This is a genomic window from Corynebacterium sp. CCUG 65737 (assembly GCF_024454115.1).
GTDB lineage: Bacteria > Actinomycetota > Actinomycetes > Mycobacteriales > Mycobacteriaceae > Corynebacterium > Corynebacterium genitalium.
On the sequence record NZ_JAGPZB010000013.1, the window covers coordinates 1 to 52,033 of the forward strand.

Annotated in this window: 42 protein-coding genes and 1 riboswitch; of the genes, 21 read left to right on the forward strand and 21 right to left on the reverse strand. The window is 62.5% G+C overall.

Going from position 1 to position 52,033, the window contains the following annotated elements; genetic code table 11:
- Positions 1–158 precede the first annotated feature (158 nt).
- Complete coding sequence (locus KBX17_RS09620) at positions 159–1,880, reverse strand: CYTH and CHAD domain-containing protein (protein ID WP_256019593.1); 1,722 nt, start codon at positions 1,878–1,880, stop codon at positions 159–161.
- A gap of 114 nt (positions 1,881–1,994) precedes the next feature.
- Between KBX17_RS09620 and glnA (KBX17_RS09625) the strand changes: the two genes are divergently transcribed.
- The 6 genes from glnA (KBX17_RS09625) (at position 1,995) to KBX17_RS09650 (ending at position 9,526) form a co-directional block, all read left to right on the forward strand.
- A complete protein-coding gene (glnA, locus tag KBX17_RS09625; RefSeq protein ID WP_005289434.1) occupies positions 1,995–3,329 on the forward strand; it encodes a type I glutamate--ammonia ligase in 1,335 nt (444 codons plus the stop codon).
- A 45-nt stretch (positions 3,330–3,374) separates the two neighbouring features.
- A complete protein-coding gene (locus KBX17_RS09630) occupies positions 3,375–6,434 on the forward strand; it encodes a bifunctional [glutamine synthetase] adenylyltransferase/[glutamine synthetase]-adenylyl-L-tyrosine phosphorylase (RefSeq protein WP_256019594.1) in 3,060 nt (1,019 codons plus the stop codon).
- Positions 6,435–6,444: 10 nt separating this feature from the next.
- On the forward strand, positions 6,445–6,753 hold the full coding sequence (locus tag KBX17_RS09635; RefSeq protein ID WP_255998773.1) for a hypothetical protein: 309 nt from the start codon (positions 6,445–6,447) through the stop codon (positions 6,751–6,753).
- A gap of 33 nt (positions 6,754–6,786) precedes the next feature.
- The gene (gene thrC / locus KBX17_RS09640; protein WP_256019596.1) at positions 6,787–8,253 is read left to right on the forward strand and encodes a threonine synthase; all 1,467 of its coding nucleotides are present in this window, start codon (positions 6,787–6,789) and stop codon (positions 8,251–8,253) included.
- A gap of 10 nt (positions 8,254–8,263) precedes the next feature.
- Positions 8,264–8,455, forward strand: a complete 192-nt coding sequence (locus tag KBX17_RS09645) for a hypothetical protein (protein ID WP_005289442.1) — start codon at positions 8,264–8,266, stop codon at positions 8,453–8,455.
- A 69-nt stretch (positions 8,456–8,524) separates the two neighbouring features.
- Positions 8,525–9,526: a trypsin-like serine protease gene (locus KBX17_RS09650; RefSeq protein WP_255998775.1), complete on the forward strand. Its 1,002-nt coding sequence runs from the start codon at positions 8,525–8,527 to the stop codon at positions 9,524–9,526.
- Here the strand turns inward: KBX17_RS09650 and KBX17_RS09655 are convergent.
- Positions 9,514–10,323, reverse strand: coding sequence for a hypothetical protein (locus tag KBX17_RS09655; protein WP_256019598.1), 810 nt, complete (start codon positions 10,321–10,323; stop codon positions 9,514–9,516). The genes KBX17_RS09650 and KBX17_RS09655 overlap by 13 nt on opposite strands.
- 49 nt (positions 10,324–10,372) lie before the next feature.
- Here KBX17_RS09655 and KBX17_RS09660 point away from each other — a divergent pair, with 49 nt between their 5' ends.
- Positions 10,373–10,897 carry an NUDIX domain-containing protein gene (locus KBX17_RS09660; RefSeq protein ID WP_005289449.1) on the forward strand — a complete coding sequence of 175 codons (525 nt, stop codon included), beginning with the start codon at positions 10,373–10,375 and terminating at the stop codon, positions 10,895–10,897.
- Positions 10,894–11,502 (forward strand): GH25 family lysozyme, encoded by a 609-nt coding sequence (locus tag KBX17_RS09665; protein ID WP_255994765.1) that lies wholly within the window; start codon positions 10,894–10,896, stop codon positions 11,500–11,502. The genes KBX17_RS09660 and KBX17_RS09665 overlap by 4 nt, the downstream gene beginning before the upstream one ends.
- Here the strand turns inward: KBX17_RS09665 and KBX17_RS09670 are convergent.
- The 4 genes from KBX17_RS09670 to glnA (KBX17_RS09685) all read right to left on the reverse strand — a co-directional run bounded on the left by KBX17_RS09670 (position 11,499) and on the right by glnA (KBX17_RS09685) (position 16,263).
- On the reverse strand, positions 11,499–12,629 hold the full coding sequence (locus tag KBX17_RS09670) for a hypothetical protein (protein WP_256019600.1): 1,131 nt from the start codon (positions 12,627–12,629) through the stop codon (positions 11,499–11,501). The two genes, KBX17_RS09665 and KBX17_RS09670, sit on opposite strands and share 4 nt — an antisense overlap.
- A 97-nt stretch (positions 12,630–12,726) precedes the next feature.
- Complete coding sequence (locus KBX17_RS09675; RefSeq protein ID WP_255994767.1) at positions 12,727–13,662, reverse strand: TDT family transporter; 936 nt, start codon at positions 13,660–13,662, stop codon at positions 12,727–12,729.
- 58 nt (positions 13,663–13,720) lie between these two features.
- Entirely contained in the window at positions 13,721–14,287 is a 567-nt protein-coding gene (locus KBX17_RS09680; RefSeq protein WP_255994768.1) for a hypothetical protein, read from the reverse strand.
- A gap of 566 nt (positions 14,288–14,853) precedes the next feature.
- On the reverse strand, positions 14,854–16,263 hold the full coding sequence (glnA, locus tag KBX17_RS09685; protein WP_256019623.1) for a type I glutamate--ammonia ligase: 1,410 nt from the start codon (positions 16,261–16,263) through the stop codon (positions 14,854–14,856).
- Between the two features lie 104 nt (positions 16,264–16,367).
- Between glnA (KBX17_RS09685) and KBX17_RS09690 the strand changes: the two genes are divergently transcribed.
- Complete coding sequence (locus KBX17_RS09690; protein WP_256019601.1) at positions 16,368–16,841, forward strand: RDD family protein; 474 nt, start codon at positions 16,368–16,370, stop codon at positions 16,839–16,841.
- Between the two features lie 114 nt (positions 16,842–16,955).
- Here KBX17_RS09690 and KBX17_RS09695 read toward each other — a convergent pair whose 3' ends face one another.
- The 3 genes from KBX17_RS09695 to KBX17_RS09705 all read right to left on the reverse strand — a co-directional run bounded on the left by KBX17_RS09695 (position 16,956) and on the right by KBX17_RS09705 (position 20,442).
- Positions 16,956–17,741 carry a DUF4191 domain-containing protein gene (locus tag KBX17_RS09695; RefSeq protein ID WP_256019604.1) on the reverse strand — a complete coding sequence of 262 codons (786 nt, stop codon included), beginning with the start codon at positions 17,739–17,741 and terminating at the stop codon, positions 16,956–16,958.
- A gap of 144 nt (positions 17,742–17,885) precedes the next feature.
- The gene (locus KBX17_RS09700) at positions 17,886–19,103 is read right to left on the reverse strand and encodes a MaoC/PaaZ C-terminal domain-containing protein (protein WP_256019605.1); all 1,218 of its coding nucleotides are present in this window, start codon (positions 19,101–19,103) and stop codon (positions 17,886–17,888) included.
- 4 nt (positions 19,104–19,107) lie between these two features.
- Positions 19,108–20,442 carry a 3-oxoacyl-ACP reductase gene (locus KBX17_RS09705; RefSeq protein ID WP_370687602.1) on the reverse strand — a complete coding sequence of 445 codons (1,335 nt, stop codon included), beginning with the start codon at positions 20,440–20,442 and terminating at the stop codon, positions 19,108–19,110.
- Between the two features lie 203 nt (positions 20,443–20,645).
- Here KBX17_RS09705 and KBX17_RS09710 point away from each other — a divergent pair, with 203 nt between their 5' ends.
- Positions 20,646–21,941 carry an acetyl-CoA C-acetyltransferase gene (locus tag KBX17_RS09710; protein ID WP_305086264.1) on the forward strand — a complete coding sequence of 432 codons (1,296 nt, stop codon included), beginning with the start codon at positions 20,646–20,648 and terminating at the stop codon, positions 21,939–21,941.
- A gap of 48 nt (positions 21,942–21,989) precedes the next feature.
- Positions 21,990–24,086, forward strand: a complete 2,097-nt coding sequence (locus KBX17_RS09715; protein ID WP_256019609.1) for an acyl-CoA dehydrogenase family protein — start codon at positions 21,990–21,992, stop codon at positions 24,084–24,086.
- Positions 24,087–24,319: 233 nt separating this feature from the next.
- On the opposite strand, the gene lipA is transcribed toward KBX17_RS09715, so the two are convergent.
- The 7 genes from lipA to sucB form a co-directional block, all read right to left on the reverse strand.
- Positions 24,320–25,414 (reverse strand): lipoyl synthase, encoded by a 1,095-nt coding sequence (lipA, locus tag KBX17_RS09720; RefSeq protein WP_255994774.1) that lies wholly within the window; start codon positions 25,412–25,414, stop codon positions 24,320–24,322.
- A 59-nt stretch (positions 25,415–25,473) separates the two neighbouring features.
- A complete protein-coding gene (gene lipB / locus KBX17_RS09725; RefSeq protein ID WP_256019610.1) occupies positions 25,474–26,211 on the reverse strand; it encodes a lipoyl(octanoyl) transferase LipB in 738 nt (245 codons plus the stop codon).
- A gap of 130 nt (positions 26,212–26,341) precedes the next feature.
- A complete protein-coding gene (gene gcvH / locus KBX17_RS09730) occupies positions 26,342–26,737 on the reverse strand; it encodes a glycine cleavage system protein GcvH (protein ID WP_256019612.1) in 396 nt (131 codons plus the stop codon).
- A 2-nt stretch (positions 26,738–26,739) separates the two neighbouring features.
- Positions 26,740–27,828: a glycine cleavage system aminomethyltransferase GcvT gene (gcvT, locus tag KBX17_RS09735; protein ID WP_256019613.1), complete on the reverse strand. Its 1,089-nt coding sequence runs from the start codon at positions 27,826–27,828 to the stop codon at positions 26,740–26,742.
- A 3-nt stretch (positions 27,829–27,831) separates the two neighbouring features.
- Positions 27,832–30,726, reverse strand: coding sequence for an aminomethyl-transferring glycine dehydrogenase (gene gcvP, locus KBX17_RS09740; RefSeq protein ID WP_256019616.1), 2,895 nt, complete (start codon positions 30,724–30,726; stop codon positions 27,832–27,834).
- 60 nt (positions 30,727–30,786) lie between these two features.
- Positions 30,787–32,547: a dihydroxyacetone kinase family protein gene (locus KBX17_RS09745; RefSeq protein ID WP_256019618.1), complete on the reverse strand. Its 1,761-nt coding sequence runs from the start codon at positions 32,545–32,547 to the stop codon at positions 30,787–30,789.
- 150 nt (positions 32,548–32,697) lie between these two features.
- Complete coding sequence (gene sucB / locus KBX17_RS09750) at positions 32,698–34,896, reverse strand: 2-oxoglutarate dehydrogenase, E2 component, dihydrolipoamide succinyltransferase (protein ID WP_256019619.1); 2,199 nt, start codon at positions 34,894–34,896, stop codon at positions 32,698–32,700.
- Positions 34,897–35,032: 136 nt separating this feature from the next.
- Between sucB and KBX17_RS09755 the strand changes: the two genes are divergently transcribed.
- Entirely contained in the window at positions 35,033–35,428 is a 396-nt protein-coding gene (locus KBX17_RS09755) for an oxidoreductase (protein ID WP_255994779.1), read from the forward strand.
- Between the two features lie 19 nt (positions 35,429–35,447).
- Here the strand turns inward: KBX17_RS09755 and KBX17_RS09760 are convergent, their stop codons facing one another.
- Positions 35,448–37,007: a leucyl aminopeptidase gene (locus KBX17_RS09760; protein WP_255994780.1), complete on the reverse strand. Its 1,560-nt coding sequence runs from the start codon at positions 37,005–37,007 to the stop codon at positions 35,448–35,450.
- A gap of 99 nt (positions 37,008–37,106) precedes the next feature.
- On the opposite strand from KBX17_RS09760, the gene KBX17_RS09765 reads away from it, so the two are divergent.
- Complete coding sequence (locus KBX17_RS09765; protein WP_256019621.1) at positions 37,107–38,228, forward strand: branched-chain amino acid aminotransferase; 1,122 nt, start codon at positions 37,107–37,109, stop codon at positions 38,226–38,228.
- Here the strand turns inward: KBX17_RS09765 and KBX17_RS09770 are convergent.
- Both KBX17_RS09770 and KBX17_RS09775 read right to left on the reverse strand, forming a co-directional pair.
- A complete protein-coding gene (locus KBX17_RS09770; protein WP_255997891.1) occupies positions 38,225–39,262 on the reverse strand; it encodes a nicotinate-nucleotide--dimethylbenzimidazole phosphoribosyltransferase in 1,038 nt (345 codons plus the stop codon). The two genes, KBX17_RS09765 and KBX17_RS09770, sit on opposite strands and share 4 nt — an antisense overlap.
- A gap of 14 nt (positions 39,263–39,276) precedes the next feature.
- On the reverse strand, positions 39,277–40,026 hold the full coding sequence (locus KBX17_RS09775) for a DUF3043 domain-containing protein (protein WP_255997893.1): 750 nt from the start codon (positions 40,024–40,026) through the stop codon (positions 39,277–39,279).
- Between the two features lie 245 nt (positions 40,027–40,271).
- Here KBX17_RS09775 and KBX17_RS09780 point away from each other — a divergent pair, with 245 nt between their 5' ends.
- A complete protein-coding gene (locus KBX17_RS09780; RefSeq protein ID WP_005289494.1) occupies positions 40,272–40,616 on the forward strand; it encodes an iron-sulfur cluster assembly accessory protein in 345 nt (114 codons plus the stop codon).
- 96 nt (positions 40,617–40,712) lie between these two features.
- On the opposite strand, the gene KBX17_RS09785 is transcribed toward KBX17_RS09780, so the two are convergent.
- Both KBX17_RS09785 and asnB read right to left on the reverse strand, forming a co-directional pair.
- Positions 40,713–41,774, reverse strand: coding sequence for a S41 family peptidase (locus KBX17_RS09785; RefSeq protein ID WP_005289496.1), 1,062 nt, complete (start codon positions 41,772–41,774; stop codon positions 40,713–40,715).
- A gap of 136 nt (positions 41,775–41,910) precedes the next feature.
- Entirely contained in the window at positions 41,911–43,833 is a 1,923-nt protein-coding gene (gene asnB, locus KBX17_RS09790; protein ID WP_255997894.1) for an asparagine synthase (glutamine-hydrolyzing), read from the reverse strand.
- Positions 43,834–44,193: 360 nt separating this feature from the next.
- Here asnB and KBX17_RS09795 point away from each other — a divergent pair, with 360 nt between their 5' ends.
- The 7 genes from KBX17_RS09795 (at position 44,194) to KBX17_RS09825 (ending at position 51,849) form a co-directional block, all read left to right on the forward strand.
- Positions 44,194–45,285 carry a cytochrome c oxidase subunit II gene (locus KBX17_RS09795; RefSeq protein WP_005289500.1) on the forward strand — a complete coding sequence of 364 codons (1,092 nt, stop codon included), beginning with the start codon at positions 44,194–44,196 and terminating at the stop codon, positions 45,283–45,285.
- Between the two features lie 19 nt (positions 45,286–45,304).
- Entirely contained in the window at positions 45,305–45,736 is a 432-nt protein-coding gene (locus tag KBX17_RS09800; RefSeq protein ID WP_005289502.1) for a cytochrome c oxidase subunit 4, read from the forward strand.
- A 436-nt stretch (positions 45,737–46,172) separates the two neighbouring features.
- Positions 46,173–46,793 (forward strand): heme-copper oxidase subunit III, encoded by a 621-nt coding sequence (locus KBX17_RS09805; RefSeq protein ID WP_198002190.1) that lies wholly within the window; start codon positions 46,173–46,175, stop codon positions 46,791–46,793.
- A 69-nt stretch (positions 46,794–46,862) separates the two neighbouring features.
- The gene (locus KBX17_RS09810; protein ID WP_255994785.1) at positions 46,863–47,711 is read left to right on the forward strand and encodes a c-type cytochrome; all 849 of its coding nucleotides are present in this window, start codon (positions 46,863–46,865) and stop codon (positions 47,709–47,711) included.
- Positions 47,708–48,931: a ubiquinol-cytochrome c reductase iron-sulfur subunit gene (locus tag KBX17_RS09815; protein WP_005289512.1), complete on the forward strand. Its 1,224-nt coding sequence runs from the start codon at positions 47,708–47,710 to the stop codon at positions 48,929–48,931. The genes KBX17_RS09810 and KBX17_RS09815 overlap by 4 nt, the downstream gene beginning before the upstream one ends.
- Positions 48,931–50,562 carry a cytochrome bc complex cytochrome b subunit gene (locus tag KBX17_RS09820; RefSeq protein WP_256019622.1) on the forward strand — a complete coding sequence of 544 codons (1,632 nt, stop codon included), beginning with the start codon at positions 48,931–48,933 and terminating at the stop codon, positions 50,560–50,562. The genes KBX17_RS09815 and KBX17_RS09820 overlap by 1 nt, the downstream gene beginning before the upstream one ends.
- A 367-nt stretch (positions 50,563–50,929) precedes the next feature.
- Positions 50,930–51,096, forward strand: a riboswitch (cyclic di-AMP (ydaO/yuaA leader).
- 9 nt (positions 51,097–51,105) lie between these two features.
- Positions 51,106–51,849: a C40 family peptidase gene (locus tag KBX17_RS09825; RefSeq protein ID WP_005289516.1), complete on the forward strand. Its 744-nt coding sequence runs from the start codon at positions 51,106–51,108 to the stop codon at positions 51,847–51,849.
- The last annotated feature ends 184 nt before the right edge of the window (positions 51,850–52,033 follow it).

Genomic DNA, 52,033 nt, shown 5'->3' on the forward strand with positions numbered 1-52,033 from the left:
CAAATTTGACGGTGCCACACCCCGTGAAAAACTAAAAGAACTATTCAACGGTGGCGCAATCACCCCTTGATACCGCCGAGCTGCTACTCAGTTCATAGGCAGAGGTTCATAGCGTCTTGCGGATCGGGGCAGATCGGGCCGGGTCGGGCCGGGCGGCGCTACTTCTTCTTGCCAGACTTGACCGGCTTGACCTTCTTGAAGGCCTTCTTCACCTCAGTGATGGCGTCCGGGTACCCCTTGAGCGCCTCGTTGCCGCGGGAGATCTCCCGCTGGAAGAGCATGCCGTAGGCGAAGGTGTCCTCGCCACGGGTGCGGGCCTCACCGGCGATCTGCTGGATCCGGTCACGCGAGGTCACCGCGTCCTGGAAATCACCGAGGACCTCCTGGAGCTGCTTGCACGCCTTCGACAGCTTTCCGGCGTTCAACCCACTGTCCTTGGCGGCGTTAGCGGAGTAGCGCAGCTTCTTAGCGGCTTTGCGCACGTCGTGGACGTACTCTTCACGGTCGTGAAGGGGCAGGGAGGTGTCCTGGTAATACTTCTCGGCCTTCTTCTGGCGCTTCATCAGCTTCTTGTAGCCGGTGGCGAGGTGGTCGTAGAGGATCTCCTCGGGCTCGGCGCCCTCAGACTCATCGGCTTCAGCCTCCACCTCGGGGAGCTCGAAGTCCGCGGCCGCGGAAGGGGACTCGGCGTCGAATTCGGCAGCGTCCGAACCCGGTAAGGCGTCCGGCGCACCTGCGCCAGGCACCGGCTCCCCACCGAGTTCTGGCGACAGGGGCGGGTTGGCCAACAAGGCGTCGATGTCGTCGAGAAGCTGGAGGTAGCGGTCGGAGTCGAGGGTGCGCACGATGCGGCGGTGGGCACGCTCGTACTCGCGGCGCATGTCGCCGCGGATATGCTCGTCGGCATCCGGGTCCACCATGCCGGTGTCGTCCGATTCGAGCAGGCCGACGAAACGCTCCTCGACGACCTCGGCGTCGCGGGCGGTGCCCAGCAGGGAGGCCAGCTCCTTGAGCTCGGACTCAAGGTGGGACAGCTGCGGGCCGGCAAGAATGCCTTCGAAAGTCTCCATCAGGGAGCGCAGCTCACGGGTGGCTACGCGCATCTGGTGGACGGAATCCCATTCGTCGTTGCGGACGCGGGGATCCCACTCGACGAGCTTGTCACGTTGGGCGCGAAGCGAGTCGACGACGGCCTTAGCGGGGGAGTCGCTGGAAAGCGGCGTGACGGCGGGCGGAACCGGCGCGTTGTTCACGGAGGTGCCCAGGGCGGTGGCGAGCTTGGAAGCCGATGCGGACTTGCGTGCACCTGCGTTGATCAGCACCGTTGTGGCCTCGTGGATAAGTGCGCCGCCGTCTAGGGACTCGGCGAGGGCCGGGCCGAGCTCGACCTCCCACTCGCGCCAGGAGGTCTGCTGGCCACCGGGCAGCAAGGACCATGCGGTGACGCGGTCGTCGCAGAACTCGGCGACAACGCCGCCGTCCGCACCCAGCAGCTGTGTCTCGGCGCGGTTGTTATCGATCTGCGCGATCGGTGCGAGCGGCTCACGGCGGACAATAGCGCGCACGGCGGAGAGCAATTGAGCCGGCGGCGTGGACAGATCCTCCAGCGGCGCGTGCAGTTCCAAGCGGCCGTGGGCGGCGGGCAGCTTCAGGTGCCAGCCGTCGTCGTTGCCGCCCGAGCGCCGGCGCAGGGTGATCTTCGCGCGTGTGAGGCGCAGGTCCGCGGTGTCGTAGTAGATCGCGGACAGGCTGTGGTGCGCGGTGTGGCCGAGCGTGTCCACGCCACTCAGCGAAGACAGGTCCGGCGCTGCAACGGAATCGTCGACGGCGAATTTCGCCTCGACCTCAAGAAATGTCTCAGAACCCAGTCCAGAACTCATGGTGATATCGCCTTTCGAGCAACTTTCGTGCGAACGGAGGAATTTACCTCTAGTTTACCTAAGGACCATGCGGCCCGGGGAAACCTAGCGCGCGTCCCCGCTACGCTGGTTGCCATGAACAGCCAACAAGAAAACGTCCTGCGCGACGTCGAAGAACGCGACATCCGCTTCATCCGTCTGTGGTTCACGGACCTGTTCGGTTCGCTGAAGACAGTGATGATGTCGCCGGCGGAGTTGGAGACCGCATTCGACGAGGGCGTCGGCTTTGATGGCTCGTCCATCGAGGGCTTTTCGCGCATCTCCGAGTCGGACACGTTGCTGCTGCCGGATCCGTCGACATTTCAGCCGCTGCCGTTCGACATGGATGACGGAATGCAAACAGCCCGGATGTTCTGCGATATCTCCATGCCGGACGGCAGCCCGCTCTACGCCGATCCGCGCCAGGTCCTGCGCCGGACACTGAACAAGGCTGCCGATGACGGTTTCGAGTGCGTGGCCAGCCCGGAGATCGAGTTCTTTGTGCTCACCGAGGGCAGCGAGGACAAGGAGCCGAAGCCTGTCGATGACGGTGGTTACTTTGACCAAGCGAAGCGGAATGCGGCGCCGCAGTTTCGTCGACAAGCGATCTCCGCGCTTGAATACATGGGCATCGTGACGGAATTTTCGCACCACGAGGGCTCACCGGGGCAGCAGGAAATCGACCTGCGCCACACAGACGCGCTGACCATGGCGGACAACATCATGAGCTTCCGCTACGTGGTGAAAACCGTCGGTGAGGCGAACAATGTGCTGGCCACTTTCATGCCGAAGCCGTTCCGCGAGCACAACGGCTCGGCGATGCACACTCACCTGTCGCTGTTCGAGGGTGACTCGAACGCGTTCCACGACCCTGACGATGAATACTCGCTGTCGACGACCGCCCGCCAGTTCATCGCCGGCGTCGTCGAGCACGCCAGCGAGATCTCCGCGGTGACCAACCAGTGGGTGAACTCCTACAAGCGCCTCCAGTTCGGTTCGGAGGCGCCCACGAGCGCGACGTGGGGAGTGTCCAACTCGTCCGCGATGGTGCGCGTGCCCACCTACCGCCTGCACAAAGAAGCTTCTCGACGCATCGAGGTCCGCACCGTCGACTCCGCCGCCAACCCCTACCTCGCGTTCGCCGCAGTGCTCGCGGCAGGGCTGGACGGCATCGATAAGGAGATGGAGCTGGGCGAGCCCGCCGTTGATGACGTGTTCTCTCTGACCCGCCGCGAGCGCCGCGCGATGGGGTACAAGGACCTGCCCGGCTCCCTCGACGAGGCACTGCGCGAGCTGGAGAAGTCCGAGTTCATGGCAGAAGTCTTGGGCGAGCAGGTCTTCGAGTTCTTCCTCCGCTCCAAATGGGACGAGTGGCACCAGTATGAAGACCAGATCACGAAGTGGGAACTGCAGACCAATTTGAATCTCTGATCGCTCTGTTGCAGAGCTCCAGAGATCCAAAGGAGGTAAGAAGAAATGGCCCGCAAGACCTCGCCGTCACCTGCGCAACTATCCCTCAGCAGCAAGAACGCCGCCGAGGATCTGGAGCGGCTCGGCTGGATCGACAACGACGTGCTCTACACGCTCGGCGCGGCCGGTAGCCCCGACCTGACGCTCAACACGGCGTACCGTCTCGCGGAAGCGCTCGGTGATTCCTATGAGGAGCTGCGCCAATCGCTTATCGACGATAAAACCCTCCGTGTCCGGCTCTTCGCCCTCCTAGGAGGATCGACCGCGCTCGGCGACCACCTGGTAGCCCACCCCGAGGAGTGGAAACTCCTGGCGGAGCCGTTGCCGGACAGCAGGGAGATCTTCCGCGCCATGCTCTCTGCCGTGGATGCGGTACCGGAAGACGGCGACCCGACTGCGACGCAAGAGCTGGACGCGCCGGGCACCTACCGCGCTGCTGAGGCCGGCAACGACGCGAAGCGGGCACTGAAGGATGCCTACCGCACGCTGATGATGCGGGTCGCCGCCGCTGACTTGGCGGGAACCTTTTCCTCCTTCAAGGGCGTCGGCGGGGACCAGGAGGAGCTGACGTACCGGGAGGTCACGGAGCTGCTCACCGTCATTGCCGATGCTGCGCTGACCGCAGCCTTGGCGGTGGCGATGCGCTCCGTCCACGACGACGAGAAGGCCGACGGCAAACTGGCCGTCATCGCGATGGGCAAGTGCGGCGCCCGGGAGCTGAACTACATCTCCGACGTGGACGTCATCTTCGTGGCCGAACCGGCTGACGCGAAGGCGACGAAGGTGGCCAGCGAGTTCACAGCCATCGGCAATTCGGCATTCTTCGACGTCGACCCGAACCTGCGGCCGGAAGGCAAGTCCGGTGCCCTGGTGCGCACCCTCGATTCCCACGAGGCGTATTACAAGCGCTGGGCGGACACGTGGGAATTCCAAGCCCTGCTCAAGGCCCGCCCGATGACGGGCGACATGGAGCTCGGCCAGGAGTACCAGGAACGGTTGCGGCCAATGGTGTGGGAGTCGAGCCAACGCGACTCCTTCGTCGAGGATGTCCAGGCCATGCGCCGCCGGGTGCTGTCCAACGTCCCGGAAGACATGCGCACCCGCGAGCTCAAGCTGGGTTCAGGCGGCCTGCGCGATGTCGAGTTCGCCGTGCAGCTCCTCCAACTCGTGCACGGGCGTATTGACGACACCTTGCGCACCCAGAACACCATCGAATCCATTGAGGCACTTTCCGCCGGCGGGTACATCGGCCGTGAAGACTCGGCCCGGCTCATCGAAGCCTATGAGTTCCTCCGCCTGCTCGAGCACCGTCTGCAGCTGCACCGCTTCCGTCGCACCCACACGCTGCCCGCGGAGGACGACGCGAAGAACCGCCGCTGGCTCGCCCTGACCGCAGGGTTTGTCTCCACCCCGAAGACGCCGGCTGTCGAGGCGATGGAGAAGCACCTCAAGGGCGAGCGCAAGAATATCTCCGACCTGCACTCACGCCTGTTCTACCGTCCGCTGCTCAACGCCATTGCGGGGATGAGCATCGGTGAGGCGTCGCTGACCAAGGATGCTGCCGTCGCTCAGCTCAAAGCACTCGGCTACACCCACCCGTCGCGCGCGTACGAGCACCTCACCGCCTTGGCCAAGGGGACGTCGCGTAAAGCGAAACTGCAGGCCATTCTGCTTCCGACTCTCATGACCTACCTCGGCGACACCGCCGACCCAGATGCCGGCCTGCTCAACTACCGCAAGCTTTCAGAGGCGGCGAACGACAGGTCGTGGTTCCTGCGGATGCTTCGCGACGAAGGCGTTGTCGGTGAACGCCTCATGCACATCTTGGGGACATCCCCTTACGCGGCGAATTTGATTATCAGTGCGCCGGACGTCGTCAAGCAGTTGGGCGACGGTGCCTCGAAACCGAAACTCTTGGACACGAACCCGGACCGTGTGTACAAGTCGCTCATCGCGGCCACGAAGCGCCACGCCGACCCGGACAAAGCCGTCAACGTGGCGAGGTCGCTGCGGCGCGCGGAACTGGCGCGCATCGCGTCGGCGGACCTGCTGGGCATGATGAGCGTGCGCGAGGTGTGCATGCAGCTGTCGTGGGTGTGGAACGCCGTGCTCGAGGCAGGGTTGCGGGCGGAGATCCGCGCTGACTTGATCGAGCGTGGGCTGGAGGAACCGTTGGCGCAGATCGCCGTAATCGGCATGGGGCGCCTTGGCGGTGAAGAACTCGGGTACGGGTCCGACGCAGACGTCATGGTCGTTGCCGAACCGAGCGAGGGTGTCGCAGAGACAGACGCGTTGGCGTGGGCAAAGAAGATCATCGACCAGATGCGCAAACGCTTGGCCAAACCGTCCAGCGACCCGCCGCTCGAAGTCGATCTGGGGCTGCGCCCTGAGGGACGTTCCGGCCCGGTGGCGCGAACCATCGCCAGCTACGAGCGCTACTACGACGAATGGGGCGCGGTCTGGGAGAAACAAGCCCTTTTGCGGGCCACTGTGTGCGCGGGAGATGTCGAGGTGGGGAAGAACTTTCTCACAGCCATCGATAAGTTCCGTTACCCGGAAGGTGGGGCCAGCGACGCGGAAATCAAAGAGATCCGCCGCATCAAAGCGCGCGTGGACAACGAGCGGTTGCCGCGCGGCGCCGACCGCGCCACGCACACGAAGCTCGGCCGCGGTGCGCTGTCCGATATTGAATGGACAGTCCAGCTGCTCACGATGATGCACGCCGATGCGTACGAGGAGCTGCACAACACCTCCACTTTGGAAGTGCTCGACTTCCTGGTCACAGATGAGGCGAACGGCATTATTGAGAACACGCAGGCGCGGAAGCTCACAGACGCCTGGCTCATGGCCACCGCTGCACGCAATGCGTTGGTCCTGGTCACGGGCAAACGCATCGATCAGTTGCCCGGTCCGGGGGCGCAGCTCAACCAGGTTGCAGGTGCGGCAGGATATGACCCGCAGGACGCGCAAGCGTTCCTGGACCGCTACCTGAAGGTCACGCGCCGGGCCCACCGCGTGGTGGAGGAAGTTTTCTGGGGCGAAGAACCGTCCTTCGAGTTCGAGTAGCGTTGAGCCCATGGCTATGAATCTCTCGATCGATCTGCAGGACGCGACCGTCGGCGACCTGGTCGCGCTCATCCGGGCGGCGCAGGCGGCGGGTGTGGACAACGCCACGAAGTTGGAACTGGAAGACACAACGCTGCTGGTGAACATCGTCGCCCCGGCAGTGGGTTCCGCGAACCTTGCCACGGCTGAGGACTTTGGGGGTGCGGACGGACCGTCGGGCCGCCACTCGCGCGGACACGAACCGCTGCCAGTGCTGGGGGACAGCGCGATCCGCAGCGTCATCGACATCCTCACCGGCAGGCAGGAGCCTCCCCGCTAAGCGTGTCCTGTGCGGCGGGTAAACTTCTTTAGCGTGGATTACATCTCAACGCGCGACACGTCGAAAACCCCGTACAAGTTCACCGACATCCTGCTTGGTGGCCTCGCCCCGGACGGTGGCCTCTACGTGCCCGTCGCGTACCCGCGGATTACGCCCGAGCGTCTTGCGCAGTGGCGCACCCTGTTGGACGAGGAGGGTTACGCCGCTTTGGCCGCCGAAGTGGTCAAACTGTTCGTCTCCGACATCCCGCCGGTGAAGATCGAGGAGCTGACGGCCAACGCGTACCGCACCCCGGTCTTCGCCGATGAGGAAATCGTGCCCGTCACGTCGTTGGAAGACGACATCTACCTGGCGCACCTGTCGGAGGGACCCACGGCCGCCTTCAAGGACATGGCGATGCAGCTGCTCGGCGAGTTCTTCGAGTTCGAGCTGGCGCGGCGCGAGGCCACCCTCAATATTCTCGGTGCGACCTCCGGCGACACCGGTTCTTCTGCCGAGTACGCCATGCGCGGCCGCGACAACATCCGCGTGTTCATGCTCACCCCAGCAGGCCGCATGACCCCCTTCCAGCAAGCGCAAATGTTCGGCCTGGATGAGCCCAACATCTTCAACATCGCCCTCGACGGTGTCTTCGACGACTGTCAGGACGTAGTCAAGGAGGTCAACGCCGACGCCGCGTTCAAGGAGAAGTACTACATCGGCGCGGTGAACTCGATTAACTGGGCCCGCCTGCTCGCCCAGACGATCTACTACATCTCCACCTACCTCAAGGTCACGGAGGCTCCAGGGGAGGGCCAGGAGCCGCAGCAGATTTCCTTCTGCGTTCCCACCGGCAACTTCGGTGATATCTGCGCAGGTCACATTACGAAGCAGATGGGTTTGCCCGTCGACAAGCTCATTGTGGCGACGAACGAGAACGATGTGCTCCACGAGTTCTTCACCACGGGCCAGTACCGTCCGCGCTCTGCCGCGGAGACGCAGGCGACCTCCTCGCCGTCAATGGACATCTCCCGCGCATCCAACTTCGAACGATTCATCTTCGATGTGCTCGAGCGCGACGCAGATCGCACGAGCGACCTATTCGCGGTGCAGGCGAAGGCTGACGGCTTCGAGCTCGAGGACTACCTCATGGAGCAGATCCGCGCCGATTACGGGTTCCTGTCCGGCAAGTCCACGCATGCAGATCGCTTATCGACGATTCGTGCCACCCACACCGACCACGACGTCATGATCGATCCGCACACCGCGGACGGTGTCTTTGTCGCGCGCGGTGTGGCGGACCGAGTGGACACCCCGATTGTCGTGCTGGAGACCGCGCTGCCGGTGAAGTTCTCCGAGACCATCGTGGAAGCGACTGGTGTGGAACCGGATGTTCCGGAGCGCTTCGCGGAAATCATGGATGCGGACCGCCATGTCGTGGATATGCCGAACAACGCCGAGACCGTGAAGCAGTACATCGCTACAATCGCCGACAGCAACGCAGCCGAGGACAACGAGTAGAGGAGCACTCATGGCGCAGGAACAGTTCGCAGGCCCCGACCACTACACCGAGTTCGACCCGGAGAAGTTCGTCCGCGACCTGAAGGTCCAAAAGTCCGTGGATGAGGACGACAAAGGCGGAAAAGCTGCGAGCGAGAAAGATGCCGCTGGCATCGACGACACCGCCGCGAACGCCGATTCTGACTCCGCCGATCAGGTGTAACCACCACGGGTTGACCCAACGGTGACGCAACCATCTATGCATCCGTCTGAGCCCCCGCGGGAGTACCCCGTGCAGGGGAGCGACGAGCTGCCCGTTCATTACCAGCTGCAGCCGCTGCCTCAGCCACAGCCGCATCCGCAGCGCCGGTCGAGCGACAGCGGTTTGACCCTGTGGTCGGCGCTGATCGTCATCATGACGTTCGTTGTCGCCTCGGTGGTGTGGCTCGGCGTGAGCACCTCGGATTACCCGACTCTCACCGTCGAGGAGCGCCAAGCGCGCGAGGATGTCCGGACCCCTGGGGGGCCGGCGGCTGATGCGCCCGTAGAGGAGCTGCCGGGGACCCCCGTCATCCAGCCGGCGTTCGCTCTGTGGGCCCCGGGCACAAAGATCCAGTCCACGCAGCATTACCCCCAGCCAGGCGAAGTTTTCACGGCGCAGTCATGCACTGTCGCGTTCAGTTTCAGCGCCGACGACGGCCGCAACTTCGCCGTCACCGCGGGCCACTGCGGGCGCGAAGGCGACCTGGTGTGGCCGACGAACGCGGAGACGGTGCACGACTTTTCTGTTGAAGCGGGCCGTTATATTTACTCGGGGCTGTACAGCGATGAAAACGGTGACATCGATGTGGGGATCATTGAGATCACTGACCCGAACCGCTTCATGGATCTCGTGGGTGACCCGATTGACACCGGCCTGTACGAAGGCAAGATGGAGCCCGGCGAGCGCATCTGCAAAACCGGCGGAACCACTGGGTTAACCTGCGGAGAGTTCAAGGCGACGGAGCGCATCCAGGTAATCCGCACGGAAGCGGATGTGGAGCGTGAAACCCACGGCGACATCGCCAACGTGTGCGCCCTGCCCGGTGATTCCGGCGGCCCGGTGTTCTACATCGTCGGTGACCGCGCCACGATCATCGGCGTGGTCTCGGGTACTGAAGCTGGCCGTGCGCACGAGGAGTGCGACATCCCCGGCGCAGAGACCAAGATGATGAGCTACTCCAACCTCAACCAGGTCATGGAAGTGATTCGTCGCGTTGTCCCCAACGCTACGTTTTCAGATCAGCGCTGGTGAGATTCGCCCGTGAGCTCTTCTGTCGTTGCGTAGTCGGGCTTCCCGCGAGATTTGACCACACGGTGCACTTCGTTGGGGCTGTAGGTGTACAGGTTGATCTTCTCGATCGCGCGGGGCCGGCGCAGCGGGTTCCACGTCTCGTGGATCTTCTCGGCGACGTCATTAGAGTCGACAAACCAGTTCATGGTCACAGCGTTCTTGTGGCCGCGGTTGGGGTGGTTGGCAAAGTCGATTGAGTCCGCTTTGCCGTCGAGAGCAAAGGTGAGCATGCGCTCGATCGTCTCCGGAGGCAGCGAGGTGTAGCAAAAGCCGTTGAATGTCACGCGGGTGTTATCTGGAGTTTCCAGAGCCATGGCGTCCAGGCAATTCTGCTCGAGCAGCCGGCTGATATGCCCTGTTAGCTCCGGCATCATGCCGAGCGCTTCCTCGGACACAGTGCCGGTGACTGCGACGCCGGTGTAGGTGCGTGCCGTCGCGGCGTCCTGGATGAGGTAGGAGCGTATCGACGATTTCACCTGCTTCTCATCCGTGCCCGGGGGCGCCGGCTTGGGTTCTCGGGTGACAGTGACCTTGTCCTCCTCGCCCGGACCGGTCACCGTGGTCACCGGGGTGGTCGTGGACTCGGTGGTAGTGGTGCTGCTTCCACTCGTCCCCGTCGTCGCTGTGGCGGAAGCCGCACGTTCTTCGGCTCCAGACTCGTAATTGAACAGCCCAATGGTGAGAACCACGCAGATAACGAGCAGGGCACCGAACCCGACGATGAAGGCTGGGGTGGGCAGGCTGCGCAGGTCTCTCATAGTGCTTCTAAACTTTAGCGCCCTTTGCCCGCAACGTAGACTTGGCGGTATGCCCATTCCAGATTTCATTGTGGAGACTCGCAAGAAGATCGGCCATGACCCCATGTGGATCCCCGCTGTGTCGGCGTTGGTCCTGCGGGATTCCACGGACGGTTCCGCATGGGCAGTGCCGGAAATTCTGCTGGTCAAAAGGGCAGACAACGGGAAGTGGACTCCAGTGACGGGGATTTGTGATCCCGGTGAGGAACCGCAGGACGCCGCTGTGCGCGAGGTCATGGAGGAAACCGGTATCGAGGCTGCTCCCGCGGCACTGATCGGAGCTGGCGCCATTGGCCCGATCACCCATGAGAACGGCGACCAGGCGAGCTACATGTCCATCGCGATCCGCCTTGAGCCTGTCGACGCCGCCGCGGCCCCGCACGTCGCCGACGACGAATCGACGGAGGTCGGCTGGTTCTCTGTCGCCCATATGCCGGTCACGGACCCAAAGTGGCGCCTTGTCATTGCCGACGCGATCGCCCAGCGCAAGCACCCGGCTAATTTCTCTCCGCGCATGGGATTCACCAAGCGGTGACGGGTCCAGGCTCTCGCGTCCAGTTCGGGGTGGATGTCAGCGAGCACCAGGATGGCATCAGCCTCGTGCGTGCTGCAGCCGAAGGCATCGAGTTCGCAGTGGTGCGCACCACGGATGGCACGTACAAAGACCGCACATACCGCTCGCATATCGACGATGCCTCCCACGCCGGCATCGCAGCCGAGTCCTACCACTACCTGCGTAACCCCTCGGAGGGCACCACGATCGCTCAGCAGGTCGAGGCATCCCTCGAGGTGATGTCAGACGCGCAGCGCCCGGTGTGGCTGGATTGTGAAACCCCTGCGGGACTCCACCTTGACCACATCCGCGAGGCGCGCGATCTTTTCTTGCAAGCGGGTGTTCCCGTGCGCGGCATCTATACCTACCCGCACTTTTGGCGGTGGCGAATGCTCGGTGCCGACACCCGGGAGTTCGGCCAGGTGTGGTTAGCCCAGTACGGACAAAACCCGGCCGGTCCGCCCGCGGAGATCTACACGGGGGAGTGGCCGGGTGCCGTCGGCAAGCAAGCGCCCGCAATGTGGCAGTTCAGCTCGCGCGGTCACGTTGCTGGCTTCGAGGTCGACGTGAACGCGCGGACGAACTAGCGCGGGTTCTCCTCGGTACCGGTCGAGGAGTCAGTCTCCGGGGAAGGACCTGTCGATGTGCCGGCTGAAGTGCCGCCTGAGGTGTCACCCCACGTGGACTGGCCGCCAGAAGACGGGACGTCAGACGACGCGGTGCCAGAGGACGATACGTCCGTCGTGGACGAGGTGCTCGAAGGCTCGACGCGGTAGCTGGTGCTGCCGGACTGCTGGGTGCTGCCGGACTGCTGGGTGCTCTGCTGCGGTGGCTGGAACCCCTGCTGGTCCTGCTGGTACGGCTGCTGGAAACCCTGCTGCGGCTGCTGGGCGGGCTGGCCGTATGGCTGCGGTTGCTGGAAGCCCTGGCCTGGCTGGCCTGGCTGCTGGAAACCCTGCTGGCCTTGCTGGCTCTGCTGCTGGAACTGCTGCTGCGCGTTGCGCTGCTGTACCTGCTGGACGGAATTCTTCGCCTTGGCGAACTGGCCTTCAATGCCAGAACGGCCCTTGACAAGCAGGAAGATGCTCAACGCCAGAGCCAGGATGCCGAAGAGCAACCACATCCACCACCCGGCGCCGAGGGAGGTGTAATCGTCGCCGATCGAGCTAAAGAAGAAGAACAGGATGCCGGAGAGCTGCAGACCAGCACCGATGATACCGAGAATGGCACCGAGCTTTTCCTTGCCCAGGAAGTAGAGAACCGTCGCCGCGATGTAGCAGCCCAGAGTCAGGACGGTGCCGATGCCGATGAGGAAGGTGCCCGTCACTTCCTCCTTGAGCGCTGCCTCACCGAGACGGCCGAGGCCAGAACTTTCGACGCTGAAGGCACCCCACCAGTTGAGCGTTCCGCCGATGGAGCCCAATCCTTCAAAATCATCAAGGTCGACAATAGTCCTGGACACAGTCATGAAACTGGTCAGGAAGCTCAGCAGGAAGAACCCGAGCATTGCCCAGGTAGGCCATACCGGCGTTACCTTCGGCGCCTGCATCGTGCCGCCGGGCTGGCCTGGCTGCGCGCCCCACTGCGGCTGGCCCTGCGGCTGATTCGGCTGATTCGGCTGCGCACCCCACTGCGAGGGGTTTGGCTGGTGGCCGGGTTGCGGACTGCCCCACTGACCTGCGGAGTTAGAAGCGGGGTTGTTCGGTGTTGTCATGGTGACCTTTCCAAAGATGAAGTTTTCGGTCTTTAGACTATCCGAAAAACTTCCAGCGGAAAGGATTAGTCGGAGATTCAACCCCGGCCGCAGTTAATTAGGCTCGGCCTTCCTTTACCCAGCCGATGAACCTGCTCGAACACAGCGACCAGTGAATGATGAGCAGAACGGGAATGCTCAAAGCAACAGTGTCGAGCCAGTTAGAGCCGTTGACCAATGCGACCTGGTGTCCGCCCATGCTCACCGTTCCCGGCGGGAACGTGCAGGCCCACCATGCGGGGGAGTAATCCACCCAGCGCACGACGTTCGGGTAGAACTTCACCATCGCGAAGATCGCAAGGGGAATGGCGATCACCAACGCAGTTAGTCCGTAGCCGATGGAGTAGTGGCCGGGGTAGAGGAGCTGAATTGCTGTTGTCGATTGGCCGACAACGCCGAGCGGAACCCATGCTGTTGCCGAGTTGGCACCGCTGAGATCTACGTTGCCGCGCCACAATTGCCAGTAGACGTAAATGAAAATCGGCACGGCGGTGAAGAAGGACATCACGAAGAAAACGGTGCCCATCGTGTGGTAGAGCTGCCCGTAGTCGCGGGCGAGCCACGCGCCCACAGACGACGAAATCATCGGGCCAACGAGGGGGAGACCCCAGGTGAACTTTGGGGGTCCTTCAAAACGCGTGAGCTGAATTGCCCACGTGATCACAGTGGCCGGCGCTCCGATCCAGAACCCGATCAGGCGGAAAACTGTGTGGCCGGTCAGCCCCGACATTGCCGCCCCCAGGGCGAGGATGCCGATGAAGAACATTGACCACGCTGCCATGGAGGTGCGGCGGAAACTCGGTTGGCGGTAACGCACGAAACCGACAATGAGAACGGCCAGGATCCCCCACGCGATCGCGGCAAAGATGCCGGAAGCGATCCTCAGGTCGAGTTCGACGAGGAGGCGGGAAACGATTGAGGTTCCCATGAGACTGCCGCCCCATTCGGGTCCAGGGGGCGGCAGTTGGCGGAATTTGGCAGGCACTCTGGGCATCGTAGTCCTCGGCTCGTGGAGTATCTACTCGGTTCGTCTCGTGCCCCCCAAACGGCCGTTAATAGGCAGAAGGATAGGGTGTACCGGCTTGAGGGGGTTGTACTGCGGGGTATTTCTTGCCGCCTGCAACGAGAACAACGATGTAGAAAATGAAGCCACCAACCGAGGCTGCGAGGAAGAGCCACAAACCAGTGCCCGGGGTGACCGTGAGGTTCTCTTCCATTTCGGGGGCAACGGATATGAAGAAGAAAATCAAGCCTGTGCCCGCCATCTGAGCAAGAGCGGCGAGGATGCCGGGTAAGGCAGATAGCCGGTTGTTGAACAACACGCATATCACGGCAAGTCCTGCCAACACGAGAACCACGATGACGCCGCCACTGATCACGCTGATCAACGTCTGGAAGTCCTCGTCTTCAACGAGTTCCTGCCTTTGTTCCTCTTCGGCTGCCTCGATGTCGTAACCCAGCGCGTCTTCGTCGAAGCCGACGGCATCGAACTCCACGTGCCCCCACCAGTTCAGGGTCAACCCAACATAGCCATCGGCGTCCACTCCTTCTGGCAGCATCAGGGAGCTCACCCCGTATTCGTTCGCAAGATCCTCCGTCGTCATTTTGGCGATCATCATCGGAAGGAACGTACTGCCAAGGATCAACAAGAAAAGGGCGATCACGCCGAGCTTTGGCCAAACGGGGGAACGACCCTCCAACCCGGCGTGGGGATTATATGGCGCATACGCAGCGCTTGGCTGGGCGGCAGGGGTGTACTGTGGCTGGGGTTGCGGGGTGTACTGCGGCTGGTTTGTGTATTGCGGGTAACCGCCTTGGGACGCATGCGGGGGCTGAGCTGAAAACGGGTTGTAGGGGGTACTCATAGTGCGGGCCCTTTCGGACAGTTCAGGAAAGCTCGACAACGAAGCCTAACCCACAGACCGGGCTCGTGAGGAGTGAGCCAGTCGCGGTCTACGAGGTCAATGCCAACGTGTTTCGCGTGACCAATGCATACGCGACAGCTGCTGCTGCCACGGTTGCCAGGAGAGATATCGCAAGATCGCTTGTCGACGCTGTCGTCAGACCCGCTCCGCTCACCCCGAACGCTTCCGGCGCGTAGCCGAACGTATTGCCCACCGCGTGAACCGCCGTCGCCGCCGCAATTCCGCGGGTGGTGTAGGTGAGGAATGCCGCGCACAGTGTTCTAGACGTCGAAGTACAGCTCGTACTCCAGCGGAGTCGGGCGCAGGCGGTTCGGCTCGATCTCGAGCTCGTACTTGAGCTTGATGTAGGTCTCGATGAGGTCCTCGGTGAACACGTCTCCTTCGGTGAGGAATTCGTGGTCCTCCTCCAATGCGGCCAGGGAGGCCTCGAGAGAGGTCGGGGCCTGCGGGATGGACTTGGCCTCTTCCGGCGGCAGCTCGTAGAGGTCCTTGTCCACCGGCTCGTGCGGCTCGATGCGGTTCTTCACACCGTCCAGACCGGCGAGCATCATCGCTGCGAAACCGAGGTACGGGTTGCCCGACGGGTCCGGAGCGCGGAACTCGATGCGCTTAGCCTTCGGGTTGGAGCCGGTGATCGGGATGCGGATCGCGGCGGAGCGGTTCCGCTGGGAGTACACAAGGTTGATTGGTGCCTCAAAACCCGGAACCAGGCGGTGGTAGGAGTTCAGCGTCGGGTTGGTGAACGCCAGGACAGCACCAGCGTGGTGGAGGATGCCGCCGATGTAGAAGCGGGCGATGTCGGACAGACCGCCGTAACCGGACTCGTCGTAAAACAGCGGCTCCCCGTCCTTCCACAGGGACTGGTGGGCATGCATGCCGGAGCCGTTGTCGCCGGCGATCGGCTTGGGCATGAACGTCGCGGTCTTGCCCCACTGGTGCGCTGTGTTCTTAATGATGTACTTGAAGGTCTGCAGGTCATCTGCAGCGTGCAGCATCGTGTTGAACTTGTAATTGATCTCTTGCTGGCCGCCGGTGCCCACCTCGTGGTGGAAACGTTCGATCTCAAACCCGGCGTTGGCCAGGTTGAGGGTCATGGCGTCGCGAATATCCATGGTCTGGTCGACCGGAGGGACCGGGAAGTAGCCGCCCTTCATCGGGGTCTTGTGGCCCAGGTTCTGCGAACCGTCGTGCTCGGATTCACGGGAGCGGTTCCACCAGCCCTCGATCGAGTCGACCTCGTAGAAGCTCTTGTTTGCCGCGGTGGAGTAGCGGACCTTGTCAAAGAGGTAGAACTCCGCCTCTGCTCCGAAGAAGCAGGTATCGGCGATGCCGGTGGATTCCAGGTACTCCTCGGCCTTGCGCGCCACGTTGCGCGGATCGCGGGAGAATGCCTCGTGGGTGAACGGGTCGTTCACGAAGAACTTCACGTTCAGAGTCTTTGCCTTGCGGAAGGGGTCGATCTGCGCGGTTGCCAGGTCCGGCATGAGGATCATGTCGGACTCATCAATCGTCGTAAAGCCCTTGATGCTCGAACCGTCGAATGCGAGACCTTCTTCTACTGCATCCTCGTCAAACATGGACGCGGGGATGGAGAAGTGGTGCTCGATGCCCGGAACATCCGTGAAGCGGACATCAACGAATTCCACCTCTTCGTCTTTGATGAACTTCATTGTGTCCTGGATGTTGTCAAAGGCCACGGGGAAAACTCCTTGATTGCGGATCAGTTACCCCATCGATCGTACCGAAAAATAGATGTCCTCTATCCTTGACATCTATGGCGAACCCCAAGAAAAACCGGCGCGACGGGCCCGAGTTCAACACCGGTGATGACTGGACCGCGCCCGGGCAATGGCCGGGGCAAAATCTGGGTCTGCCGCAGCAGGGGGCCGGAGCGCAAGCGTCGGTCATGCGGCGCGCTGGCGGGGTTCTCATTGACTGGGTGATCTGCTGGATCATCGCGGCGTTCATCAATATTTTCTCGTCCAGTTTCGGCGACGTGGCTACACTCACCTACTTGTTGTGGATTGTGCTGGGGATTGTCACCGGGTGGCTGTTCGCGCGGACGCCAGGCATGGCGGTGTTGGGCATGGGCGTTGCGCGTGTCGACGACCCAGGCAACCCCGTCGGACTGTGGCGCGCCGCCGTGCGCTCGCTGCTTACAGCGTTCATCTTGCCCGCGGCGATCGTCGACGCTGACGGTCGTGGCCTGCACGACCGCGCAACTGGCACGACAGTCATCTTGAGCTAGAAAGCTAAGCGTTGATCGGGCGGGGAGTGCCGTCGAGCTTCCTGTTGAAATCGATGTAGCGCGAGGGATCTTATGGCGAACTAGGTGCGCCCGCAGTGCGAGCGCACAGGGTGCTTATTTGCCTTGACGCTGCTGCATACGGCGCATTTTGCGGTTCATGCCCGACATGTTCTGCGCCTGGCGCGGCATCGGGCCCTTCGGCAGGCCCTGCTGCTGCCCGCCACGGACGTTATCCATCGCCTCCAGCTTGGCGTTCATGGAGTAGACCTCGTCCTTTTGGTAGTTCTTCGGCAACTTCAACAGGTGGCGCTGCAGCTTCTTCGGCTCAACCTGGCCCTCGCCGCTGCCGACGAAAACTTCGTGGATGGGCACACCGCCGATGAGACGGTCCACGCGCTTGCGTTCTTTGTCCATGAGCGGCTTCAGCCGCTTCTCGTCGCCTTCACCAACCAAGACCACGCCGGGGTTGCCCACCACGCGGTGCACGGCATCCATCTGCGGCGTCGCGGCGACAGCCTTCTTGGTCAGCCACACGATGCCCATCGTGTTCTTCATGTTGTCCAGCGTCCAACCGGCAGCGCCCGGCGTATCGCCGATCTCTTCGTACATGGAGCCTTCAAGACGGCGGGTGAAGATGAACATGGCCAGCACGAAACCGAACAAGAGGCCGAGCACCAGCAGGAACCACTTTCCGCCGGTCAGCATGCCCAGCAGGAAGAACGCCAACCCGACACCGAGGATCGCCAGCAGCATGTACGGGATGAGCTTCTTATCCCGCTTGCGCTGCATGTTGAACGCCTGCCACACCTGCGAACGCGTCTGCTTGCGCTGGGAGCGCTTCGCGGTGCGTTGCTCTTTCTTCGCGGTCTTCGCTGCGGCTGCTTGCTTGTCTTTGGCCATGGGGACAAGCCTATCAATCCGCATGCTTATCGACGTCCCCCACCCGCCACGTTCCTACCCCGCCCCATCCGGGACAACGACAAACCCGCGGCCGCCACAAAGGGGGAGTGGGGCTGCGGGTTGTCGTCGATAAGCGGGCTTGGGCTAGAGCGCCTTGATCTCTGCGTTCAGGTGCAGCTTCTCCGGCTTGGAGGAACCGCGCAGCTGCAGCTCGTAAGAGCCGTCACCCTGCTCGATGGCCCACAGTGCCACCGAGGCCGGAATGACAACAGGCTTGACGAACTCGACGGAGTATCGCAGCGCGCCTGGCAGCTTGCCCTCGAGCGGAGCGAGGACCGCGGCAGCAGAGTACATGCCGTGCGCGATGACCGCCGGGAAGCCGAACAGCTTCGCACCCACGTTGGACGTGTGGATCGGGTTGTGGTCGTTGGAAGCATCCACGTACGCGTTGACGTTGTCGCGGTTCCAGCGCCAACGGGCATTCGGCTTGAACTCTGGCAGCTCCGGCTTCGGCAGAACCTTGCCGGTGTCCTCGCCGCGGGTAGTCACAGCCAGCTCGGCGTCTTTGGCGAACTTGGCACCCATTGCCAGGAAGCTCGAGGTCTGACGCCATACGACATCGTTCTCACCCTCAGGGGTGACCTCGGTGATCATGTCCACGATCAGGCCGCGGCGGTGCGGGCGCAGGTTCTGGCCGTAGCAGCGGATGTTGTAGGTCTCATCGACCGTGAGGGTGCGGGACTGCTCAATCACATTGGACACGTGCACCGCACCGATTGCCGGAACCGGGAAGTCCGGGCGGGACATCAGGTCCATGATCATCGGGAACGCCAGCACGAAGAAGTACGTCGGCGGGATCTCATTGCCCAAGCGCAGCCCAGTCGCGGAGGTGTACGCGGCGAGGTTGTTCTTGTCGATCTCCACTCCGTCGACCTGGATTGCCGACGTCGGATCACCCTTCGCGGAGCGGGTCTCGCCCACGACGGGCAGAGCGCCCACAAAGATCTTGCGGTTGATTGCCTTCAGATCCGGCACGGCCTTGAGCGTCTGGAAGTCGCGGGTCTTGCCGGACGCGATGCGCTCGTTGTGGGTCTCAGCGCCAGCGTTAGCGTCCGCCTCTGGCTTGACCTCCTCCGCCTTGGCCTCTGCGTCGGCCTTGACTTCTTCTGCCTTGGCGGAGACCTTCTCCTGCACGTCTTCGACTTTGTCGGCCACGGTGTTCTTGACCTCTTCGGCCTTGTCTTCTGCCTTGGCGGCGGCCTGCTTTGCCTCCGCCTTGACCTCGGCAGCCTTTGCCTCAGTCTGCTGCTGTGCGTCGTCCTTGGGGTCCTTCTCCGGACCTTTACCTACTGCAGTGGTCATGTTTTTAAGCTCCAACCAGGTTTTGGCCGCAGACGCGGACGGTGTTGCCGTTGACGGAGGTCGACGACGGAGCGGAGAAGTACGCAACAGTCTCAGCAACGTCGAGTGGCTTACCGCCCTGGCTCAGGGTGTTCAGTCGGCGAGCCACCTCACGAGTCGTGAACGGGATCGCGTCGGTCATCTCAGTCTCGATGAAGCCCGGAGCCACAGCGTTGATGGAGCCGCCCTTCTCAGCGATCTTGTCGGCAAGCGCATCGACGAAGCCGACCACGCCAGCCTTGGTGGTGCCGTAGTTAGTTTGGCCGCGGTTACCGGCGATACCAGAGGTGGAGGAGACACCGACGATGGCCGGCTTGTCAGCGAATGCATCAGCCTCGAGCAGAGCCTCGGTGATGCGCACCGGTGCGACCAGGTTGATGTTCTGGACCATGTTCCAGCGGCTGTCATCCATGTTGACCAGCAGCTTGTCGCGGGTAACGCCAGCGTTGTGAACGATGGTGTCGATCTTGCGGCCGTAACGCTCCTGAGCGTGCTTAGCAATCTCTTCCGCAGCCTTCGGGTCCGTCACGTCGAGCGGCAAAGCGGTGCCCTTGACCTTGTTGGCGGTCTTGGCCAGGCCTTCACCAGCCTGCGGAATGTCCACGCAGATCACCTTGGCACCGTCACGGGCCAGGGTCTCTGCGATAACGGCGCCGATGCCGCGGGCGGCACCGGTGACCACGGCGAGGCGGCCAGCCAGCGGCTTCTCCCAGTCTTCCGGCTGATCAACATCGGCCGGGGTGACGCGGATGACCTGGCCGTCGACAAACGCGGACTTGCCGGACAGCAGGAAGCGGAGGGTGGACTCCACCTTGGAGATCTGGCCGCCGTCGATGGAGGGGTCCACGTACACCAGCTGGACGGTGCCGCCCTTGCGCATCTCCTTTGCCAGGGAGCGGGTGAAACCTTCCAGCGAGCGCTGTGCAATGCGCTCATCTGCGCCGTCGACCAGCTCCGGGGTGGTGCCGATGACGATGATGCGGGCGTTGTCCAGCACCTTCTTCAGCTGCGGGTGGAAGAACTTGTGCAGGGCCTCGAGCTCCTCCGGCTTGGTCAGGCCGGTGGCATCGAACACGATGCCAGCACGCTTGGTGTCTGCTTCGGCCTTCAACAGCTTGTAAGGGCCATCGAGAAGCTCGGCCAGAGCTGGAGTCAGACGGCCCTCACCGCCAACGACGACCGGACCGTGGAGCAGGGGCTCACCCTGCTTGTAACGACGCAGCGGGTAACCCTGGGGGACACCAGCCTTGGCAGCGAGAGGGGAGTTGATGAACTGTTCGAGGAGGCCTTGGGATGCCACTATTTTCTCCTTCATATAGGCACGTACTGAGGCAAGGGCAACCGTGCGAAATCGGTGGCTCTGTGTCGGATACTATTATAAGATCACTATGGTGACGAACCTTACAAAGGAATGACTTTGTAAAGTGCCAAACAAAAGTCCGGAGAAAATCGCAGGAAGATCCTGGGTTTCTCAACGCTTTTCACGGAAGTGCAGGAATAAGCATGAATGAACCTCGCAAGGTAGCCATCCTCGGCGGTAACCGCATCCCGTTCGCTCGGTCCAACAAGGAATACGCCAACGCATCCAATCAGGACATGCTCACCTCGGCCCTCAACGGCCTAGTGGCGCGTTACGGTCTGCAGGACCAGGAGATGGGTCTCGTCGTCGGTGGTGCTGTGCTCAAGCACGCACGCGACTTCAACCTCGTGCGCGAATCGGTGATCGGATCTGAGCTGGCATCCACCACTCCGGCCTTCGACCTGCAGCACGCCTGCGGCACCTCGCTGACCTCCGCGATCCAGGTCGCTGACGCAATTGCTCTGGGCCGCATCGAGAACGGTATCGCCTGCGGCGCCGACACCACGTCGGACGCCCCGCTGGCTGTGAACGACACGCTGCGTAAGACGCTGATCCGTCTGTCCAACGCCAAGTCCACCGCTGATCAGCTCAAGCTCGTCGGTTCCATCCGCCCGAGCCAGCTGGCTCCGGAGCAGCCGCAGAACGGCGAGCCGCGCACCGGCCTGTCCATGGGTGAGCACGCCGCCATCACCGCCCGCGAGATGGAAATCTCCCGCGAGGCCCAGGATGAGCTGGCAGCCACCTCCCACCAGAACCTGGCCAAGGCTTACGACGAGGGCTTCTTCAACGACCTGATGACCCCGTTCCTCGGCGTGCAGCGCGACACTAACCTGCGCCCGGACTCCTCCGTCGAAAAGCTTTCGAAGCTCAAGCCGGTCTTCGGCAAGAAGGACGCGGAGCAGCACGGCGGCACCGCAACGATGACCGCGGGTAACTCCACCCCGCTTACTGACGGTGCAGCGGCTGTCCTCCTCTCCTCCGAGGAATGGGCAAAGGAGAACAACCTGCCGGTCCAGGCGTACATCGTCGATTCCGAGCTGGCAGCCGTTGACTTCGTCTCCGGCAAGGACGGCCTGCTCATGGCTCCGACCTACGCTGTCCCGCGCATGCTCGAGCGCAACGGCCTGACCCTGCAGGACTTCGACTACTACGAGATCCACGAGGCTTTCGCATCCCAGGTGCTGGCCACCCTCAAGGCATGGGAAGACGAGACCTACTGTCGCGAGCGCCTCGGCCTGGACGCTCCGCTGGGCTCCATCGACCGTTCCAAGCTCAACGTCAAGGGCTCCTCTCTGGCAGCCGGCCACCCGTTCGCCGCGACCGGCGCACGCATCCTCGCTGCGGCTGCCAAGGTGCTGGAGCAAAACGGTGGCGGCCGCACCCTAGTTTCCGTCTGTGCAGCAGGCGGCCAGGGCATCGTCGCGATCATTGAGCGCTAAAGCGCCAAAGCTTCACCTATTCACCACTCTCCGTAAAGGAACACAACCATGACCTCTGTTGAGGAAAAGGAAGGCCGCAAGGCCAAGCCGGAATCCCGCCAACCGCAGACGCTGCCAGAGACCCCCGATGCAGCTGTCGCGGGGAAGCTGAAGGATCTGCTTGACGGCGCATGGGGCGAGCGCAAGGACGACATCCGCGAGCAGCTCAACCGGGAAGAAGCCCTCCCGATGATCGAGGGTTCCGTCGAGGACATCCGCGCCGCCCTGCTGGAAAAGGTCAAGATGGTGGCTGGCTCCGGCATGATGCAGACCGCTTTCTCCGAAGCTAACGGCGGCTCCGGCGAGGCCCACGTGGGCATCCTGGGCCTGGACCTGCTGGGTCAGTTCAACGGCTCCCTGGCGATTAAGTCCGGTGTGCAGTTCGGTCTGTGGGGCGGCGCAGTCGACGTCCTGGGCACCGAGCGTCACCGCGAGTACGCGCAAGGCGCCATGGACCTGTCCATGCTCGGCTCCTACGGCATGACCGAGCGTGGCCACGGCTCCAACGTCCAGGACCTGGAGACCACCGCGACCTATGACCCGGAGACGCAGGAGTTCATCATCCACTCTCCGTCTCCGTCGGCGACCAAGGTTTACATCGGCAACACCGCCCGCGATGGCCGCTGGTCCGCAGTCTTCGCCCAGCTCTACACCCCGGGCGAGGAAGAGTCCCACGGTGTGCACTGCTTCGTTGTGCGCATTCGCGAGGATGACGGCTCCCCGGTCGAGGGCGTCAAGATCGGCGACCACGGCCACAAGGGCGGCCTGCTCGGTGTTGACAACGGCACCCTGACCTTCGACAACGTCCGCATCCCGCGCGAAGCGCTGCTGAACCAGTTCGGCGATGTCGACGAGGCCGGTAACTACACCTCCCCGATCGAGTCGAAGAACCGCCGCTTTTTCACCATGCTGGGCACCCTAATCCGCGGCCGTATTGCCGTCGGTGCTGCCGGCGCAGGCGCGACCAAGTCCGCACTGGCCATTGCCACGAAGTACGCGCACCAGCGCCGCCAGTTCGACTACGGTGACGCCGGCCGTGAAGACAAGCTGATCGACTACCGTGCGCACCGCCGCCGTCTGATCATCCCGCTGGCCCGCACCTACGCTATCCAGCTGCTGCAGAATCAGCTGACCCAGCGTTACGCGGATCAGACCGCACGTCAGGCATCCGGCGAGTGGTCCGTGACCGACCCGACCAAGGCGCAGGCCCTGGCATCCCGCGAGATGGAGACCCTGGCTGCAGCGTTCAAGGCCGTCGCGACCGAGCACGCCACCGATACCATCCAGGAGTGCCGCGAGGCGTGCGGTGGTGCCGGCTTCATGTCCGAGAACCTGCTGACCACCTTCCGCGCGGACACCGATGTGTACAACACGTTCGAGGGCGATAACACCGTTCTGCTGCAGCTGGCCGGCAAGAACCTGCTCACCGCGTACACCAGTGAGATGGCTAACCCGTCTGCCATGGACATTGTGAAGTACGCCGCCACCAACGTTACGGATATCTTCCGCTCCCGCGCAGGCCTGGGTGCCACCGTCCAGTCCGTGGTGGACACGTTCGCCAGCGAAGAAGCATCGCTTTTCGACGCTGACTACCAGCTCAAGGTGATCCAGCTGCGCGAGCAGCTGGTGATGCGTTCCCTGATCCGCCGCATCCAGGGCGCACGCAAGCTGTCGCGCGCCGAGGGTGCAAGGGCCATCGACAAAGCCCAGGACCACATGCTCAACGCCGCATGGGCGTACATCGAGAACCTGATGGTCCAGGCCATGATCGAAGCAGAGCGTTCCCTGCCGGTCGGCTCCACCGAGCGCGCCGTATTCGAGCAGGTCCGCCACCTGTTCGTCTTCGACACCATCATCCGCAACGCTGGCTGGTACCAGGAGCAAAACGTCATCTCCTCCGGCCGCGTCAAGGCAGCCCGCGCCGCCATCAACGACCTGGTCGACTCGCTTGGCCCCTGGTCTGAGGTTCTCGTGGACGCTTTCGCAGTCCCGTCCGTCGTGCTCGACCGTCCGATCTTCAAGGACGGCGGCACCGACGCCTCCCGCGACAACCCGGAGGCGTGGACGGTTGGGTCCAACATCCCGACCACGGCGAAAGAGAACTAACTCTACGTAGCTAGTCGCTTAGACGAGCAAGGCCTCCCGGATCACATCCGGGAGGCCTTAGCTTTTCGAGTGCTTCTCAGCTCTAGAATACTACTCGCTGTTTTCTGGAATACTGCTCATCTATAAACCCAGGTCAAAAGCATGCAGTTCCGCCTATGTGTCCGAGCAGTATTCCATCCGGCAGGGAAGGGGGCGGGACGACCTGAATGAGATCCCGGCCCCTGATGTAGCCGCTAAGCCGACGGCATAGACAGGCCTGGCAAGCCCAGCGAGACAGACGGGCGGCCAGCAGAGACCACCGGCGTCTCCTGGGACGGGCCGTACTTGTTCAGCAGGGTAGAAGCTTCTTGGTCGGTCGCACCCTGAGAGGTCTGTGCGAGGTGCTTGAGGTTCTCCGGCAGTTCACGGCCGTGGAACTTCATCGCCTCGACGTAGAGCTTGCCAGCACGGTAGGAGGAGCGAACCAGCGGGCCGGACATGACCGCAGCGAAGCCCATCTCGTATGCGGCGTCGCGGTACTCAATGAACTCCTCCGGCTTCACCCACCGCTCAATCGGGTGGAACTGCGGGCCGGGGCGGAGGTATTGGGTAATCGTGATGATGTCGGTGCCGGCTTCCTGCATGTCCTGTAGCGCCTCGAGCACCTCTTCGCGGGTCTCGCCCATACCCAGGATGAGGTTCGACTTGGTGATCAGCCCGTAGTCGCGTGCCGCCTGAATGACCTCCAAGGACCGGTCGTAGCGGAACGCCGGGCGGATGCGCTTGAAGATGCGCGGCACTGTCTCCAGGTTGTGCGCGAAGACCTCCGGTTCAGCCTCGAACACCTGCTGCAGCAGGTCGGGCTTACCAGAGAAGTCGGGGGTAAGGTTCTCCACGCCGGTGTGCGGGTTGAGCTCGTGAATCTTGCGCACGACCTCGGCGTAGAGCCAAGCACCCTCGTCATCCAGGTCATCACGGGTCACGCCGGTGATGGTGGAGTAGTTCAGCTCCATCTCGCGCACAGACTCGGCGACGCGCAAGGGTTCTTCAGGGTCAAGCGGTTCCGGTTTCGCGGAATTGATCATGCAGAAATCGCAACGGCGGGAACAGTTCGCACCGCCGATGAGGAAGGTGGCCTCGCGCGATTCCCAGCACTCGTGAATGTTGGGGCAACCGGCCTCCTGGCACACGGTGTGCAGCGACGCACCGGACACCTTGCGGCGCATGTCCTCGTACTCCGGACCCGTCTTCACCGCATTGCGGATCCACCGCGGCTTCGACTCGATGGGGGTTTGAGCGTTTCGCTTTTCGACGCGCCTTAGCTTGCGTCCTTCTTCTGCCACAGTCACACCGTCCAGGTTAGTGCTGCCTTACTAGCGTGTCGAATATCTACGACGCGATTGCCCTACTACGGGGTCGGTGCCGCACCAATCGTGTGGTCGGAGACGTGGAGTTCGCCGGAAAGGGCGCGGGAGAGAGCGTCGACAAGCGTGGGCGTGATGGCATCGGGGGTGATGTCGCGGCCGGTCTCGAGCGACAAGGTGGTCACATCCGCGTCGTTGATGCCGCAGGCGATGATGTGTCCGAAGTACTCGAGCGTGTTGTTGCAGTTCACTGCCAAGCCGTGCATAGTCACACCGCGCGTGACGCGGATGCCCAGCTGAGCGACTTTGCGGTCGCGGCGGAACGTGGACGGGTCGGCCGGGACCCAGACACCGGAGCGGCCCTCGATCCGGCCAGCATCGGCAACGCCGAACTCGCGCACAGCGAAGATCATCGCTTCTTCGATGCGGCGTACGAAGTCGACCACGTCCACAGGATCGGCGAGCTTGATGATGGGATAGATCACCAGCTGGCCCTCACCATGCCAGGTGATGCGCCCGCCACGGTCGACCTTCACCACGGGCAGGCCGTTGTCGGGGAGGTCTTCCGGCTGGGTGCGCTTGCCGGCGGTATAGGTATTGGGGTGCTGCAGAACCAGCAGGGTATCGCCGATCTCGTCGTTCGCGCGCTGGGTAGCGAGGTCCGCCTGCATGTGCCACGTTTCTTCATAGTCCACAAGGCCGAGATTTCGCACGTCAAGAGGAGAATTATCAGCGCGGATCGACTTGTCGGCGGGGAAGAACGGATCGCGGGGAGCAGTCATGGGTTCATGGTAGCGCTACCTTTTTAGTATCGCCCTTCAGCCTTTTCGGCGTGATCTCACCTGGGGAAACGTCGCGGAGATGGATCAGAAGGCGATACTAAAAATGTATGAAGCTCCCGACACCGGCGAATTAGACGCCGTTGGCGGAAGCGTACTCGTCGGCGGTCATGAGCGGGCCGGCGGCGGAAACCTTGACCTCGAAGAGCCACCCCTCGCCGAACGGGTCGTTGTTGATGGCCTCGTAGTTGTCCTCGATGGACTCGTTCACGGCCGTGACGGTGCCGGTGACGGGGGAGTACAGATCCGAGACCGACTTGGTGGACTCAACCTCACCGCAGGTCTCACCGGCGGTGACGGTGTCACCGACAGCAGGCAGCTCTGCGAAAACGATCTCCCCGAGGCGCTCGGTAGCCACGGAGGTGATGCCGATGCGCACAGTCTGGCCCTGAATGGCGTCAACGGCAGCGTTGACCCACTCGTGGTCCTCGGAGTAAGAGAATTCCTGGGGCAGCGTGATGTCGGCCATGGTTACTTGTCCTTTCGGGAGTAGAAGGGGGTTTCGCTGACCGTGTAGGCGTAGCGCTTACCCCGGATGTCCACCTCAACCTTAGTGCCTGGCTCGGCGTGATTTGGGTCAATGTGCGCCAAAGCAACGGGGTGACCCAGCGTGGGGGAGGGCTGGCCCGAAGTAACGGTGCCAATCTGGGTGTCCGAGCCGTCCGCGAGGAAAACAGTAGCGCCTTCGCGGGCTGCGCGACGTTCCTCCGAGGTCAACCCCGCGATGACGACGGTCGGCTCGCGGCCGGTCAGCGCCTGCTTGCCCACGAAGTCCGCCTCTTTCTTCGCAAACGCCCGTCCCATCCCAGCTTCCACCGGGGTGATGTCTGCGGTCAGTTCGTGGCCGTAGAGGGGCATGGAGGCCTCGAGGCGCAGGGAGTCGCGGGCGGCGAGGCCGCACGGGGTGCCTTTGTCGACGACCGCGTCCCATACCTTCTGCGCGTCCTCGCGCATGCAGAACAGCTCAAAGCCGTCTTCGCCTGTGTAGCCGGTGCGGGCGACGAAGACCTCAACAGGCGAGTCCTCGGACTTCAGGCGCATCCACTCGCCCGAGTAGTAGGCGAGGTCGCCGGGGGTGCCGTCGATAAGCGGCTCGAGCACCTCGAGCGCACGCGGACCCTGGACTGCGACCAGGGCGACCGCTTCGGAATCGTTGCGGATCTCCACGTCGAAGTCGCCGACGCGGGCCTCGAACGCCGCCCAGACTGCGCCGGTGTTGCCGGCGTTGGGCACGACCATGAAGTGATCGTCCGCGAACTTGTACGTGATCAGGTCGTCGATGATGCCGCCATCGTCATTCACGATCATCGAGTACTTTGCCTTGCCCACTTTGAGGGCGGAAAGGGAACTGATCAGAATGTAGTCGAGGTACGCACCGGCGTCGGGGCCTTTCACGTCGATCTCGCCCATGTGCGACAGGTCGAAGATGCCCACGTTGTTGCGCACAGCGCGGTGTTCCTCGAGCTCGCTGCCATATTTCAGAGGCATGGTCCAGCCACCGAAGTCGGTGAAGGTGGCGTTCAACGCCTCGTGGGCAGAGTGCAGTGGTGTTTGGGGCATGACTTAGATCCTGTTCTCTTCGGTGACAGTCGGGTCGCGCTCTTCATCGACGTCGCTTGCGGCAATATCGAAAGCCTCCGGCGGCGGGCAGGCGCACACGAGGTTGCGGTCGCCGTAGGCCTCGTCGATGCGGCGCACCGGCGGGAAGTACTTGTTGGTCAACAGCGAGTCGACCGGGTAAGCGGCCTCTTGGCGGCTGAACTGGTAATCCCAATCACCGACGACAACGCTGCGGGCGGTGAACGGTGCGTTGTGGACGACAGAGGCCTCGTAGGCGACGTGTCCGTCGATGATGTCCTGGATCTCCGCGCGGATGGAACGCATCGCTGTGATGAACCGGTCCAGCTCGGCGAGATCCTCGGATTCGGTGGGCTCGATCATCAATGTGCCTGCCACTGGGAACGCCAAAGTGGGGGCGTGGAAGCCGTAGTCGACGAGGCGCTTGGCCACGTCGGCAGCGGTCACGCCGCACCGGTCGGTCAGCGGGCGGAGATCCACGATGCACTCGTGCCCGACCAATCCGTTGTTGCCGGTGTACAGCACCGGGAAAGAGTCGTTGAGCTCGTGCGCTACGTAGTTGGCGTTGAGGATCGCGTTGCGGGTCGCAGACGCGAGGCCCTCTGCACCGGACATGGCGATGTACGCCCACGAGATCGGGAGCACGCCCGCAGAACCGTACGTGGTCGACGCGATAGGCACGCCGGCGTCCTCAGGAGCCTCCTGCGCGGCCTCAGAACCGCTGACCTGCGGATCAGACGGCAGGAACGGAGCCAGGTGCTTACCCACACCGATCGGGCCGACACCCGGGCCACCGCCACCGTGCGGGATGGTGAAGGTCTTGTGCAGGTTCAGGTGCGAGCAGTCACCGCCAAAGTCACCGGGGCGGGCCAAGCCGGTCAGGGCGTTCATGTTCGCGCCATCGATGTAGACCTGGCCGCCGACCGCGTGGACCTTCTCAGCCACCTCAGACACGGTGTCCTCGTACACACCGTGCGTGGACGGGTAGGTGATCATGATCGCCGCGACGTGCTCGCCGTACTGCTCGAGCTTCTTATCCAGGTCTTCAATGTCGATGGAACCGTCATCGGCGGTCGCCACGACGACCACGCGCAGATTCGCCAGCGTTGCCGAAGCAGCGTTCGTGCCATGTGCGGATGCCGGGATGAGGCAGATGTCGCGCTCGGTGTCGCCGTTGGCCACGTGGTAGCGGCGCATCGCTAGCAGGCCGGCCAGCTCACCGGTCGCGCCGGAGTTCGGCTGGACGGACACGGCATCGTAACCGGTGATTTCCACAAGCCAGCCGTTGAGCTCGTCGATCAGCTCGCGCCAGCCTTCGGTGTACTTGTCCGGCGTGAACGGGTGCACGTTGGCAAAGCCCGGCCACGTAATCGCCTCAAGCCCGGCAGTCGGGTTGAGCTTCATCGTGCACGAACCCAGCGGGATCATAGTGCGGTCGAGCGCCAGATCCTTGTCGCCGAGTTTGCGGATGTAGCGCATCATCATCGTCTCGGAGTGGTGCGTGTTGAATACCTCGTGCGTGAGCACGTCACTGGTGCGCAGCAGTGCTTCCGGCAGGTGGTTCTCGGCACCTGCTGCCGGCTGGTCAATAATGCCGAAGCCTCCGAGCAGACCGACCAGGTCGGCCTCGTCGGTGTCCTCACCAAAGCTCACGCCCACCGTGTCGGCGTCGATCGCGCGAACAAGATAACCGTTCTCAGCCAGCGCATCGACAATGCCTTGCGCACGGCCGGGCACCTTCACCGCGACAGTGTCGAAGAAGTTCTCGTGCGCGAGCTCCAGGCCCGCATTGCTTATCGACGCAGCAAACCGCCCCGCCCACTCATGCACCTGCTGCGCAATCTCGCGCAGGCCCTCCGGCCCGTGGTACACGGCGTACATGGACGCGGTGACCGCCAGCAGCGCCTGGGCGGTGCAGATGTTAGAGGTCGCCTTCTCGCGGCGGATGTGCTGCTCACGGGTCTGCAGCGACAGGCGGTAGGCGGGGAAGCCCTCAGCGTCGACCGAGACGCCGACCAGGCGGCCCGGCATCTGGCGCTTGAGCTTGTCGGTGACAGCCATGTAGGCGGCGTGCGGGCCGCCGTAGAACAGCGGAACACCGAAGCGCTGGGTGGTACCCACCGCGATGTCTGCGCCCATCTCGCCCGGGGACTCGACCAGCAGCAGCGCCAGCGGATCGGCAACCACGGTGGCCAGGCCGCCGCGGGAGTGGATCGCCTCGATAACCGGCCGAGGGTCGGTGATGTCGCCCTCTGTGCCCGGGTAGGCGATGACAACTCCGACGAAGTCTTCTCCGACCAAGTTGGAATCCAAAGCGGTGACCTCAACCTCGAGGTCCAGGGCGCGGGCGCGCTCAGCACCGACGGCGATCACCTGCGGGTGGAGACGGGAGTCCAGGATGACGCGGCGGCCCTTCTTCACGGCGCGCGACATCAGGCCGATGGCTTCAGCAACGGCAGAAGCTTCGCACAGGAGAGATGCGTTAGCCATCGGCAGGCCCGTAAGGTCCTGCACCATTGTTTGGAAGTTCAGCAGCGCCTCTAGACGGCCCTGGGAGATCTCCGGCTGGTAGGGGGTGTAGGCGGTGTACCAACCTGCATCTTCCACCACACCGCGGCGAATCACTGGTGGGGTGACCGTGGAGGAATACCCCTGGCCGTGGAAGGCGCGCAACACCGTGTTCTTGCCAGCTAGTTCGCGAAGGCGGTTCTGCGCCTCCTTCTCGCTCAGCGGCTCAGGCAAGTTCAGTGGCTGCTTGAGCAGGATTCCGGGGGGTGTTGCAGCGTCGACAAGCTCGGCGATTGAGCCGTAGCCAACGCGGTCGAGCATCTGCGCGCGTTCTTCATCAGTCGGGCCGATGTGGCGGGTGATGTAGTCCACGGTTCTCCTTTAGTTTCCGGGGTGATTCAGTTGGTCTCCCACAAGTTTAAGTGAGGGGTTTTAGAACTCGTCCACAGCTGCTTCGCCGAACAGCCACGTAACGGCAATCGCGCCGGGGTCGGGCACATCGGAGGCGGATTCGCCCAGGTAAGAGGCGCGTCCCTTCTTCGCTGCCATGCCGCGGGTCGACTTCGCGCCCTTGACTGCCGGCTCGAAAACGCGCTCCAGAACCTCATCGATGGATTCGGCGCTGGTGATGTCGGAGGCGGCCTTGGCGGCGGGAGCCAAAGCGTCGATAAGCGTGTTGTCTCCCTCCTTGGCGCCGCCGAGCTCCGTGATCGCCTCGACACCGTTGTTCAGGCCCGTCGCCAGCGTCTTCGCAAAGGCTCCCGCGCCCGCGTCGCGCGAGTCCACGCCGGTTTCAGCGAAGGCGTCGCTCATTTCGCGGAAGAACGTGCCCAGGACCGCGCCTGAGGTGCCGCCGGCACGCACGAGCATGCGGTGGGCGAAGAACTCGAGCGCTTGCTCGTCGGAGCACTTCAGCGGGGTCGTGATGTCGCCGAAAGCGGCTTCCATGTTCTGGCCGAAGTCGCCGTCGCCGGCAATGCGGTCGAGCTCGGTGAGGTCGTCGAAAGCGCCAGAGAGGCGGTCGACAAACGCGCTGAGCCACTTGTTCTTCTTGCCGTTGACCGGCTGTTCAAAATCATCCTCCATCGCAGCAAGGGCGAACTTCGGGTTGACGGCAGCGGCGGGCCAGGCAGGGGCAGATGTCTCGGCATCGAGCAGCTCCAGCATTTCTCGGTTGACCTTCGTCAACGTCAGCGAGACACCGGCCATGTTCAGAGAAGTCACCAATGAGCCGCGGTAGCCGCGCTTGACCTTGATGCCCTTTTCCTCGAGCTGCTTGCACGCCTCGCCGAAAACGAGGTCGAGCTCCAGCTCGCTCGTGCCGCCCAGCCCGTTGACCAGAAGAACAACATCGGTGTTCTCCTTGACCGTGACATCGGCCTTGTTGAGGGAAGTGATGATCCCGTCGAGCAGTTCCTCAACAAGGTTGGCTGCCGTCGGCCTCTTCACACCCGGTTTTTGCTTGCGGCGCTCAACACCAGGCTCGCCGTGGATGCCCACACCGATCTCGATCTCCTTCTCCTCAAGGTCGAAGGTTTGGCGGTCGCTGGTGGGCAAGTGGCCTGCCTGAAACGCCACGGCCATGCTGCGGGACTGGTCGGCGGCCTTCTGCCCCCACTTGACCACATCTTTCAACTCATCACCGCGGGCAGCAGAAGCTCCGGCAATCTTCTCCACGATGATGGTCGCGCCGGTACCGCGCCGGCCGGGGGAGTCATCGTTGTCGATTTCAGTGGCGACATCGTCCGCCACGATGATCTGGCCAACTTCCCCCTCGACGGTGTTCGCCGCCACGGTGAAGTTCATGACATCGCCCGTGTAGTTCTTCACCACATGGACCACGCCCTTGCCGCGGTCAGCCCACTCGGTGGCGGCGATGACCTGGACGGCGTTCGGGGAGGTGAACACCAGACCTGGGCAGGCCGCGTCCAGCATGCCCTCCCCAATGAAACCGGCGTGCATCGGCTCGTGGCCGGAACCGCCACCGGAAATCACGCCGACCTTGCCGCGCTGATTGCTCTCTTCCTGTGTGCGTTTGCGGCCGATGAACCCTTCGCTGTGCCACTCGGCGTCCGGGTGTGCAGCAACCAGGCCACCGATCGCCTCCTCGGTGAAATCTGCCGCATCGTTTCGGAAGGATTTGAAGGTCTCGGTCTTCTTCTTCTTTTTCGCGTTGTCCTGTGCTTTTGCCATACCTTCAGTCTAGAGGGATCGGCGAGGTGGCGTGCCCGGTTCACAACCCGCACAGGGGTTGCACATCCGCGGTGACAATGGGGTCTAGGAAAGCCGAAACCCGGCCCCAGCTGAAGCTGGAACCGGGCTCAGTGCGCGGAGACAGGGGGCTTAGATGTCCAAGTCGTCCTGGAAGTCGCCGGCCTCGATGCGGTCCACGATGGTGGAGACGAAGCGGCCAGCGTCAGCACCGTCGACCAGCTGGTGGTCATAGGTGAACGGCAGGAAGCACATCTGGCGGATCGCGATGGAGTCGATGCCGTCCTCGGTGACAATGACCGGGCGCTTCTGGATCGCCGCGGTGCCCAGGATGCCGGCCTGCGGCGGGGTGAGGATCGGGGTATCCAGCAGTGCACCCTCGGAGCCGATGTTGGACACCGTGAAGGTGGCCCCCGACAGGTCATCCGGGCGCAGCTTCTTGTTGCGTGCGCGCTCGGCGACATCAGCCACGCCCTTGGCAATGTCAGCCAGGTTCATGTCCTGAACGTTCTTCAGCACCGGCACGAGCAGACCCTGCGGGGTGTCCACCGCGACGCCGATGTTGACGGTGTCGTGGTAGGTGATCTCCTTGGTCTCCGCGTTGTAGGACGCGTTGACGTTCGGGTGGGAAACCAGAGCCTCTGCGGCGGCCTTGATGAAGAAGTGCAGGTACGTGATGTTCACGCCGTGCTTATCGACGAATGCCGGCTTCGCAGCCTTACGCAGCTCTGCAACGCGCGTGACGTCGGCCTCCTGGACGTGGGTGAGCTGTGCAGTGATCTGCAGGGACTCGACCATCTTGGCGGCCGTGATTTCGCGGATGCGGTTGACCTTCTGGGTCGTGCCGATCAGCTCGGACTTCGCCGGGTCCACAGACTTGGTGGACCAACGGGAGCGCGGGCCAGCGTCCTTCTGCTCAGCGGCAGCAGCCTGGGTGGACTCAGCGGAGTCGGCGGAGCCACCCTGCGCAGCAGCCAGGACATCCTGCTTGCGGATGCGGCCGCCGACACCAGTGCCCTCGATGGAGTTGAGGTCCACACCGTGCTTGTCAGCCAGCTTGCGCACCAGCGGGGTCACGTACGGCACCTTGCCGCCGTTGTCGACCTTCGCCGAGGTGTTGGTGGACTCAGCGGAGTCACCTGCAGGCTTCTCGTCCTTCTTCGGTGCCTCGGACTTCGGCTTCTCGTCCTTGGCTGCCTGCTTCTCTTCCTTGACCTCAGGCTCAGCGGGCTTCTCCTCCTTTGCAGGGGGCTCGGAAGCAGAGGTGTCAGAGTCATCGGAAGCGGAATCGTCAGCAGCCGCCTCAGCGTCACCGACGCGAGCAATGACCTCGCCGACCTCGACGGTGTCGTCCTCTTCCGCGAGGATTTCCAGCAGAGTGCCCTCCACCGGGGACGGGATCTCGGTGTCGACCTTGTCGGTGGAGACCTCGAGCAGCGGCTCATCGACCTCAACCATGTCTCCGACGGACTTCAGCCACGTGGTGATGGTGCCCTCGGTGACAGACTCACCCAGTTCCGGCATCTCCACGTCGGTGGACTCACCAGAGCCCTTCTTGTTGGTGGAGGACTTGTTCTCGGAGTCCTTCTTCGGTGCGTCAGCCGGGTTGTCGCCTTCGCCTTGTGCCGAGTTGTCGTCGTCGACCTCTTCGGCAGCGTCAGCAACATCGTCCTCGCCGCGGTTGGTCTGCTCCGGCTCGTCGGAAGCACCAGCTGCGTCAGCGTCACCGACGCGAGCGATGACTTCGCCGACCTCGACGGTGTCGTCCTCTTCCGCGAGGATCTCGACCAGGGTGCCGGCCACCGGGGACGGGATCTCGGTGTCGACCTTGTCGGTGGAGACCTCGAGCAGCGGCTCGTCGACCTCAACCTCGTCGCCGACGGACTTCAGCCACGTGGTGATGGTGCCCTCGGTGACAGACTCACCCAGCTCCGGCATTTCAACATCGGTGGCGCTTCCGGAGCCGCCGGACTTCTTCGGCGCGGACTCCTCCTGGGCCGGCTTCTCGTCGGCCTTTTCCTTCTCTGCCTCTGCAGAGTCGTCCGAGTCAGCCGCGTCAGAGCCGGAGCCGGAATCACCGGACGGCTCTTCGCCCTCGTCGCCGACGACAGCGATGACTTCGCCGACCTCGACAGTGTCGTCTTCCTCAGCCTTGATCTCCAGCAGCACGCCAGCGACCGGGGACGGGATCTCGGTGTCGACCTTGTCGGTGGAGACCTCGAGCAATGGCTCGTCGACCTCGACGGTGTCGCCGACCTCCTTGAGCCACGTCGTGATGGTGCCTTCGGTGACCGATTCGCCCAGCTCGGGCATCTCTACAGAGTGAGCCATGGTTGTGTGTGTCTCCTATAAAAGTTTGCAGACGTTGAATCTCTTCCCAGAGTACTCGCTTCCCAGGCATCGCGTCCGCAAGTGTGATGTCCGCCAAATACGGGGGGTGCGACAGGGGAGGCCTACAATATTGACCGTGTTCAATCTGTTCGGCTCACGCAAGAAGAATTCCCCGTTCAAGCCGCCGCGCGGCCCGGGGGAGACTGTGCGGCCGGAAGATGCCCAGTATCTCAAGCAGTGGGCGGAGCGGCATGGGTTCGTCGAGGGCTTCGTCGAGCCGGAAACGATGGTCAACGAAATGTCAGTCGTGCTCGTTGCGGACAATGGCGAGTACACGCGCCGCAACATTGGGGGACCCAAGGGCATTGACGCGGTGAGCAAGATGCTGGGCATTTCGCTTTACGACGTTGAAGAGACCGGATACCCAGACCGCATGCGGAAACGGATGGAGCAGGAGCGGATCCTGCGTAAGCGCGCCGAACAAAAAGAACGCCGCGCCAAGTTCGAGCGCGGCGAAGACCCTAACGTCTAGGCGACGGAGCCCTTAAACGTTAGGAGCAGATCGAACGAATCGTCTCCACGATGGTGCGCACCGGCACACCGGTCGCCCGGGCGGGAATGAATCCGTAGGGGCCGCCGGTGTTCCAAGCGGGGGAGGCGACGTCGATATGCGCCCACGGGATCTCCTCGCCGTCGGCGGTCTCGCCCACGAACTTGGATAGGTAGGTGGCGGCGAATTCCATGCCGCCGAAGCGGTCCGAGTTGGCGTTTTTGATGTCGGCCACCTTGGAGGCGATTTCCTCGTCGTGTTCTTCCAGCATCGGCATGGCCCAGCCGGGTTCATCGATCTCGCGTGCCGTTTCGGCGATCTGGTCGCGCAGTTCGTCTGAACCCATGACGCCGAAGGTGCGCTTGCCCAGCGCCACCATCTGCGCGCCGGTCAAGGTGGATGTTTCGATGAGGTAGTCGGGGTGGTCCTCGCTGGCGCGGGCAATTGCGTCGGCAAGCACGAGGCGGCCCTCGGCATCAGTGTTGATCACCTCGGATGTCATGCCGCCGTAGTGGGTGATCACGTCGCCAGGGCGTTGCGCCGTACCGGATGGCATGTTTTCTGCCAGGGGAAGCCATGCGTCGACACGCACAGGTAGCTCGAGCGCAGCGATCGCGGAGGTAGCCGCGAGCACAGCTGCGGAACCTCCCATGTCCATCACCATCTGCTCCATCCCGGCGGCAGGTTTGATGGAGATGCCGCCGGTGTCGAAGGTGATGCCTTTACCGACGAGCGCCACGGAGGTGCCCGCGTTCTCTGGCGCCCAGGAGAGGTGGACGAGACGCGGCGGACGCTCAGAACCCTGACCAACGGCGGTGATACCGCCGAAACCCTGCTCGCGGAGCTGATCGTGGTCGAGTACCTCCACGGTGAGACCGCACCGACCGGCGACCGCAGTAGCGATGTCGGCGTAGTTGGCGGGGTAGAGCAGGTTCGACGGCGTGTTCACCAGGTCACGGGCGAGGGCGACCGCGTTGGCAACGGTGACGGCGGCATCGAACTGGTCGCGGTCGGCCTCATCGCCGATGACAGTGACCAAGGGGCGCCGCGCCGGGGTGTCGCTGTACCCCTCGACCTCGGCAGTTTTCTCTCCTTCGGCGGTGTCCGGGGTGGCCTTCTCCGCACTCTTGAGGCCGTTGTAGGCGTAGCCGCCGAGCAGCAGCCCCTCCACAGTCGCGCGGATGCCGTAGCTGCCCAGAACGACTGCGTTCGTGGAGTCCTTCAGCCCCCGCGCAGCCGCACCCATCGCGCGGCGCAGAGCGGTCTCGTCCAAACCGTCCTCACCAACACCGACGGCAACGAAGAGCACACCGTCGCTGACGAGCTTCGTGATTTCCCCCAACTTGCCCGTCGCCCCGAGGGACTCGAGCTGACGGTAAACCTCAGCACTGGTCAGAGGTGACGTAGGCATCGCCAGCTCCCCATCCTCCTGCAGGACGGGGATGATCCTCGTGTTCGCTGACTCGGCTCTAGCAATGTCGGCGGCGAACTCCAGCTGCGGCATGGTGCCGTGCGCCGGTAGCAGATCGGTGAAGTGGGGAAGTTTCGCGTGAGTGGACATGCCAGCGATCCTACTGGCCTCGCTGACTACGGATAACCCCCGGTCTGGACTATGGCAGCGCGGTCGGGGGCGGTCGGGGGCGGGAGTATGATTCCGGGTATGACGAACCACAACCTCCCTGAATTCACCGTTACAAAGAACGAGAATCCGAAGAGTGCGCAGGAGCGCGCGGAGATTCTGGAAAACCCAATGTTCGGTAAGAAATTCACCGACCACATGGTTTCCATCGATTGGACTAAGGATCAGGGGTGGCACAACGCGCAGGTGCGCCCGTATGAGAATGTCTCCTTCGATCCGGCATCGATGGTGTTCCACTACGGTCAGGCCATCTTTGAGGGGTTGAAGGCCTACCGTCACGCCGACGGCACCATCGTCACTTTCCGGCCGGAACAGAACGCGCGCCGTATGCAGAACTCGGCGGAACGTCTGGCTATGCCGGAGATTCCGGAGGAGCTGTTCATTGAGTCGCTGCGCCAGCTGGTTGATATTGACCACGAGTGGGTCCCGGAGGCCGGGGGTGAGGCGGCGCTGTACCTCCGCCCATTCATGATCTCCACGCAGGTCGGGTTAGGCGTGCACCCGGCTGACTCCTACACCTTCTTCGTCATCGCGTCCCCGGCTGGCTCCTACTTCTCCGGCGGCGTGAACCCGGTCAAGGTGTGGATTAGCGACGATTATGTCCGCGCCGCGCCAGGCGGTACCGGCGCAGCCAAGTTCGCGGGCAACTACGCCGCGTCTCTGCTGGCCCAGGCGCAAGCCGAAGAGAAGGGCTGCGACCAGGTGGTGTGGCTTGACGCTATCGAGCGGACCTACATCGAAGAGATGGGCGGCATGAACCTCATGTTCGTTTATGGCTCCGGTGACAGCGCCAGGGTGGTCACCCCGGAATTGTCCGGCTCGCTGCTTCCGGGTATTACGCGCGACTCACTGTTGCAGGTCGCACGCGACCTTGGCTTTACGACGGAGGAAGTGCGCATCACAGTCGACGACTGGCGCAACGGTGCCGAATCGGGGGAAATGACCGAAACCATGGCATGCGGCACCGCAGCAGTGATCACCCCGGTCGGCCACGTCGTGGGCAATGACGTTGACTTCGCCGTCAACGGCAATGAAGCCGGTGATGTCACGATGGCGATGCGCGATCGTCTCACCGCGATCCAGCGCGGTGAGCATGAGGACACCCACGGCTGGCTGCACACCCTGGTGCAGGGCGGGAACTAAAGCACCGGGTCGCCGCTGGCGGCTTGGTTGTCAGCCTGCTGGCTGGCCTGGGCGCGCATCTCGTCGCGCACCAAGTCCACGGCAGCTTTGACCAAGGGAAGGGTGGCGGCTCCGCCAGTTGCTTGTCCCGTGGACATGTCCAGGGCAGCCACCGGCGTGAGATCAAGTGCTTGGAGGCAGACCATGTGGCACGGTTCCGGACTCAACTGGCCAGCGAGGAGCCATTCTTTCGTCCCCGGAGCGAGGCGCTCGGCGGTGTAGGCCGCAACGGCGGTGTATGCGCCGTCGATAAGCACTGGCGTACGCCGCACCGCGCATTGCGCAATGAACGCAGTGAGCGCAACGAAGTCCGGGGCCGAGATTCTCCGCAGCACTTCGAGGACGTCCTCGCGCTGGTCGCGGACGCGGAACATGGCATCGCGCACCGCGGCGACTTTGGTTTTCCACACTTCGTCATTAATCCCGCTGCCACGCCCAACGGCGACAGCCGGTTCCGTGAAGGTGAACGTGCCCATGACCGCAGCGGCGACGGTGGTGTTCCCCGCGCCGAGGTCACCGAGCACGATCAGATCGCTGCCTGAATCGATCTCGTGATCCGCAGCGGACATGCCTAGCTGCGCGGAGCGCTCGAACTCATCCGGGCTCATGGCGTCGTCGACATCGATGGGGCCGGACGGGGCGTCCACGTTGACGTCGATAAGGCGCACGGATGCCCCAGCATTCCGAGCGAGCGCACACACTGGTGCCGCACCGGATTGAATTTCCTGCGCTTGCACCGCCGTCGCATCAGGAGTGAACGCAGAGACACCGCGCTGCGCAATGCCGTGGCTACCGGCGAACACGACCACTCGCACCGTGCCCAGGGGCCTCGGTGGAGCCTCGCCTTGCCGTCCAGCCACCCACGCACCGATGCCTGCTAAGCGGCCAAAAGACAGCCCCCGCGGATTCTGTGTCAACGCTGACTGGACTGCAGCCTCCGCAGACGCGTCAGGGGCGGGGACCGGATCGAACGCGAGCGAAAGAGGAGTGGACACGGCGCTGGCCCCTTCTACACCTTGGAACCGAGAGCGACCTGCGGCTTGGGCGTGCGCCAGTTGCGTGGCTGTGACGCGCGGGAGAAGGCGTACATGCCCAGGCCAAAGCCGGTGTCATTCTCCTCAGGGAACTTCTCCTTGACGGCCCTGTTGGCCTTGCGGCCGATGATGAACGCCTCCGCCAGCACCGTCGCGATGAAAATCATCGACAACGTCGACAGCACCGCAGCCATCTGCGGCACGAACTGGCCGATGAGCATAATCAGCAACATCACGAACGCCGCCGGCATGATGTAGTTGGAGATGAAACGGCGCGAATCCACCCAATCGCGGACGTACTTGCGCACCTTTCCCTTGTCGCGGTCCATGAGGTACGCCTCTTCACCGGCGTCCATCTTGGCCTGCAATTCCTTGTTCTGTGCGCGGCGCTGCGCGCGCTCCTGCTTCTTGTAGTCCTTCCACTCTTCCTTGGACATGGACTTCTTCAGCTCTTTGCGCTTCTGCGCAGCCTGCGGAGTGGACATCGCGTTCGGGTCGCGGATCACACCGCGCTTGACCTCCTGGTCGTGGCGCTTCGGCGTGGGGCGCCCCTTCGGCGGAGTGTAGCCCTTGGGCAGTTTCTTCTCTGGGGCATTTTTAGCGCCGTCCGTGCTTGCCGTGCTGGTCGTGCTGGTCACCTCGGACTTGTGTTCAGCAAGATCGACTTTGGTGGAGCCGCCGGCCGCGGCGTCGGTCGCGTCAGTTTTCTGCCAGGGAAGTTTCACGCTCTCTAGGCTACAAGGCCGGTTTCTGTTACAGCCACACAGGGTCGACGGGTTCGTGCAGCTTGACGGCCGTGGCAGTGCGCCGGTTTCTGCTCCTGGAATGCAGTTCGCATCGTGGGTGTTGGACACGGTAGAAGTCCGCTCCTTCGCTCCAAGTTAGGGTGCACTAGCATCCGTTCCGGCTCGGGGAGTAGGCTCGGACCCCGAAACTGCAACACGGCCTCAATTGGCCAAGGAGATGTTTTATGACTGCACCGACTTCCACTACCGGCGTCAAGCTGACCGACGCAGCTGCAGCTAAGGCAAAGGCGCTGCTGGATCAGGAAGGCCGCAACGACCTGTCTCTGCGCATCGCTGTGCAGCCGGGTGGCTGCGCTGGTCTGCGCTACCAGCTCTACTTCGACGACCGCGACCTCGACGGCGACAAGGCCGATGTCGTCGGCGGTGTGCGCCTCGTCGTGGACAAGATGTCTGTTCCGTACCTCATGGGCGCAGAGATCGACTTCGCAGACACGATTGAGCAGCAGGGCTTCACCATTGATAACCCGAACGCCGGTGGCTCCTGCGCCTGCGGCGACTCTTTCAACTAAGACGAACGCTCCGCTGAGAGCGAGGATTGAATTAAGCGCCCCTCGGGGCGCTTAATTCTTTAGGTTGAGTACCGGTGCTAGCCGGTGCCCTAGCATCTATTCGCAGCCGTGCTCCTCGCGAAGCCATGTCTTGGCCGCTGCCAAAGCAGCGTCGCTCGAATCAGTCTTTGTGTCGGGTTCGATTGGATCCTCCGCGTAGGTTTGGCCGGTACGGTCGCGGTTCCTGGCTGTGGTGAGCATCAGCTCGCTGCCGTCGGGGAATTCATAGACATTATTCGCCGAGGCGAACCCAGCGGTCGGCGTGCCGAAGCTGCGGGAATTGTCCAGACCGCGGAAGGACAGCATGGTCGCCTCACCGGAAGACGCGGTCGCGTCACTGACGAGCACAGCCGTCGGCGCATCCCATTTGCCACCGGTGGTTGAGAGAGGAGTGCCGCCGCCGCTGACTGAATTCCCCTCGACCTTCACCGGCATCGCATTGCCGGAAGCGACGAACTCGATCGCAGTGCCGTCGGGGATGATGGGAGAGAGACCCGCCAGCATAGGGCCCATGTCGCCGCCGTCGTTGGTCTGTAGATCCACGATTGCGCCGCATGCGCCGTTATCGCGGGCCTGCGTCAGGCCGTTCGACAGCTCGTCAGCGTAGCTCTGCACGTCGTCGTCGCGGTGGATACCGGGAACCGTGGCGATGGCGACGGCACTCTCCACGTTGACGGTGGGTTCGGATGCGCCGTCTTCGGCGTTTTCGTCATCAACGCGCTGCTGCTTTTCATCGGGGGAGATCAGGCGCGAGTGCTTACCGCCCGCGGCGCGAACCGCGTTGTTGAGATCTTCGCGCACTTCGTCGACAGAATCCGCCTTCTTGGCCACATCTTTGGCGTGCTCGCTCGCGGCCGAGAATTCCTCCGAGTCGCTGTAGATACCTTGCTCGGCCAGCTGAAGTACCGTCGAGGTGTAGCGTTTCGGTGAGTCCGTGCCCACAAAACGTGCCGTCCCCGTAGTCATCGCGGTGACGGCCGGGCCGTAAAAGTACACGGCTACTGCAGCGACTATCACCACGGCGAGGGCTAGCGCCCCGATCACGGTCCAGACTTTCCTTCGGTTTGTCTTGGTCTCGGACTTTCGCTGTAACTGCTGGTTGCTCTGCGCGTTGGTCATAGTGCGAATTGAACCGACAGAAGCACGAAAATTCAGTAACCCTGCTTATCCAATCGGGGTAGAGCCAGCACTACCCCGTCCACCGGCGTGTGTGGTGCCGACGAGCGGGGTAGTGGGGCAGGGAGAGTGGTGAGCCTTAGAGCTTCACCGGATAATCGCGCTGCTCAATGCCGGGATCGATGCGGTGCTCGACGAAAATGCCGTGCCAGACCATGAACGCCAGCACGGTCCACAGACGACGCGAGTGGTCGGAGACACCGTCGCGGTGCTCCTTGAGCATCTCTTCGACTTCGTGCTTGTTGAAGATGTCGTCGGTCTGGGAGTCGCGGATGGTCTGCTGGGCCCAACCGTAGAGCTCGTCGCCGGCGAGCCAGTGGCGCATAGGCACGGGGAAGCCGAGCTTCTTGCGGTGCAGGACGTGCGGCGGGACGATCTGCTCCATGGCCTTGCGCAGGGCGTATTTGGTTGTTCCGTCCGCGATCTTCAGATCGTGAGGGATGGTCTCCGCGACAGCGAAGACCTCCTTATCCAGGAACGGCACGCGCAGCTCGAGGGAGTGCGCCATGTTGATCTTGTCAGCCTTGACCAGGATGTCGCCGCGCATCCACGTGAACAGGTCCAAGTGCTGCATGCGTGCGACCGGGTCCATTCCCGTGGACTCGGCGTAGATCGGTGCTGTGACCTCGCGGTGGTCCCACTCGCGCTTGGCCCACGGAAGCACTCGGCGCAGCTGGTCGTAGTTGAAGGAGCGCGCGTTACCGTAGTAGCGATCCTCCATCGGCATCGTTCCGCGCTCAAGCAGTGACTTACCCTTCATTCCCTCAGGCAGAATGTGGCTTAACCGATTGAGGCCCTTGAGCAGGGGGTCCGGCATTTTCTCGAACGGCGCGAGAGACAGGGGCTCCTTATAGATGGTGTAGCCGCCGAAGAGCTCGTCCGCGCCCTCACCGGACAGGACCACCTTGACGTGCTTACGAGCTTCTTGCGCCACGAAGAAGAGCGGGACGAGCGACGGGTCAGCCACCGGGTCGTCGAGGTACCACATGATCTTCGGGATGGACTCGGCGTATTCCTCCGGAGAGACGATCTTGACTATGTGTTCAACGCCGATCGCTTCCGCGGACTCAGCCGCGACATCGACCTCGGAGTAACCCTGGCGTTCAAAACCGGTGGTGAACGTCAGCAAGTTCGGGTTGTGCCGCTTAGCCAATGTCGCAATAGCGGTCGAGTCAATACCGCCGGAGAGGAAGGAGCCGACGGTCACATCTGCGCGCATGTGCTTTGCGACGGAATCTTCCAGGGCGGCGGCAATAGCGTCGAAAAGCTTCTGTTCTTCGCCTTTGATCACCGGCGTGACATTGAACTGGGGCCGGAAGTAGCGCTCCGCGACGACCTCACCGCCGGGGGTCAGCGTGGCGGTGCATCCAGATTCGAGCCGGCGGACGGCCGCGTGGAGAGATTCCGGCTCCGGGACGTACTGCAGGTCCACATAATGCTCGATGGCGCGCTTATCCAGGCTCAGATCCAGCCCGAGCTCCGGCGCCATCTCCAGGATGGACTTCTTCTCCGAGGAGAAGACGGTGCCTGCGTCAGTTGTGGCGTAGTAGAGGGGCTTGATTCCGAACTGGTCGCGGGCAGCGAACACGACCCGGTCCTGGGTGTCCCAGATGGTGAAGGCGAACATGCCTCGGAGGTGGTTCACCACGTCCTTGCCCCAGTGGTGGTAGCCCACCACGATGGTTTCGGAATCACCGTGCGTGTTGAAGGTGTAGCCGAGGGCGGACAGCTCATCGCGCAGTTCTATGTAGTTGTAGATCTCACCGTTGAACGTCAGTGCGTAGCGCTGCGGGTTGTCTTCCGGCCCCCAGCGCAACGGCTGGTGGGAGTGCTCGAGGTCAATGATGGACAGGCGGTTGAAGCCGAAAACTGCGTCATCGTCGTTCCACGTCCCGGCGGCATCTGGGCCGCGGTGGTGGAAACATGGCAGGGCACGCTCGGTGGCCGCGACGAAGCGGGCAGCGTCCGAATTGCTGCTGAGCATTGCGAGAAGACCGCACATAAGTGGGTGGCTCCTTAGAAAGAGTTGAGTAAAACTAGCTCCACCCACAATAGATCTGCGGGGCGCCGCTGAGTCTATTGGTGTCGCACCACCTTTAGCCCGTCCCCGTTAGGGGTGCAACTTCCGATTGATATTCTGCAAGATAAGTGTGACCGCAATTACGCCTGTGGGAAATCTGTGGCGGATCTGCGCACAGTGACTGCAGGTGACCGGCTAGGACAGCGCCTCTTTGGGGGCTCTGCGTAGGCCGTGGCTCTGCGTCGCCGAAAACGCGGGAGCCGTGCAGGTTAAACATGTGGCGCTGATCCTCTATTCTGACTGGGTAGGAATATTCTGTGTGGATAGGAAGGCTTTACACACGTGGATACGGCAAAGAACCGTGGCCTTGCCAAGAAGCTCTGCTTCGCAGGGATTATCGCCCTGAGCGGCTTGGGCCTGACGGGCTGTGAGGTCGCACCGCCGAGCGCACTCGGCAACCTGCTGGACATGGGCTGGCCTGACCCGGTCACCCCTGAAGGTGCCAGCATGTACAACTTCTGGGTCTGGGTCTGGCTCGTTGCCTGGATCATCGGCATCATCATGTGGGCCATCTTCATCTACGCGGTCTTCGCGTGGAACAGCAAGCGCCGTCAGAAGCAGGGCCACGGTGAGTTCCCGAAGCAGCTGCAGTACAACATCCCGCTCGAGCTGGCGCTGACCATTGTGCCGATCCTGATCGTCATGGTCCTGTTCTTCTTCACGGTCCAGGCGCAGACCAAGGTTGTGGCCCTGGATAAAGAGCCTGATGTCACTGTCGATGTCACGGCGTTCCAGTGGAACTGGAAGTTCGGCTACGCGGAGGTCAAGGGAGACCTGTCGCCGGTCGGCGGGGACTATGACGGCAGCGATCTGGAGCGCCAGAAGCTGGCCGACGAGACCAAGATCGACGACGAGAACATGGTCAACGGCAACCCGATCCACGGCCAGTCTTCGAACGACCAGTCCTACCTCAACTACAACCTGATTGAGACTGTCGGTTCCACCGAGGAAGTTCCGGTTCTGGTTCTGCCTACCGACACGGCGATCGAGTTCCGTCTCGCATCCAGCGATGTGAGCCACGCCTTCTGGGTTCCGGAGTTCCTGTTCAAGCGCGATGCTTACTCTCACCCGGAGATGAACCAGCAGGAGCGCAGCTTCCAGATCGAGGAGATCACCGAGACCGGTTCCTTCGTCGGCCGCTGTGCTGAGATGTGCGGTACCTACCACGCAATGATGAACTTCGAAATCCGTGCGGTCACGCCGGATCAGTTCCGCGAGTACATGGACTTCCGCCACAACAACCCCGAAGCATCCAACTCCGAGGCTCTTGAGGCCATCGGCGAGGAGCCGTTCGCTACGTCCACCCGCCCGTTCAACTCCGACCGCACCGGCACGCGCGACGGAAACAACGCCGTCGACAACGTCGGCATCTAAGAGAGGCTAGGTACACATCATGGGTGCAGGATCAAAGGTCTTCTACGGAATCGGCGTCTTCATCGCGGTCATTGCGGTGCTCTACGCCCTGGGCACTAACTTCGTCGGCGACGACGCGTACATGGGCGGCTACGAATGGGCCGGCGGTGTGGCCCTGGTTCTCGCAGCTGCTTTCTCCTTCATGCTCGGCGGTTACCTTCACTTCACCGAACGTCGCATCGATATCCTCCCGGAGGACTGGGAGGAAGCAGAGGTTGAGGACGGCGCTGGTGTTTTGGGCTTCTTCTCCCCGAACTCCGTCTGGCCGATGGTGATGACTGGTGGCATTACCCTCATGGCTTTCGGGATCTGCTTCTGGCAGCTGTGGCTTCTGGCCCTTGGTGTCGTCGTGCTCATCTGGGGCGTGACGATGCTGAACCTGCAGTACGGTATCCCCCGCGAGAAGCACTAAGACTTCGCCGCAAAGGCGAACGTAACTTCGGCCCCCACGCCCTGTGGCGTGGGGGTTTCCATTTTTCTGTTGGGGCAGGCCAACCTTTCGGTCGATGGGGTGAGGGGTCATCCGAAAGTTGATGGGGGTGCACGTTTCTGCAGGCCGAATGTGTGAATCCAGTCACACGCGGGAACTAAGACGTTCGTGGCGCACGTTCGCTTAGCGGCGTTCCCGCAGTGGGGTGAGAATGTTGCCGCGTTAGGGGAATCGCGGCTCAAGCTATGACCTGCACGGATGACCGTCGTAAAGCACCGCGAAAGAGTTCCTGGACGGATGCGTGACTGCGACACGCGGAATGTGAGCAGAAATACGGGCAGGTCCGTGAACTGCTCACATGAAAAACTCGGGGGTAAACAAGGTGACTTTAGGGTTCAAAAGCGGGATACTAATACGCGTGACGACTGCAACAACGAACCCAGGTATGGCGACTTCGCCCGACCGTTTGCCGGTGCTGAACCGACCGAACATGGTCAGCGTCGGAACGATCGTGTTCCTCGCCCAAGAATTGATGTTCTTCGCCGGCTTGTTCGCGATGTACTTCACCTCGCGTGCAAACGGCATGAAAACTGGTGATTGGGCTGTTCAAACCGATCACCTCAACGTTCTCTTCGGAACGATCATCACCATTGTGCTGGTGACCTCCTCGGTCACCTCGCAGCTTGGTGTGTTCGCCGCAGAGAAGGGTGATGTTTTCGGGCTGCGCAAGTGGTTCACCGTGACCATTGCCCTGGGCGTGATCTTCCTGGGTCTGGTCGCCTACGAGTGGGCTGAGATGGTCATGCACGGTGTGACCCCGCAGTCCAGCGTCTACGGGTCGGTGTTCTACATCATCACCGGCTTCCACATGGCGCACGTGACCGCGGGCATCATTGCGTTCTGCATTGTCATGGCACGCGTGGCCAAGTCGAAGTTCACCCCGGCGCAGGCAACTGCGGCCATGGTGACCTCCTACTACTGGCACTTCGTCGACGTCATTTGGATCGGCGTGTTCGTTACTCTCTACCTCGTTCAGTAGCTGCCCACACGGGCACTCGCTCGCACGCAGCACGCTGATTGAAAATCTGATTTCGCTAAAGGGAACAACATGGATAACACCCCCAAGAAGGCGCGTAACCGCCGCAAGCTGCGCAGGTCCGCTGCCGGCGCGATGGCGTTGACGTTTGGTCTCACGGGTGCCGGCCTGCTTGCGTCCGCCCTGACTCCGGACGCACAGGTCGCCACCGCCCAGCGCGACGACCAGGCAATGATCCAAGAGGGCAAGGACCTCTACGACGTTGCTTGCATCACCTGCCACGGCGCTAACCTCCAGGGCGTCAAGGACCGCGGTCCGTCCCTGATCGGTACCGGTGAAGGTGCCGTGTACTTCCAGGTGCACTCCGGCCGCATGCCGATGATGTCGAATGACGCTCAGGCTGAGCGCAAGAAGCCGCGCTACACCGAGGCGCAGACCCTGGCCATCGCCGCGTATGTTGCAGCAAACGGTGGCGGCCCGGAGCTGGTCTACAACGAGGACGGCTCTGTCGCTATGGAGGAGCTGCGCGGTAAGAACTACGACGGACAGATTCAGGCTGACGACGTTGCACGCGGATCGGAGCTGTTCCGCCTCAACTGTGCGTCCTGCCACAACTTCACTGGCCGTGGTGGCGCGCTGTCCTCCGGTAAGTACGCGCCGGTCCTGGACCCTGCCAATGAGCAGGAGATTTACCAGGCAATGCTGACTGGTCCGCAGAACATGCCGAAGTTCTCTGACCGCCAGCTCACCGCGGACGAGAAGAAGGACATCATCGCCTTCATCAAGTCCGCCAAGGAAACCCCGAGCCCCTCGGGTTGGTCGCTTGGCGGTATCGGCCCCGTTGCTGAGGGCCTTGCAATGTGGATCATCGGTGTCACCCTGGTCGGCGCCGCTGCAATGTGGATTGGATCGCGCTCATGAGCAATGAAGTGAAGAAGGATTACACAGACAAAGAGCTCGATCGCATGAGCAATGCCGAGCTGGCTGCCCTGGGCACCGAGCTCGACGACGTGACGGTTGCGTACCGCAAGGAACGCTGGCCGATTGAGGATGACCCGGCAGAGAAGCGCGCTGCGCGCGGCATCATGGTCTGGCTGATCATCTCGATCGTCATGGGCCTGGCATTCCTGGGCGTTTACCTCTTCTGGCCGTGGGAGCCCCGCTTCCACGGTGACGAAGGCCTGTGGATGTACACCATGTACACCCCTTTGCTCGGCCTGACCTCTGGCCTGGCGCTTGCATCTCTGGGCTTCGCTGTCGTCCAGTACGTCAAGAAGTTCATCCCGGAAGAAATCGCGGTACAGCGTCGCCACGACGGCCGCTCCTCCGAGCTGGACCGCCGCACGACCACCGCGCTGCTTAACGATGCATGGCAGACTTCCACCCTTGGTCGCCGCAAGGTGATGCAGGGTCTCCTCGGTGGTGCTGGCCTGCTTGCTGGCCTGGCCATCATCGCCCCGCTCGGCGGCGTGATCAAGAACCCGTGGCGTCCCCGCCACGCCATGAACTACGAAGGCGACGGCACCTTGTGGACCCAGGGTTGGTCCATGGCGCGTGAAGGCAAGAAGCTTTACCTGGGCCGCGACACCGGTGCGATCGCCGAGCTGCACGACAGTGACGCCGGCAAGCACTACACCACGGCTGGTGTGTCCCGCCTGGTGCGCATGCGCCCCGAGGACTTGGACGCAGCTTCCATGGAGACGGTCTTCCCGCTCCTGGAGCAGGACGTTAACGACGGCGATGACTACAACCCGGACCTGGACGTGTACGAGAACCACATGCACTCCATCCACGGCCCGCGCAATGCGGTCATGCTGATCCGCCTGCGTTCCTCCGACGCTGCCGCAGTGGTGGAGCGCCAAGGTCAGGAAGACTTCCACTACGGCGATTACTACGCCTACTCCAAGATCTGTACGCACATCGGTTGCCCGACCTCCTTGTACGAGGCTCAGACCAACCGCATCCTGTGCCCGTGCCACCAGTCGCAGTTCGATGCACTGCAGCACGGCAAGCCGATCTTCGGTCCAGCTGCGCGCGCTCTGCCGCAGCTGCCGATTGAGATCGACGAAGATGGTTACCTCATCGCCCGCGGGGACTTCATTGAGCCCGTCGGCCCGGCATTCTGGGAGCGTAAGTCCTAATGAGCACTAAACTCAGTCAAGCTGCTGACAATATTGATTCGCGCTACACGATCTCGGGTGTCCTGCGCCCGCAGCTGAACAAGGTCTTTCCGACGCACTGGTCCTTCATGCTCGGCGAGATGGCCTTGTACAGCTTCATCATCCTGCTGCTGACAGGTGTGTACCTGGCGCTCTTCTTCGACCCGTCGATCACGAAGGTGATCTACGACGGCGGGTACCTCCCGCTCAACGGCGTGGAGATGTCGCGTGCATACGCGACTGCCCTGGACATTTCCTTCGAGGTCCGCGGTGGTCTGTTCATCCGCCAGATGCACCACTGGGCTGCGCTCATGTTCATGATGGCGATGTTCGCCCACATGCTGCGCATCTTCTTCACCGGTGCATTCCGTCGCCCGCGTGAAGCCAACTGGATCATCGGTGTTGTCCTGATTCTGCTGGGCATGATCGAGGGCTTCCTCGGTTACTCTCTGCCGGATGACCTGCTTTCCGGTGTCGGTCTGCGCATTATGTCCGCGATCATCGTGGGCCTGCCGATCATCGGCACCTGGATCCACTGGGCAATCTTCGGCGGCGACTTCCCGTCCGACCTCATGCTGGACCGCTTCTACATCATGCACGTGCTGATCCTGCCGGGCATCATCCTCGCGCTGATTGCCGGACACCTGCTGATGGTCTGGTTCCAGAAGCACACCCAGTTCCCTGGCCCGGGCCGCACCGAGAACAACGTTGTGGGTATCCGCATTCTGCCGGTCTTCGCAGTCAAGGCTGTCGGTTTCGGCCTGCTGGTCTTCGGTGTCCTCGCGCTGATGGCCGGTGTCACTACCATTAACGCGATTTGGAACCTCGGCCCCTACAACCCGTCGCAGGTGTCCGCTGGTTCTCAGCCTGACGTCTACATGCTGTGGACGGATGGTGCCGCCCGTGTCATGCCGGCGTGGGAGCTCTACTTGGGTAACTACACCATCCCGGGCGTGTTCTGGGTGGCACTGATGGCAGGCCTCATGGTGGTGCTGTTGCTGCTGTATCCCTTCCTGGAGAAAAAGATGCTTGGCGACGACGCGCACCACAACCTCTTGCAGCGTCCCCGCGACGTTCCTGTCCGCACCGGTATCGGTGTCATGGGCATCACCTTCTTCCTGCTGCTGACATTGTCCGGTGGTAACGACCTGTTTGCTTACCACTTCCAGATCTCGCTTAACGCGATGACCTGGGTTGGCCGTATAGGTTTGATCGTGCTGCCGCCGCTGGCGTACTTCATCACCTACCGCATTTGCGTCGGTCTCCAGCGCTCTGACCGTGAGGTCCTGGAGCACGGTATTGAGACCGGTGTGATCAAGAAGCTGCCGAATGGTGCCTTCGTCGAGGTTCACCAGCCGGTTGGCCCGGTGGACGAGCACGGCCACCAGATCCCGCTCGAGTACGCGGGCGCTGTTGTTCCGAAGCAGATGAACCAGCTCGGTTACGCCGACTCGGAGACCTCCGGCACGTTCAGCCCGGATGATCCGGCGATCACTGCGCGCCGCAACGAGATCGCGCGCCAGAACCACCACGAAGAGGTGGAGACGCTGCGTGCGCTGGAGGCAGAGAAGAACTCTGTCGACCGCGACGCCGGTACTAAGAGCAAGCGTTAGAGCCATTAGTGCATAACGCCGAGGCCCCTCTGACTGCCCAAAAACGGGTGGGGGAGGGGCCTTTGGCTTGTAACAAAACCATAAAGACATCTACTGTGAGCAGGATCACATTAGAAAGTTTTGGCGTCAATCATCGCTTTCTGCCGGCCTTGGACGTAACGTCATTCCGCAGCAAACGTGCTGGTGACAGGCCCGCAGTAGGCCGTCACACGCTAAAGCAGGTTGGCATGGAGGGGCTCGAGGCGTCGGTTTTTCGGGGCGCCGGGGAAAATAACGAAAAAATAACGGGCGCGCCGTTGGACAATGCTTGTGTCCGTTTCGTAACCTAGCTGAGACCTTGTAGCCACGAAGGCGCAAGCGACATTTGAACCACATAGAGCCGAGTTCTAGGACCCCTATGGTCCGGAAGCCGGGGAACCATGACTTCCCTGGGGTGAACGGGGCGCAAGGAGCGCGCAAGCGCAGGAGCGTCCTAGAGGTGACTTCCCGCACCGAACCCGACAGCTAACCCGGTAGGCGCAACTGGAGATATGGAGTTTATAAGTGGCTAAGCACCGCCGCCAGGCAAACGGTACCAAGCGCACCGTTGCAACCGCGTCCGCCGTTCTCGCCGGCGCAACCCTGATCGCCCCGACTACCGCTGATGCTGCCGAGGTTCGCGTTCCTAACACGAACATCTCTGCGGAGATCCCGGGCATTGAGAACACCCCTGGCATCGCAAGCATCCCGGGCATCGAGCAGTGGATCCCGTCCCTGGCCGGTAAGGCCGACCGCGACGCTGACATCCGTTCTGCTATCGCGGCCGTGAAGGCTGTTCCGGGCGTTGCTAACGTTCCGGGCTTCAACGACTGGATCAACGGCGTCGAGAAGAAGTACGCTAGCGCCCCTGTCGCTAACCGCCAGCCGCAGGCTGCTGCCGCACCGGCTCCGGTGCGCCAGCCGTCCCAGGGTGAGCGCATCGTGTCCATCGCAAAGTCCAAGATCGGCTCCCCGTACGTCTACGGTGCTGCCGGCCCGAACGCGTTCGACTGCTCTGGCTTCACCTCCTGGGTTCACGCTCAGGCAGGCAAGCAGATTCCGCGTACCTCGCAGGCTCAGGCCAACGCTGGCCGTAAGGTCGCCATTTCTGACCTGCAGCCGGGTGACATCGTCGTCTACTACGGTGGCGCATCCCACGTTGCTATTTACGCCGGTAACGGCCAGATCATCGACGCGCTGAACTCCGGCACCCCGGTGGGCTACCGCCCGCTGAACATGATGCCGATTCACTCTGCAGTCCGCTTCTAGCGCAGCACCTGCCGCAGGAACTTCCGCGGCGTACCTAAAACCGGTCTGGAGCCTCGGGGCTCGGGCCGGTTTTGGCTCTTTATCGCACAATTGTCACAACAGTAACAGGGTTAAGGGTCAAAATGTGTGTCTGGCTCGGCGTGTCGTGGGGGTTAGATCTGGCCTTTTTGGATGCCGATTGAGT

Excerpts from the sequence above, each read along its gene's own strand:
- KBX17_RS09620 (WP_256019593.1), bottom strand. The coding sequence starts at position 1,880 with ATGAGTTCTGGACTGGGTTCTGAGACATTTCTTGAGGTCGAGGCGAAA.
- glnA (WP_005289434.1), top strand. The coding sequence starts at position 1,995 with ATGAACAGCCAACAAGAAAACGTCCTGCGCGACGTCGAAGAACGCGAC.
- KBX17_RS09630 (WP_256019594.1), top strand. The coding sequence starts at position 3,375 with ATGGCCCGCAAGACCTCGCCGTCACCTGCGCAACTATCCCTCAGCAGC.
- KBX17_RS09635 (WP_255998773.1), top strand. The coding sequence starts at position 6,445 with ATGGCTATGAATCTCTCGATCGATCTGCAGGACGCGACCGTCGGCGAC.
- KBX17_RS09645 (WP_005289442.1), top strand. The coding sequence starts at position 8,264 with ATGGCGCAGGAACAGTTCGCAGGCCCCGACCACTACACCGAGTTCGAC.
- KBX17_RS09655 (WP_256019598.1), bottom strand. The coding sequence starts at position 10,323 with ATGAGAGACCTGCGCAGCCTGCCCACCCCAGCCTTCATCGTCGGGTTC.
- KBX17_RS09660 (WP_005289449.1), top strand. The coding sequence starts at position 10,373 with ATGCCCATTCCAGATTTCATTGTGGAGACTCGCAAGAAGATCGGCCAT.
- KBX17_RS09670 (WP_256019600.1), bottom strand. The coding sequence starts at position 12,629 with ATGACAACACCGAACAACCCCGCTTCTAACTCCGCAGGTCAGTGGGGC.
- KBX17_RS09675 (WP_255994767.1), bottom strand. The coding sequence starts at position 13,662 with ATGCCCAGAGTGCCTGCCAAATTCCGCCAACTGCCGCCCCCTGGACCC.
- KBX17_RS09680 (WP_255994768.1), bottom strand. The coding sequence starts at position 14,287 with ATGATGATCGCCAAAATGACGACGGAGGATCTTGCGAACGAATACGGG.
- glnA (WP_256019623.1), bottom strand. The coding sequence starts at position 16,263 with ATGAAGTTCATCAAAGACGAAGAGGTGGAATTCGTTGATGTCCGCTTC.
- KBX17_RS09690 (WP_256019601.1), top strand. The coding sequence starts at position 16,368 with ATGGCGAACCCCAAGAAAAACCGGCGCGACGGGCCCGAGTTCAACACC.
- KBX17_RS09695 (WP_256019604.1), bottom strand. The coding sequence starts at position 17,741 with ATGGCCAAAGACAAGCAAGCAGCCGCAGCGAAGACCGCGAAGAAAGAG.
- KBX17_RS09700 (WP_256019605.1), bottom strand. The coding sequence starts at position 19,103 with ATGACCACTGCAGTAGGTAAAGGTCCGGAGAAGGACCCCAAGGACGAC.
- KBX17_RS09710 (WP_305086264.1), top strand. The coding sequence starts at position 20,646 with ATGAATGAACCTCGCAAGGTAGCCATCCTCGGCGGTAACCGCATCCCG.
- KBX17_RS09715 (WP_256019609.1), top strand. The coding sequence starts at position 21,990 with ATGACCTCTGTTGAGGAAAAGGAAGGCCGCAAGGCCAAGCCGGAATCC.
- lipB (WP_256019610.1), bottom strand. The coding sequence starts at position 26,211 with ATGACTGCTCCCCGCGATCCGTTCTTCCCCGCCGACAAGTCGATCCGC.
- gcvH (WP_256019612.1), bottom strand. The coding sequence starts at position 26,737 with ATGGCCGACATCACGCTGCCCCAGGAATTCTCTTACTCCGAGGACCAC.
- gcvT (WP_256019613.1), bottom strand. The coding sequence starts at position 27,828 with ATGCCCCAAACACCACTGCACTCTGCCCACGAGGCGTTGAACGCCACC.
- KBX17_RS09745 (WP_256019618.1), bottom strand. The coding sequence starts at position 32,547 with ATGGCAAAAGCACAGGACAACGCGAAAAAGAAGAAGAAGACCGAGACC.
- sucB (WP_256019619.1), bottom strand. The coding sequence starts at position 34,896 with ATGGCTCACTCTGTAGAGATGCCCGAGCTGGGCGAATCGGTCACCGAA.
- KBX17_RS09760 (WP_255994780.1), bottom strand. The coding sequence starts at position 37,007 with ATGTCCACTCACGCGAAACTTCCCCACTTCACCGATCTGCTACCGGCG.
- KBX17_RS09765 (WP_256019621.1), top strand. The coding sequence starts at position 37,107 with ATGACGAACCACAACCTCCCTGAATTCACCGTTACAAAGAACGAGAAT.
- KBX17_RS09780 (WP_005289494.1), top strand. The coding sequence starts at position 40,272 with ATGACTGCACCGACTTCCACTACCGGCGTCAAGCTGACCGACGCAGCT.
- KBX17_RS09785 (WP_005289496.1), bottom strand. The coding sequence starts at position 41,774 with ATGACCAACGCGCAGAGCAACCAGCAGTTACAGCGAAAGTCCGAGACC.
- asnB (WP_255997894.1), bottom strand. The coding sequence starts at position 43,833 with ATGTGCGGTCTTCTCGCAATGCTCAGCAGCAATTCGGACGCTGCCCGC.
- KBX17_RS09800 (WP_005289502.1), top strand. The coding sequence starts at position 45,305 with ATGGGTGCAGGATCAAAGGTCTTCTACGGAATCGGCGTCTTCATCGCG.
- KBX17_RS09810 (WP_255994785.1), top strand. The coding sequence starts at position 46,863 with ATGGATAACACCCCCAAGAAGGCGCGTAACCGCCGCAAGCTGCGCAGG.
- KBX17_RS09815 (WP_005289512.1), top strand. The coding sequence starts at position 47,708 with ATGAGCAATGAAGTGAAGAAGGATTACACAGACAAAGAGCTCGATCGC.
- KBX17_RS09820 (WP_256019622.1), top strand. The coding sequence starts at position 48,931 with ATGAGCACTAAACTCAGTCAAGCTGCTGACAATATTGATTCGCGCTAC.